This is a genomic window from Flavobacterium sp. P3_A6, from assembly GCF_056403035.1.
In genome coordinates this window covers 1-40,590 of record NZ_JBFUGG010000032.1, presented here as the reverse complement: position 1 = coordinate 40,590, position 40,590 = coordinate 1, and the positions used below count along the sequence as shown (strand labels likewise).

Annotated in this window: 32 protein-coding genes; 24 read left to right on the top strand and 8 right to left on the bottom strand. The window is 33.8% G+C overall.

Annotation, left to right across the window (positions count from 1 at the left end; genetic code table 11):
• Positions 1 to 89: 89 nt before the first annotated feature.
• Positions 90 to 524: a MarR family winged helix-turn-helix transcriptional regulator gene (locus AC1DVP_RS20225; RefSeq protein WP_477185280.1), complete on the bottom strand. Its 435-nt coding sequence runs from the start codon at positions 522 to 524 to the stop codon at positions 90 to 92.
• 248 nt (positions 525 to 772) lie between these two features.
• Between AC1DVP_RS20225 and fabG the strand changes: the two genes are divergently transcribed.
• From fabG to AC1DVP_RS20205, 4 genes are all read left to right on the top strand, one after another.
• Entirely contained in the window at positions 773 to 1,519 is a 747-nt protein-coding gene (fabG, locus tag AC1DVP_RS20220; protein WP_477185279.1) for a 3-oxoacyl-[acyl-carrier-protein] reductase, read from the top strand.
• A 104-nt stretch (positions 1,520 to 1,623) separates the two neighbouring features.
• Entirely contained in the window at positions 1,624 to 3,651 is a 2,028-nt protein-coding gene (locus AC1DVP_RS20215) for a hypothetical protein (protein ID WP_477185278.1), read from the top strand.
• Between the two features lie 27 nt (positions 3,652 to 3,678).
• Complete coding sequence (locus tag AC1DVP_RS20210) at positions 3,679 to 4,575, top strand: LysR family transcriptional regulator (protein ID WP_477185277.1); 897 nt, start codon at positions 3,679 to 3,681, stop codon at positions 4,573 to 4,575.
• Positions 4,576 to 4,646: 71 nt separating this feature from the next.
• The gene (locus AC1DVP_RS20205) at positions 4,647 to 5,609 is read left to right on the top strand and encodes a YeiH family protein (RefSeq protein ID WP_477185276.1); all 963 of its coding nucleotides are present in this window, start codon (positions 4,647 to 4,649) and stop codon (positions 5,607 to 5,609) included.
• Here AC1DVP_RS20205 and AC1DVP_RS20200 read toward each other — a convergent pair.
• Positions 5,606 to 6,337, bottom strand: a complete 732-nt coding sequence (locus tag AC1DVP_RS20200) for a YoaK family protein (protein WP_477185275.1) — start codon at positions 6,335 to 6,337, stop codon at positions 5,606 to 5,608. The genes AC1DVP_RS20205 and AC1DVP_RS20200 overlap by 4 nt on opposite strands.
• A gap of 96 nt (positions 6,338 to 6,433) precedes the next feature.
• On the opposite strand from AC1DVP_RS20200, the gene AC1DVP_RS20195 reads away from it, so the two are divergent.
• A complete protein-coding gene (locus tag AC1DVP_RS20195) occupies positions 6,434 to 7,435 on the top strand; it encodes a zinc dependent phospholipase C family protein (RefSeq protein WP_477185274.1) in 1,002 nt (333 codons plus the stop codon).
• A 75-nt stretch (positions 7,436 to 7,510) separates the two neighbouring features.
• On the opposite strand, the gene AC1DVP_RS20190 is transcribed toward AC1DVP_RS20195, so the two are convergent.
• Positions 7,511 to 9,610 carry an LTA synthase family protein gene (locus tag AC1DVP_RS20190; RefSeq protein WP_477185273.1) on the bottom strand — a complete coding sequence of 700 codons (2,100 nt, stop codon included), beginning with the start codon at positions 9,608 to 9,610 and terminating at the stop codon, positions 7,511 to 7,513.
• A gap of 308 nt (positions 9,611 to 9,918) precedes the next feature.
• Here AC1DVP_RS20190 and AC1DVP_RS20185 point away from each other — a divergent pair, with 308 nt between their 5' ends.
• The 9 genes from AC1DVP_RS20185 (at position 9,919) to AC1DVP_RS20145 (ending at position 21,205) form a co-directional block, all read left to right on the top strand.
• Positions 9,919 to 10,353, top strand: coding sequence for a thioredoxin family protein (locus tag AC1DVP_RS20185; RefSeq protein ID WP_477185272.1), 435 nt, complete (start codon positions 9,919 to 9,921; stop codon positions 10,351 to 10,353).
• A complete protein-coding gene (locus AC1DVP_RS20180; protein WP_477185271.1) occupies positions 10,353 to 11,339 on the top strand; it encodes an FAD:protein FMN transferase in 987 nt (328 codons plus the stop codon). The genes AC1DVP_RS20185 and AC1DVP_RS20180 overlap by 1 nt, the downstream gene beginning before the upstream one ends.
• Positions 11,340 to 11,346: 7 nt before the next feature.
• Positions 11,347 to 11,553, top strand: coding sequence for a DUF4266 domain-containing protein (locus AC1DVP_RS20175; protein WP_477185270.1), 207 nt, complete (start codon positions 11,347 to 11,349; stop codon positions 11,551 to 11,553).
• 39 nt (positions 11,554 to 11,592) lie between these two features.
• A complete protein-coding gene (locus AC1DVP_RS20170; protein WP_477185269.1) occupies positions 11,593 to 12,954 on the top strand; it encodes a DUF3570 domain-containing protein in 1,362 nt (453 codons plus the stop codon).
• A 2-nt stretch (positions 12,955 to 12,956) separates the two neighbouring features.
• On the top strand, positions 12,957 to 13,625 hold the full coding sequence (locus AC1DVP_RS20165) for a response regulator transcription factor (RefSeq protein ID WP_477185268.1): 669 nt from the start codon (positions 12,957 to 12,959) through the stop codon (positions 13,623 to 13,625).
• Between the two features lie 4 nt (positions 13,626 to 13,629).
• The gene (locus AC1DVP_RS20160) at positions 13,630 to 15,009 is read left to right on the top strand and encodes a sensor histidine kinase (RefSeq protein WP_477185267.1); all 1,380 of its coding nucleotides are present in this window, start codon (positions 13,630 to 13,632) and stop codon (positions 15,007 to 15,009) included.
• A 150-nt stretch (positions 15,010 to 15,159) separates the two neighbouring features.
• Positions 15,160 to 19,494 carry a CusA/CzcA family heavy metal efflux RND transporter gene (locus AC1DVP_RS20155; RefSeq protein WP_477185266.1) on the top strand — a complete coding sequence of 1,445 codons (4,335 nt, stop codon included), beginning with the start codon at positions 15,160 to 15,162 and terminating at the stop codon, positions 19,492 to 19,494.
• Between the two features lie 10 nt (positions 19,495 to 19,504).
• Positions 19,505 to 20,620, top strand: coding sequence for an efflux RND transporter periplasmic adaptor subunit (locus AC1DVP_RS20150; protein ID WP_477185265.1), 1,116 nt, complete (start codon positions 19,505 to 19,507; stop codon positions 20,618 to 20,620).
• 90 nt (positions 20,621 to 20,710) lie between these two features.
• Positions 20,711 to 21,205 carry a DUF2231 domain-containing protein gene (locus AC1DVP_RS20145; protein WP_477185264.1) on the top strand — a complete coding sequence of 165 codons (495 nt, stop codon included), beginning with the start codon at positions 20,711 to 20,713 and terminating at the stop codon, positions 21,203 to 21,205.
• A gap of 79 nt (positions 21,206 to 21,284) precedes the next feature.
• Here AC1DVP_RS20145 and AC1DVP_RS20140 read toward each other — a convergent pair whose 3' ends face one another.
• Positions 21,285 to 22,829, bottom strand: coding sequence for a hypothetical protein (locus AC1DVP_RS20140; RefSeq protein WP_477185263.1), 1,545 nt, complete (start codon positions 22,827 to 22,829; stop codon positions 21,285 to 21,287).
• Positions 22,830 to 22,983: 154 nt separating this feature from the next.
• Between AC1DVP_RS20140 and AC1DVP_RS20135 the strand changes: the two genes are divergently transcribed.
• The 9 genes from AC1DVP_RS20135 to AC1DVP_RS20095 all read left to right on the top strand — a co-directional run bounded on the left by AC1DVP_RS20135 (position 22,984) and on the right by AC1DVP_RS20095 (position 34,784).
• Entirely contained in the window at positions 22,984 to 24,147 is a 1,164-nt protein-coding gene (locus tag AC1DVP_RS20135) for a 2-isopropylmalate synthase (protein ID WP_477185262.1), read from the top strand.
• A gap of 34 nt (positions 24,148 to 24,181) precedes the next feature.
• Positions 24,182 to 25,297 carry a 3-isopropylmalate dehydrogenase gene (gene leuB, locus AC1DVP_RS20130; protein ID WP_477185261.1) on the top strand — a complete coding sequence of 372 codons (1,116 nt, stop codon included), beginning with the start codon at positions 24,182 to 24,184 and terminating at the stop codon, positions 25,295 to 25,297.
• A gap of 276 nt (positions 25,298 to 25,573) precedes the next feature.
• Positions 25,574 to 27,247: a dihydroxy-acid dehydratase gene (ilvD, locus tag AC1DVP_RS20125; protein WP_477185260.1), complete on the top strand. Its 1,674-nt coding sequence runs from the start codon at positions 25,574 to 25,576 to the stop codon at positions 27,245 to 27,247.
• 81 nt (positions 27,248 to 27,328) lie between these two features.
• Complete coding sequence (gene ilvB / locus AC1DVP_RS20120) at positions 27,329 to 29,026, top strand: biosynthetic-type acetolactate synthase large subunit (RefSeq protein WP_477185259.1); 1,698 nt, start codon at positions 27,329 to 27,331, stop codon at positions 29,024 to 29,026.
• Between the two features lie 5 nt (positions 29,027 to 29,031).
• Positions 29,032 to 29,553, top strand: a complete 522-nt coding sequence (gene ilvN / locus AC1DVP_RS20115) for an acetolactate synthase small subunit (protein WP_100430647.1) — start codon at positions 29,032 to 29,034, stop codon at positions 29,551 to 29,553.
• A gap of 91 nt (positions 29,554 to 29,644) precedes the next feature.
• Positions 29,645 to 31,117, top strand: a complete 1,473-nt coding sequence (gene ilvC / locus AC1DVP_RS20110; protein WP_477185258.1) for a ketol-acid reductoisomerase — start codon at positions 29,645 to 29,647, stop codon at positions 31,115 to 31,117.
• Between the two features lie 410 nt (positions 31,118 to 31,527).
• Positions 31,528 to 33,438, top strand: a complete 1,911-nt coding sequence (gene acs / locus AC1DVP_RS20105; protein ID WP_477185257.1) for an acetate--CoA ligase — start codon at positions 31,528 to 31,530, stop codon at positions 33,436 to 33,438.
• 339 nt (positions 33,439 to 33,777) lie between these two features.
• The gene (locus AC1DVP_RS20100) at positions 33,778 to 34,155 is read left to right on the top strand and encodes an ankyrin repeat domain-containing protein (RefSeq protein WP_477185256.1); all 378 of its coding nucleotides are present in this window, start codon (positions 33,778 to 33,780) and stop codon (positions 34,153 to 34,155) included.
• A gap of 92 nt (positions 34,156 to 34,247) precedes the next feature.
• A complete protein-coding gene (locus AC1DVP_RS20095) occupies positions 34,248 to 34,784 on the top strand; it encodes a hypothetical protein (RefSeq protein ID WP_477185255.1) in 537 nt (178 codons plus the stop codon).
• A 100-nt stretch (positions 34,785 to 34,884) separates the two neighbouring features.
• Here the strand turns inward: AC1DVP_RS20095 and AC1DVP_RS20090 are convergent, their stop codons facing one another.
• The 4 genes from AC1DVP_RS20090 to AC1DVP_RS20075 all read right to left on the bottom strand — a co-directional run bounded on the left by AC1DVP_RS20090 (position 34,885) and on the right by AC1DVP_RS20075 (position 39,180).
• On the bottom strand, positions 34,885 to 35,481 hold the full coding sequence (locus AC1DVP_RS20090; RefSeq protein WP_477185254.1) for a DUF2238 domain-containing protein: 597 nt from the start codon (positions 35,479 to 35,481) through the stop codon (positions 34,885 to 34,887).
• Positions 35,482 to 35,509: 28 nt separating this feature from the next.
• Positions 35,510 to 36,547: a cytochrome d ubiquinol oxidase subunit II gene (gene cydB / locus AC1DVP_RS20085; RefSeq protein ID WP_477185253.1), complete on the bottom strand. Its 1,038-nt coding sequence runs from the start codon at positions 36,545 to 36,547 to the stop codon at positions 35,510 to 35,512.
• A gap of 10 nt (positions 36,548 to 36,557) precedes the next feature.
• Positions 36,558 to 37,910, bottom strand: coding sequence for a cytochrome ubiquinol oxidase subunit I (locus AC1DVP_RS20080; RefSeq protein ID WP_477185252.1), 1,353 nt, complete (start codon positions 37,908 to 37,910; stop codon positions 36,558 to 36,560).
• Positions 37,911 to 38,091: 181 nt separating this feature from the next.
• The gene (locus AC1DVP_RS20075; protein ID WP_477185251.1) at positions 38,092 to 39,180 is read right to left on the bottom strand and encodes a M42 family metallopeptidase; all 1,089 of its coding nucleotides are present in this window, start codon (positions 39,178 to 39,180) and stop codon (positions 38,092 to 38,094) included.
• Positions 39,181 to 39,263: 83 nt separating this feature from the next.
• On the opposite strand from AC1DVP_RS20075, the gene AC1DVP_RS20070 reads away from it, so the two are divergent.
• On the top strand, positions 39,264 to 39,923 hold the full coding sequence (locus AC1DVP_RS20070) for a DUF4294 domain-containing protein (RefSeq protein ID WP_477185250.1): 660 nt from the start codon (positions 39,264 to 39,266) through the stop codon (positions 39,921 to 39,923).
• The last annotated feature ends 667 nt before the right edge of the window (positions 39,924 to 40,590 follow it).

Sequence of the window (40,590 nt, the reverse complement as noted above, 5' to 3'; positions counted from 1 at the left end):
ATATGTCTTTTTGTCCAAAAATTAATAATGGCAAAAAGGAAAATATTAAAATTTGGGTCGATTTAAGTATTTGATGGATTTTTATCATTTTATTTTTTACAGTTTAGGATTATTTTACTTAGTGTTTTGTCGAGTAAATCAATTTCATCTTGTGATAAGCCCTCAAGAGCAGTTTTTCTGTTCTGTTGTATAATTGGGGATAATAATTCAATTGTGTTTTTGCCTTTTTTTGTGATTTCAAGACTAAATTTTCTTCGGTCTAATTCGTGAATTTTTCTAGTTATATAATCTTTTTTTACCATCAATTCAATTATTCTAGTAACTGAGGTGTTGTCTTTAAAAATTAATTTTGCTATTTCTTTTTGTGAATAGCTTGGGTTTTCATTAAGGATTATTAGCAATAAGCATTGATCAACTGTTATGTCACTTATAATTTTTCCAATGTTTCTCTGCGCTATTTTTCTATACTCTTTTATGGTTTGCTCAATTGTGTAAAGTACGGTTCCTGTTGGATTTTTTTTCATGTAAAAATTATTTGACACAAATATAGTTGTTGTATCAATTACATTTACATTTATTTTTAATTTTTTTTAAAATTTTTATAAAAAGGGTTAGTGTGTTTTCTGTGCGTTTCTATAACCGCTAACTCGTTAATTGAAATTGTAATTTTTTTCATTCCGCATTTTTATTATATATTTGGCGAATGTTATCAACCTTAATTTGCGTCAGATTGCAAAGGATAACAGCCTAATAAAATAAATATTAAGTGAATATGAAATTACTAGAAGGAAAAGTAGCCATTATTACTGGCGCAAGTCGTGGAATTGGAAAAGGGATAGCTGAAGTTTTTGCGAAAAATGGAGCAAACGTTGCCTTTACTTATAGCTCATCTGTAGAGTCTGCACTGGCTTTGGAAAATGAATTGAATGCTTTGGGAATTAAAGCCAAAGGATACAAATCTAATGCGGCCGATTTTAATGAAGCGCAAACTTTTGTAGATGCTGTTTTGGCCGAATTTGGCACAGTTGATATTTTGATAAACAACGCTGGAATTACTAAGGATAATTTATTAATGCGTATGTCAGAAGCTGATTTTGACCAGGTTATTGATGTTAACTTGAAGTCGGTTTTTAATATGACCAAAGCGATTCAGAAAACATTTTTAAAACAGCGTGCAGGTTCGATTATCAATATTAGTTCTGTAGTTGGTGTTTCTGGTAATGCTGGTCAAACGAATTATGCTGCATCTAAAGCAGGTGCTATTGGTTTTACTAAATCGGTGGCTTTGGAGTTGGGTTCACGTAATATTCGCTGCAATGCTATTGCTCCTGGTTTTATCGAAACTGAAATGACAGCAAAGCTAAGTGAAGATATTGTAAAAGGATGGAGAGAAGGAATTCCATTGAAACGTGGCGGTTCTACTGAAGACGTTGCAAATGCCTGCTTGTTTTTGGCCTCTGATATGAGTGCTTATATTACAGGACAAGTATTGAATGTTTGCGGAGGAATGCTTACTTAAAATTATATTATAAGATTTAATGATTTAAGAATTTAGAGATTTTTATATTCGTAAATATTTAGAATTTTTTAATTATTTAATTTTTCAATCTTTTAATCAAAAACATGACAATAAACACGATTCTATTACTACTACTTTCTTTATTAATAGCGGGTGGTTTGTCGTTTTTTCAATATTTATACAAAGTCAAAAACAAATCGAAAGTTGGTTTGTTTTTGGCTTTTTTGCGTTTTCTTACAATTTTTTCAATATTATTGCTTCTGATAAATCCAATTATCACTACCAATAAACTGGAAATTATCAAAACGCCATTGCCTATTGTAGTTGATAATTCCAGTTCAATTTCTTTTTTGAATGCCAAAGAACATGCTTTGGAATCAGTTCAAAAAATCATTTCAAATAAAGCTATTCAAGAAAAATTTGAAGTGCAGTCCTATATAGTTGATTCAGATTTTCGACAATCAGGCAGTCTTGCTTTTAATGGAACTCAGACCAATTTGGATTTGGTTGCCAAAAATTTAAAAAGCATCTATAAAAATACGTTTTATCCAACTGTAATTATCACCGATGGGAATCAAACTTCGGGAAATGATTATGTCTATAGCTTTAATGAAAATAATAAAGTGTATCCTTTGGTTTTGGGTGATACTGCCAAAGTTTTGGATTTGAAAATCAATCAGCTGAATGTGAACAGATATGCATTCTTAAAGAATAAATTTCCAGTTGAAGTGTTTTTACAGTATTCAGGAGATAAAAGTGTAACTGCCAATTTTAGCATTACCCAAGGGAATGAAGTATTGCATAAACAAAGCGTTTCCTTTTCTCCATCAAAGAAAACAGCAATTGTAAATGTGCTTTTGCCTGCTAATAAAGTGGGACTGCAGGTTTATAAAGCAAAAGTTGATTCTAAGGAAAACGAAAAAAACACCTTTAATAATATCAAAAATTTTGCCGTTGAAGTGATCGATCAAAAAACAACGGTTGCTATTATTTCGTCTATAGATCATCCGGATATTGCCGTTTTAAAAAGAGCTGTTGAATCTAATTTACAGCATAAAGTAATATTAGTTAATCCGAACGAAGTGAAGTCATTGCAGGATTATAATGTTCTTGTTTTATATCAGCCAAATACGGCTTTCAAATCAGTTTTTGAAGCGAATAAGAAAGCTAATCTGAACACGTTTATAATAACCGGAACTGTTACCGATTTTTCATTTTTGAATCAGGAGCAAAATAATTTTGTTTTTAAAATGAGCGGTCAGGAAGAAGATTATTTGGCTCATTTTGATCCTCAGTTTAATCTTTTTGCGGTGGATAATTTAGGTTTTGAAAATTTTCCTCCTTTGCAGAATAATTATGGCTCTATTGCCGTGAATGGGGAAGTTAATGTATTGCTTTCTGCCAAAATCAGAAATATTGATACAAATTTGCCTTTATTATCGTTTACGGAAAATCAAGGAAAAAGATCGGCTTATTTATTTGGTGAAAACAGCTGGAAATGGCGTCTGCAAAGCCATATCGATAATCAGTCTTTCGGGAAATATGATATTTTCATCAATAAAATTATTCAATACTTGGCTTCCAATAATGCCAAAAAATCGTTAGTTGTCAATCATGAAAGTTTTTACAATACAGGTGAGGCTATCGAAATTACCGCTCAATATTTCAATAAAAATTATGATTTTGATGAAAAAGCGCGTCTGACAATCGCCGTGACCAATATTAAAACAAAACAAACCAAAAACTTTGATCTTTTAAAAGGCAACAATACTTATAAAGTGAATCTTGACGGACTTTTGGCAGGAAGCTATAATTTTTTGATAAAAGAATTGAATTCCAATAACACATATTCCAGTCATTTTGAGATTCTGGATTTTGACATTGAAAAGCAGTTTGTAAACCCGGATGTTCAGAAATTAAAGCAATTGGCATCACAAACGAAAGGGGTAGCTTTTTATCCAAATCAAATTGATGCGTTAATAAAAACGCTGTTGGAGAATGAAGAATATAAAGCTGTTCAGAAAGACCTAGTAACCAAATCTCCTTTGATTGATTGGAAATGGCTGTTGGTTTTGATTGCTGTTTTACTTTCTGCAGAATGGTTTGTTCGGAAGTATAATGGGATGCTGTAATCACTAATTTAAATAAAAATACTAATTATGGATTTCAGACTAAAAGTATTTTTCACTGTTGCAACACGATTGAGCTTTACCAAAGCGGCTTCCGAATTATTCATTACGCAACCTGCGATTTCCAAACATATTCAGGAATTGGAAGAAGAATATAAAATCAAGCTTTTTGAAAGAAATGGCTCGAAAATAGCGCTTACGACTGCTGGTGAAGTGTTATTGAAACATACCAAAAACATTTTTGAGATTTACAGGGAAATTGACTTTGATATGAGTACGTTTATCAATGAACGTAAAGGTTTGCTGCGGTTGGGAGCGAGTACCACGATTTCTCAATACATTATTCCGCCATTGTTGGCACGTTTTCATCAGAAATTGGAATCCGTGAAAGTGAATCTGCTTAACGGAAATACGGAGCAAATTGAAAATGCCCTGCTGAACAAAGAAATTGAAATTGGAATTGTGGAAGGGCAATCCAAAAATCAATCCATAAAATATACGCAATTCATTAGAGATGAGCTGGTTTTGGTTTGCAATTCCGATAATCCATTGGTCAGAAAAAAAGAAATCACGCCAGATGATCTCAAATCACTCCAATTTCTTGTTAGGGAACAAGGTTCTGGAACACTTGAAGTTATTGAATATGCTTTAAAGCCTTTTAATATCAAAATTGACCAGCTACAGATTGAAATGCAGCTGGGAAGCACCGAAAGTATTAAGTCGTATTTGCTGAATTCCAATTGTGTTGCTTTTATGTCAATTCATGCTGTTAGTAAGGAGTTGAAAAATAAAGAATTACAAATTATTGATGTAGATAATTTGACAATTGAGCGTTATTTTTATATCATTACGCTACAGGGTAAATCAGATTCTCTTTCTGAATTATTCATAAAAAATATTTCAAGTTATTATAACTTAAAGTTATAGTGGATTATTTTTAACGATTAGCCTTTTTTGGCTTTTCAAGCGACCTTTGCTGTATTAAAAATGACAAAGGAATGAGAACCGATAGTGTTAATGCACCAATTTTTTTAAGAATCAATACGACAGCGCAGCAAATTATTTTTGTTTTGCTGCTGCTTCTTTGTTTATTTCCTATTATTTCACCTCCGATAGCCTTACTGCTGGGGTTGATTGTTGCTAATCTTTCAGGACATCCTTTTTTGCATTTGAACCATAAAGCGACTAATATATTGCTGCGGGTTTCGGTTGTAGGATTGGGTTTTGGCATGAATGTTCATAGTGCTGTGGCCGCAGGTAAAGAAGGTTTTCTTTTTACGGTTGCATCCATTATGGCAACAATTGTTTTGGGAACTTTATTGGGAAAATGGTTAAATATTCAAAAGAAAACCTCTCATCTCATTTCCTGTGGCACGGCTATTTGCGGAGGCAGTGCGATTGCCGCGATTGCTCCTGTAATACAATCGGATGAAAAGCAGACTTCGGTGGCTTTGGGAGTGATTTTTATACTCAATTCGATTGCTTTGTTTGTATTTCCTCTTGTTGGACATTGGCTGGATATGTCTCAAAATGATTTTGGTATGTGGTGTGCCATTGCGATTCATGATACTAGTTCGGTAGTGGGAGCGGCGAATAAATATGGGGCAGAAGCTTTGCAGGTTGCCACAACCGTTAAATTAGCCAGAGCTTTGTGGATCATTCCTGTGGCTTTGATTACTGCAGTCGCTTTTAAAAATAAAGCCAGCAAACTGAAGATCCCGTATTTTATAGGATTGTTTATTTTGGCAATGATCTGCAATACTTATTTTCCTCCTGTTGCGAATATTGCTCCGCATTTGGTTTCAATTGCCAAAACAGGTCTTGTTGTTACTTTGTTTTTGATAGGAGCTGGGCTGAATCGTTCTGTTTTGAAATCGGTGGGATTATTGCCTTTGGTTCAAGGTGTACTGCTTTGGATAAGTATTGCTGTTGGAACTTTATTAGCAATTTTGTATTTCTAAAATGCTTTTTTCTTTCGCTTAATCGCAATGAAATACAGTCGGATGTAATCATAATAAAGGGCAACCAAAAGAAAAGCCGCAGCGATTAGCAGTGTTTTTAGTGCCAAATATCCGTATATAAACCCGCCAGCAAAACAGCCTAGAAAGAAGAAAGAAATGATAGACAGTCTTAAATTAATACTAATTTTTAAGGCTTTTCGCTCTTCTGGTTTTTTGTAGAAAAACAATTGGGATAATTCAATTCCTAAATCCGTGAAGAGTCCCGTTAAATGTGTAGTTCTAACGGTTGACTGCGAAATTTTGGTCACCAATGCATTTTGGATTCCCATTGCAAAAAGAAGACCAAAGGCAATCCATTTTCCTTCTAATAAATTGAAATAGGTTTGCATGCCAAAAAGACCCAAAGCTACTAAAATAAGAAATTCGATGGCTATTGCTGGCAAATGAGAAAGTTCTTGTTTTTTTTCTGAAACCAGTTCGGCCAAAAAATTAGATGTAAATGCTCCCGCCAAAAAGAACAGCGTATAAATTAAAAACACAATGGCGGCTTGATAATCTTTTTTGGTTACTTCTTCTGCAAAATAGGCAAAATGCCCAGTAACATTAGTGGTTAATGTTTTTACAGCTAAAACCCCTGTTACATTTACAATTCCCGCTACAAATGATAATAATATAGCAAGCCGTAAATTATGTTTAGAAGTTCTGCTTTTGCCTTGATGTCTAAACATTTTAATTTAATTTCTTTGGATTAACATAAATTTAAACTCAAATCGTTTAAATTATCTTTAAAAAAAATACTTTTGTAATTCAATAAAATAAATATAATGAAAAAATTTAAATTAAAACGAACAGCGCTTACTTTTTCGATAATTGGTATTGCTTTTATTACATTGTCGTGGGGAATTTTTGGTCACGAACATATTAATAATGCTGCAGTTATGGCTTTGCCAAAGCCGATGCAGACTTTTTTTTACAATCATTTAGATTTTATTACACAGGAATCGACTGTTCCGGATTTGCGTAAATACACATTGCGCGATAAGGCCGAAAATCCGCGTCATTTTATGGATATGGAGAATTTTGGTGCTGTAGATTCTATTCCGCTTCCTTTTGATGAAGCAAAGAAAAAATACAATGAGAAATTTTTAGCAGATAACGGTATTCTGCCTTGGTATATTCAGGAAGTAATGACTAAATTAACAAAAGCTTTTAAAGACAAAAGGAAGACTGAAATTTTGTTTTTGGCAGCTGATTTGGCTCATTACATAGGTGATGCGCACATGCCTTTGCATACTGCTGTCAATCATGACGGACAATTGACTAATCAAAAAGGAATTCATTCTTTATGGGAATCCCGTCTTCCGGAATTGTTTGGGAAAAATTATAATTTTTATACGGGAGAAGCAAAGTATGTGGATAATATAGAAAAAGCGACTTGGGATATGCTGAAAGACACACACAGCCAAGTTGAGCCGCTTTTATTGGCTGATAGAAAACTGCGTGCTGCTTTTACTGCCGAGACGATGTTTGAGAAAGATGAAAAAGGAAATGTTGCTAAAAATAAGTTTGGTGATTTGATTTATTCTAAAGAATATGTCAATCAATTTCATGCTGCATTGAACGGAATGGTAGAAAAGCAAATGAGAAAAGCAATTGTTGCAACAACCAATTTTTGGTACACAGCTTGGATAAATGCAGGAAAACCTAATCTTGATGAATTGGATTCAAAAGAATTGACTGAGCGTAACAAAAAGAATTTGAAAAATGATTTGAAACTTTGGAAAACTGGAAAACTTTTTGGTTTGGAAAGTGAGAACGATTTTTAGATCGAATTAAAATGAAACACAAAAAAGCCTGTAAATATTGAATTTACAGGCTTTTTTGTGTTTCTAAATCTAGAACTACTTTAACTTTTGATAGCTCTTTTTCTTTAATATATCCGAAGCTGTCTGATAATAAGAGATCGTTTCGTTTACAAGATCAGTTCTTTCATTTTTTAAGGGAACTTGGTCGTAGTAGATTTGAAACTCTGGAGCCACTTTTTGATCTGGTTTTAATGATAATTGGAACTGTTTTACAGCTTGTTTTGGCGAAATAATGGTTAAAACATTGTCTTTTATTAGCCCTAAATCCTGATAAGTTGCGATTAATGCTCTTGGTTTATAATCGGGTTTTAAAACATCCTGACCGTAAAATTTACTTTGGTAGTTAAAATTCAGCAATCCAAAAAGTGTTGGCATAAGATCAATTTGCGACATTACATTTGTATACTTTTGAGGCTGGATAAATCCTGGGCTGTAAATCATTGCAGGAATTCTGTATTTATCCACAGGGAGTTCTGTTTTTCCGGCACTTGAAGCGCAGTGATCGGCAACGATTACAAATACGGTATTTTTGTACCAAGACTGTTTACTGGCCATATCAAAGAATTTTCGCAAAGCATAATCGGTATATTTAACTCCGCCGTCTCTGGATTTTGCATCTCCTGGAATGTTAATTTTATCGTTTGGATACGTAAATGGGCGGTGGTTACTCACGGTCATCCAGTGATTAAAGAATGGTTTGCCAGTTTTCGCTTCGGTATTCATCACTTTTATAGCTTTATTAGCCATATCTTCGTCACAAACGCCCCAAATATTGGCAAAAGTTATTTCTTCGGGAGTGAATGCTTTTTTATCGACAATGTCATAACCGTTTCCGGTAAAAAAGTCTTCCATATTGTCAAAAAAAGCATCTCCACCATAAAGATATTTCACGTTGTATCCTTTTTGTTTAAAAATTGATCCAGTAGAAAATTTGTCTTTATTGTCTTTTCGTTTTACCACACTTTCGCCGGCAGTAGGCGGAAAACATAACGTTACGGCTTCAAGCCCGCGAACGGTTCTGTTTCCAACAGCATATAAATTGGTAAACAATAAGCTTTTTTGTGCCAAATCGTCTAAAAATGGGGTGATGTTTTTATCATTACCATAGGTTTTCATAAAATCGGCACTGTAGCTTTCGATAGTGATTAAAACCACATTTTTAGGAGTTTCGGCGACGTCACTTTTTATTGGTCTTAAAGTCGATACACCAGAAATAGATGGAATTTGTTTTCCCAGTAAAGCAAAAGCTTCATTTTCGGGTAAAGTTTTATAAAACTTGAAATAATCCAATTCACTGTTCATAAAAGCCAAATAGAAACGATACATTCCGTTCGCTTGTAATTCATTGGCAAAAACATTTTGTGAATTTTCTTTTTTGGCTAAATAAGGAACTGCCAATAAAGAAACCCCAAACAAGGCAAGATAGATTGCGGTTATTTTTATTTTATCGGGAAAAGTTGGAATAGCATCAATGTAATTTCTAGACTTTTTGACAATAAAATAAGTCACAATTCCAGCAATTAAAAATAATGCTGAAAACAATGGAATCACCGGATAAGATTCCATAATATTTCCAATTACTTCATTGGTGTAAACCAAATAATTAACTGCGATGAAATTATATTTAACACCAAATTCATTCCAAAAGAAATATTCGCTGATTCCGTTTTGAAGAATAAGGACAACATATAAAAACATCACAAAAGTGAACAGCCAGAATCTGATTTTGTCTMTATGTTTTGGTAAAAACAGAAGAAGTCCGAACAAAAATGTTTTGAGCCCCACGAAAATCATTCCGATTTTAGGCAAAGCACCGCCATATTCATTCAGAATCGTTTTGCCGGAAGCGATATAAAGCAATAATGCCACAAATAATCCAAAAATGATATAACCGTAGGGTTTATAATATTTGGAATTGGATATAAAAATAAGATACAGCCATAAAAAAGCAGATGCTATAACAAATACAAATGTATCTGAAATCAATCCAATTGAAAAGATTTTCAAGCTGTCTATAAAAACAAAAGAAGTTTGAGTTATAGGGTGAAATACTAAAACGATTCGCAAAACGAAACTTACTAGGATATAGAAAAGAGCAAGGTTATAAAAAGGAGAAAACTTTTTTAGAAGATTCATATAGTGTTATTTTTTTGCAAAAATACACAAATAGAGTTTAGAATGGCATTTATAGAACAATGTTTGATTCTTAAATTTGGCTTAAAACCCATCACTGCTTGTAATTTAGCGGTTCTTTTTGAGTTAAATTTGCCGGATACTAATTGATTTATTTAACCCGTTGGGTGTAATTATTTTCAACACAGAATCTATGTGTTAAATAAAAAATTTATGAATTACACCCAACAGGTTTATTTAAAAATGAAATTGTATTTCGGTGAGAGTGTTTCTTATTAATCAGAATACTTAATTTAATAGCAAAGGAACTTATGAGATTATTCTTTTCAACATTTTTTTTGATTACTGGTCTATTCGGATATTCACAGAATTGGAATGCCAATTTTGAAGAAGTGAAAGCAAAAGCAATTACTGAAGATAAAAACATATTGCTTGTATTCTCTGGTTCGGACTGGTGCGGTCCTTGTATGAAATTAGACAAAGCGGTTTGGAAATCCCCAGAATTTCAGGCAGAAGCAGATAAAAATTGGATCGTTTATAAAGCCGATTTTCCAAAGAAAAAAGCCAATCAGCTTTCGCCAGAGTTAACAGAAAGCAATAATAAATTGGCCGAAAAATACAATAAAAACGGCAGTTTTCCATTGGTGGTGCTTTTGGACAAAAAAGGAAAAGTTATTGGAATGACCGGTTTCAAAAATATTTCAGCACCAGATTATATTAAACTCATTCATTCTTTCGAAAAATAATGAAAAAAATACTATTGATTGGTTTTCTTTTCACGGCATTTTCATCCTTTGCACAGATAATCCATAAACGTAAATTATCGATGCTGGGCAGTCCTTTTGAGATGACTGTTGTAGCCAAAGATACAACGGAAGCAAACGTTTATATTGATATGGCGATTGGTGAAGTAAAAAGAATTGAAAATGAAATCTCAGATTGGATTCCGACCACGCCTATCTCTGAAGTGAGCAGAAACGCGGGTATAAAACCTGTAAAAGTGCCTGTGGAAGTATTTGAATTGGTTGAAAGAGCAATTAAAGTTTCACAAATTACATCTGGAGCATTTGATATTTCGTATGCTTCGATGGATAAAATCTGGAAGTTTGACGGTTCTATGAAAGAGATGCCAACACCGGAAGCCATAAAAAAATCGGTGGAGAAAATTGGCTATAAAAACATTATTCTAGATAAAAGGGAACATACCATTTTTCTCAAATTGGAGGGAATGAAATTGGGCCTTGGCGGTATTGGACAAGGCTATATTGCCGATAAAATTCACGCTTTGTTATTGTCAAAAGGCTGTAGTTCAGGATTGGTAAATGTCTCGGGCGATATTTTTGCCTGGGGCAGACAACCCAATGGGAAACCTTGGACGGTTGGAATTGTAAATCCGATGAACAAGAATAAAATTTTTGCCGCTTTTCCTTTGGAAAACAGTGCAGTAGAAACATCAGGGAGTTATGAGAAGTATGTGGTTTTTGATGGCAAAAGATATTCACATATTATAGATCCAAGAACAGGTTATCCGGCTATGGGAGCGGTAAGTGTTTCGGTATTTGCCAAACAAACCGAGATTGCTGATGCACTCGCAACGGGAATTTTTGTTCTGGGTGTTGATGTTGGCATGGATTTAGTCAATCAGCTCAAAGGAATTGAATGCATTATTGTTGATGATAAAGGCAAAGTCTTCACATCAAAAGGGATAGATATAAAGAAATACAGTAAATAATAACAGTATGAAAAGAGTAGCATTAGCAGTAATTCTTATTGTTTTGCAATCCTGTAACTCAGTAAAAGAATATCAAAAGGTGAACATTAATGACTCAGAAATGAAACTGGGCGCCAAAACTACTGAGCGGTATGAAACTACTTTTCAGGTGTATAGAGAAGGTGCAGCTGGAGCTAATGGAGGTAAATCTGGCGGAGGCTGTGGCTGTAATTGATTTTTTTAGTAGCTTTTTTACCAAATAAAATTTCCCCAAATGAAAATTATAAAAACAATATTTCTTTTTTTTCTAATCAGTACACTTTCTTATGCCCAAGAAAAAGATTCAGCTGCCGTGTTTAAAAAGAGGGTTTTAGAAAGTGCCGAAGTTGATTTTTTGGCGAGTTATTATGATCAGGACGGAACACATTCTGCTGTTTCAGGAGGAATGGGCAGTGAAAAACTGAATGATTTTGCGACGAACATAACTGTTGCTATGCCACTGAATGATGACGATGTTTTGACAGTCGATTTAGGTATTTCCGCTTACTCGTCAGCTTCATCCAGTAATATTAATCCATTCGAATCTACATATTCGGGAGCTAATACCCCAACTCCTTGGCAAGCTTCATCTGGTGCATCAAAAAATGACCAGTTAGTGTCTGCATTGGCTACTTATACTCATAACAGCGATGATAGAAATTTTATTTGGAATGGTGACCTTTCTTTTTCAAATGAATTTGATTACACATCGGTTGGTTTTGGTGGTGGAGTTACTAAGCTTTTTAATGAAAAAAATACAGAAGTCAGTTTGAAAACTAATGTTTATCTTGACCAATGGAGACCTATTTACCCAAAAGAACTTGAGGGATATGCTCTCTATGGAGTAACGGTTTATGATCAAAAAGGAGCGGTTTCAAATGGCTATTTACCATCTAAATTCACACCTGTAACATCTGTGAACAGGAATTCATATTCGGTTTCGTTCGCTTTTTCTCAAGTAGTGACTAAAAACTTCCAGTTTTCTGTATTTTTAGATATTTTACAACAGCAAGGATTATTGTCAACTCCATACCACAGAACATATTTTGCTGATAAACCTCATTATTATGTGGGTCAGCCCCAATATATCAATGACTATACAAGTCCAAGTAATGCCGGGGTTTACGAACTTGCCGATGATATCGAAAGACTTCCGGATACCCGTTTTAAGATTCCAATAGGAGCCCGCTTCAATTATTATATCAATGAACACTTTATTGTAAGAACTTATTACAGGTATTATGCTGATGATTGGGATTTAAAAGCCCATACTTTTAATATAGAAATTCCTGTAAGGTTTTCTGATAAATTTACGGCTTACCCCATGTATCGTTATTATACGCAAACCCAAGCCAAGTATTTTGCACCTTATCAAACTCATTTGTCAACAGAGCAATTTTATACTTCGGATTATGATTTATCGACATTTTCGGCCAATCAGTATGGTTTTGGGGTTTCTTACACTGATTTTTTTGCAAAGGCACAAATATTTTCTTTTGGGTTAAAAAATATTGATTTCAGGTTCAATCATTACGTTAGGAGCGATGGGTTGAATGCAAATATTGGTACTATTGGTTTTAAATTTGTATTGCAGTAAAAATGAGGATTCTAATTGTTGAAGATGAAATAGGAATTGCTAATTTTCTAAAGCAAGGTTTGGAAGAGGAAGGCTATGAGGTAGTGGTTGCCAATGATGGCAAAACCGGTCTCGAAATAGCTCAGAGCCAAAAAATAGATATTATTTTGCTGGATTGGATTTTGCCCCAAATGTTAGGAATTGATGTGTGCAAAGAAATCCGAAAGGAAGATTCCAAGACGCCTATTTTGTTTTTAACGGCCAAAGATACCATTCAGGAAACAATTGAAGGCTTAAAAGCTGGAGCCAATGATTATATCAAAAAACCGTTTAGCTTTGATGAATTGGTGGAACGTATAAAAATTCATTTTAGAAATGAAAATCAAAGCCCTATTTTAACACTTGGAAAAATTAAAATAATCCCTTCAAAACATCAGGTTACATCAAATGGCCGAGATGTTTCGCTTACGCAAAGGGAATATGAACTGCTTGTTTATTTGATAAAAAACAAAGGGAAAGTGTGTACCAGAAATGAAATTATTAACGATGTTTGGGATATTCATTTTGAATACGATACAGGTGTAATTGACGTTTTTATGAATGCGATCCGAAAAAAACTCAATTTGAAGAAAGAAGAAGATTTGATAAAAACCATTCGGGGTGTAGGCTATATTGCAAACGATACAAATTAAATTAATGTTTTCATTCTCTTATAAAAACAGAATTGCGCTTAATTACATTCTCAGCACAGCACTATTGATTTCGGTTGTATTTTGCACTATTTATGGAATCACTTTATATAGTATTAACAAACATATAAATGATGATATTTTACAGGAATCTAGCGAATATTTGGAACAGATAGAAGTTGACAATAATAATGCTTATCTGATTCAAGTTGATCAATGGAGAGAAAGCGACAATAATAGAGTCAATGTAAATCCAGTTTTTGTGCAGTTTTTTGACAATGACAATAAATTAATTGATAAATCGCCCAATCTGAAAGGATTTCAGCTTAAACTGCACAAACACGAAAAAGACAATCAATTTGTGGATTCCTATTTGAATAAAAAACCAATCAGGCAAATTCAAATTCCGCTTTTTGATAAAAAGAAAAAAGTAGGATATCTTTTTGTAGCGATGTCCTTGGATGAGGCTACATTGATATTGACCAACCTTAGAAATACGCTTTTTATAACATTCCCATTAATTTTATTGCTGTTATTTTTTATTGCCAGGTTTATTGCCGGGCGAAGTATTAAACCCGTAGCTCTAATTACCGAAACCTCGAGTAGAATTACTACTGACAATTTAAAAGACAGAATAATTTTGCCTCAAAATAAAGATGAATTATTTGTACTTTCCAAAACAATCAATGATTTGCTGGATCGAATAGAAAATGCAGTCGAGCGGGAAAAACAATTCACCTCCGATGCTTCTCATGAATTGAGAACTCCCTTGACGGTTTTGAAAGGAACTTTGGAAGTTTTGGTGCGAAAACCAAGAAGCCAGTCCGAATATGAAGAGAAAATTAATTTCAGCATTTCGGAAGTAAACCGTTTGAATAATTTAGTGGATCAATTGCTTTTGCTGGCAAGATTCGAAAATCATAAGCAAAGTTTACGGATTGAGAAAATCTACCTGGACGCCATAATTCTTGATGTTCTTACTTTATATTCAAATAAAATAAATGATAAAAATATAGGAATAGAACATAATTTTTCAAAAGATTATTTTATTAATTCTGATAATTATTTAGTGAGCATAATTATTAGTAATGTAATTTCTAATGCGATAAAGTATTCCAAACATAATGGTAAAATTTCAATAAATATTTCCAAAAAAAAATCGAAAACTATTTGTTCTATATCGGATAACGGAATTGGAATTGCTACTGAAGACTTAGACAAGATTTTTAACCCATTTTATCGATCTGATGCAGCAAATAATCCCAATATAAAAGGATCTGGTTTAGGATTGTCAATAGTGAAAAAGATTTCACAGCTGCTGAATATCAGTATTGACATTCTTAGTAAAAAAAATGAAGGCACAACTGTAGTTCTGACTTTTGATTAAGATATTATCCCTTATTTGAATGCGGAAAAAATATTTCTTTTTTTACTTATTTAAGTACCTTAATTAAGCCATTACTAAGATTATTTTAATTTGTTGTTAAGTTATTCCTTATCATTTTGACTTATTTTTGTTAAAAAAAATAAGGTTAAAATGCTAGAAAAAATTATAGCTTTCAGTTTAAAAAATAAAGCAGTTGTTTTGCTTTTTACGGCTTCTGTATTAGGATTTGGATTATTTTCGATATTCCAAATTTCCATTGGAGCTGTTCCTGATGTTACCAATAATCAGGTTCAGGTAATTACAACTTCACGAAACCTTTCTACACAAGATATTGAGCAGTTTATTACCTATCCTGTTGAAATTGAAATGGCTAATTTGCCAGGTGTCGAAGAGATTCGTTCGATATCAAAATTTGGGTTGTCGGTCGTAACTATTGTTTTTAATGATGATATCGGAACCTATCTTCCCCGACAATTGATTGCCGAAAAAATTAAATCCGCTTCCGAAAAGATTCCACAAGGTTTTGGAGTTCCAGAGATGGGACCCATTACAACAGGCTTGGGGGAGATTTATCAATATACTTTGGAGGTAAAACCAGAATATAAAAATCAATATTCGGTTACAGATTTAAGAATACTGCAGGATTGGGTTGTAAAAAGACAGCTTTCAGGAATAAAAGGCGTTGTTGAGATTAATACATGGGGCGGTTTCTTAAAACAATATGAAGTAGCTATTGTTCCTTCCCGTTTGAAAGCAATGAATATCACTATGACTGACGTTTTTACCGCATTGGAAAAAAACAACAGTATTGCGGGCGGTGCCTACATCGAAAAAGTGAATCAAAGTTATTTTATACGTGCTGAAGGAAAGGTGAATTCAATTGCGGATATAGAAAATATTGTAGTAAACAATGCTAATGGCATTCCTATTTATATCAAAAATGTGGCTCAGGTTCGTTTCAGTCATGCCAGCCGTTTTGGGGCTATTACCGGTAATGGTGAGGGAGAAAAAGTTCTTGGCCAGGTAATGATGTTAAAAGACGCTAATTCAAAACAGGTGATAAGCGCTGTAAAAGAGAGAGTGGTCCAAATTCAAAAAACATTGCCAAAAGGAGTTTATATAAATGGTTTTCTGGAACGCAGCGAATTGGTAGGCAAAACTACTTTTACAGTTGCCGAAAATTTGATTTTGGGCTGTCTTATCGTAATTTTTGTTGTGGTTCTTTTGTTAGGGAATTGGCGGTCAGGTTTGGTAGTTGCTTCAGTAATTCCGTTGTGTCTGCTATTTGCGATCTCATTTATGAATGTTTTCGGGATTGACGCAAACTTGATGAGCTTGGGAGCTATTGACTTCGGAATTATTATTGACGGAGCTGTTATTATAGTCGAGTTTATTGCTTTTCAAATAGCGGGTAAATCGGCAAATTTGGTTGGTTTGACAAAAGAAGACCGACAATTGGAAATTGATCAAATCACATTTAAGAGCGCTTCTAAGATGATGAATTCTGCTATTTTTGGTCAGCTTATTATTTTAATTGTATTTATCCCGATTTTATCTTTAACCGGAATTGAAGGAAAAATGTTTAAACCAATGGCAATGACTTTCAGCTTTGCATTATTGGGAGCTATGATTTTCTGTTTTACCTATGTTCCAGTGATTTCTTCTTTGTTTTTGAAACCTACGAAAGACAATCCAAATTCAATATCCTCAAAATTGATTCAAAAATTAAATTTTTGGTATGTACCTGTAATCACTTGGGCATTACATAACACCAAAAAAGTGCTTTATGGTTCTGTAGTGCTTTTATTTTTTGCGATAGCATTATTTTCTACAATGGGAGCTGAGTTTATTCCGACGCTTGATGAGGGGGATTTTGTGATACAGCCCGTTTTGAAAACAGGAACATCTTTGTCTAAAACCATTGCCACAACAACCAAAATAGAAAAAATTATCTTGAAAAACTTCCCTGAAGTAGATCAGGTAGTAAGCAGGATAGGAGCAGCCGAAGTTCCAACAGACCCAATGTCGATGGAGGAAAGCGATATTATTGTAAAATTGAAACCTAAATCGGAATGGGTTTCGGCATCGAGTAAAGATGAACTGGCTGATAAAATAAAAGCAGCAATTACAGCTCAAATTCCAAACATAGAAGTTGAATTTACGCAGCCTATCGAAATGCGATTCAACGAATTGGTTTCTGGAACACGTTCGGATGTGGCTATTAAAGTTTTTGGCGAAGATTTGAATGTTTTGGCTCAAAAAGCACACGAAATTGAGAGATCAATTAAAAATATAGACGGTGCTTCGGATGTTATTATCGAAAAAACAGCAGGCTTACCGCAAATGTTTGTGCAATATGACCGATCCAAAATTGCCCGTTATGGGCTCAATATAGCCGATTTGAATGATATGATTGCATTGAGTTTTGCAGGGAAAACTGTTGGTAATGTTTTTGAAGGGGAAAAACGATTTGATATGGTGGTTCGTTTGGCTGAGTCCAATCGTCATGATATTGAGGACTTGAGAAATTTATATGTTTCGGTTCCAAATGGACAGCAAATTCCATTGAGTGAATTGGCTAAAATCGAATATACTGAGGGGCCCGCCAAAATTTCAAGAGATAATACTAATAGAAGAGTTGTAGTGGGAGTAAATGTTAGAAATCGTGATTTGCAAAGTGTAGTAACTGATATTCAGAAAATTATTAACACAAAAATTAAGCTTCCGCCGGGATATTATGTGGAGTATGGAGGACAATTTGAAAACCTGAATAGCGCTAAGGCCCGTTTGGCAATTGCTGTTCCTATCGCTTTGGTATTGATATTTATACTCTTGCATTTTGCTTTTGGCTCAGTTAAAGAAGCTATGATGGTTTATTCTGCGATTCCGCTTTCGGCCGTCGGAGGAATATTGTTTTTATGGATTCGCGATTTGCCTTTTAGTATTTCTGCAGGGGTAGGATTTATTGCGCTTTTCGGAATTGCTGTACTGAACGGGATTGTGCTTATTGAACATTTTAAAGAACTCAAACATAAAGGAATGACAGATTTGGATGAATTGATTTTAAAAGGAACTACCGATAGATTACGTCCGGTTTTGTTAACGGCAGCGGCAGCGGCTTTAGGTTTTTTACCTATGGCTATTTCATCATCTGCTGGAGCCGAGGTTCAAAAACCATTAGCTACGGTTGTTATTGGCGGACTATTTACTGCAACAATATTAACGATGATTGTTTTGCCAATTTTGTATAAGGTTTTGGATGAAAAAGAAGGTAAAAAACCAAAGTTCAAATTACACCATAAATCAACTCTTATACTCTTATTGCTGTTAAGTACTTCAATGTCTTTTTCTCAAAACAATAATCCCGAATTGGATAGTTTGGTGGCTAAAGCTTTGAAAAACAATAAGGAAGTTAAAGCAGCTCAACTTCATGTCCAGCGCATGGAGGAGAATACAAGAACTGCATATTCCTTTGATAAAACCAATGTGTACTATAGTTATGACCAAAATAATTTAGCTGTTAATAATGTTCCGTTAAAAGTATTTGGCGTACAGCAAAAATTTGAATTTCCGACCGTTTACGGCGCTCAAAAAAAGGTTTATAATTCGGAATATGAAAAGGAAAAAGCCAGTTATGATATTCAAAAAATGAAACTTTCTTTGGAGGTTTCAAAGGTGTATCAGCATATTGTTTTTCTGCAAAATCAAGCAAAAATGTATGTGTATTTGGATAGTTTGTACCAGAATTTTTCGAATGCAAGCGGAAGAAAGTTTGAATTGGGAGAAACTAATTATCTTGAAAAAATTACGGCCGAATCAAAATTCAGGCATATTCGATCAAAGCTTTCCCAAATCGAGAGTGATAAAAGAGCTCAATATGAAATTTTGTATTCATTGATACAGAATGATGAAAAAATTGATATTATGAGTAAAAAAATAGAACCGCTTGAAAAACAAACAAACGATGCTGTCAAAAGTTATTACAGTACTTATTTGAATAGCGTTACCAGTGTTTATAAAAATCAAGTGAAACTAAGAAAACAAAATTGGTTACCAGACATCAATGTTGATTATTTTCAAGGAAAAAATAGTGGATTAACTCAGTCTTTGTATGGATTTCAGGTAGGTTTGGCAGTTCCGATTTTATTTTCCGGCACGGTGTCTAAAACGAAAACTGCCCAGCTCGAACTGCAAAGCTGGGAACAAAAGAAACAAAACGAAGAACGAAAAATGGACACTTATATGTCCCAGAAAAATAACGAATTGGCAAAATACCAAGAAGCAATTAATTACTATAATCAATACGGGAAAAAGCTATCCGAAGAGATTCTTAAAGTAGCCAATAGAAGCTATAAACAAGGAGAAATTGACTTTTTTCAATACATTCAGAGTTTAGAAAACGCAACTAGCATTCAGATTGAACATCTTGATACCGTTTTGCAGTTCAATATAACCCAATTGGATTTACAATATCTTAATTTTTAAATTTAAATACATGAAAAAAATCATATACGCCCTAATATTTGCATCATTGCTTTTCTCTTGTAAAGAAGCAAAAAAAGAAGAAGAAAGACCTAAAGAAGATGGATTAATAACAGTAACCAAGCAACAATTTCAATCGTCTGGGATGGAAATCGCTTCGCCCACTGAGCAGGACTTCAATGTAGTTGTTAAATGTTCCGGAAAGATTGATGTTCCTCCACAAAACCGAGCTCAAATCACTTCGTTTATTGGAGGCTATGTTAAGTCAACTCATCTTTTAGTAGGTGATAAAGTAACCAAAGGACAAGCTTTATTGACTTTGCAGAACACTGAATTTTTGGATATTCAAAAAGAATATCTGGAAGTCGCCGAACAAATCAATTACTTGAAATCAGAATACGAGCGTCAAAAAACATTGTATGACGAGAAAATTTCCTCACAAAAAAACTATTTGAAAGCAGAGAGTGATTACCGCAAAACAAAAGCAATGTATCAAAGCCTACGTGAAAAATTACTGATGCTTAACATTAATCCTGTTCAAGTTGAAAAAGGAAAATTAACTTCGGTGATTACCATTTATTCACCAATTTCAGGCGATATTGTCATTATGAATGCAAATGTTGGAATGCCAATTGCACCTTCTGATGTAATACTGGAAATTGTGGATACCCAGCATTTACATTTGGAATTAGCAGTTTTTGAAAAAGATATTTTAAAGATAAAAGAAGGTCAGAAAATTGTGTTTACTGTGCCTGAAGCAACAAAAGAAGTGTTTAATGCAGAAGTTCATTTGGTTGGAAAATCCATAGAAGGCAATGATAGAACCATAAATGTGCACGGACATTTGGAAGATAAAATTAGACAAAAGTTATTGACAGGCATGTTTGTAGAGGCAGGAATATTAGTCGACACAAAGAAAGGTTTGGGAATTCCTGCGGAAGCATTAATCACAGAAAGTAATAAAAATTTCGTACTTTTATTAGATAGCTCTAAAAAGGACTATTCCTTTAAAAAGATCAAGGTTTTAATTGGTGAAAAATCCGAAAAATATGTTGAAATAATTCCAGACAGTGAAATTAATGTTTCTTCAAAAATTTTAACCAAAGGGGTATTTGATATTGCAAATTGACAGTAAGCACAACTACAATATGGCAGAAAAATATTCTGTGTTATTCCATACATTCATTTAATTTTTTAAACCATTTAATAAAAATATATTATGAACGATGCACATTTACACATGGTAGTAAACCATTTTCCAATTATCGGAACCATTTTTGGATTTGGGATATTAATTGTTGGCTTGGTTTTGAAAAATAAAACATTAATAAATACATCTTATGTGTTATTTATAGTTGCAGGTATTTTTGGAGCAATCAGTATGGGAACTGGCGAAGGAGCAGAGGAATTGGTTGAAGATATGCCAAATATTGGAAAAGAGATTATTCACGAACACGAAGAGTTGGCCGAAAAATTAGCTGTTTTGCTTTATGTTTTAAGCGGTATGTCCCTTGCAGGTTTGTATCTGAATTTTAAAAATCATGCAAAAGCAAAACTGGTTTCCTTTTTGATACTTGGTGTTGCAGCCGTTGGATTGTTTTTAGTTCAAAAAGTTGGCACTTCAGGTGGTGAAATTCGTCATACCGAAATTCGGGCAAATGAGGATGTAACTGTTAATGGTTCTGTAAAACAATCAGAAGAGCACGAAGATTAGGTTTCCGATTTAAAAATTATAAAAGAAAAGCAGCGATTCAACACGAATCGCTTTTCTTTTGGCGGGAAGTATTGAAAAATTATCGATTAATCAATTTTGCTTTTTCCTTAATAATATCGCTTATTTTTCTATTTTCGATTTTGCTTTCCAGCCAAGAAATAATATCAAGGTATAGAAAGGCTCTTTTCTCATAAGTGTTTTTTTCTAATTCAATAAAGCGCTCTCTCATTTTGATAAACTCTTTTTTGATGTCACTCGGATATAAATTGCTTAGATTCTTTAGAAAACGTATAATCTCTTTTTGGACTTCATGCAGATCATTCATTTTTAACAGAAACTTATAAGTGTTTTTAAGCTGATTTTCCAAATAGTAATCTTTACCCAGCTCATAATGTGCAATCAAACACAAAATCCTAGCAAAACACATCAAATCTTCGCGCATGGTGAGATTTTTATTGTTTATGATTTTTTCTAAATAAACGATGCACTCCTGATACTTTTCATTTCCAAAATAAATACTGGCAATTTTGTAATAAAAAATCATTTCGTGATGCTCGTCCAAATGCTCACTGTGAATTTTTATCTTATTTAAAATTTCAGGGATTAGGTATTCACTTTCTGCAAAAGTTCCTTCCAGAATATGATAGTTTAATTTGTTATTGTAAACATACAGAAATGATAAGGAAGCAATGTTATCATTAACCGGGAATCGTGGATCACTGATGGTTTCTTCTAAAAGGGTTAAATATTTTTTAAAATTAGATTTATATTTTAGCATGAATAGCGATTCCAGCAAATAATGATTCCCTTTCAGGAAAAAAACAGGATTCAGGTAAATCATATTTTTATTATCATAAAATAAAGCTACCCATTTAGAAGCAAATTTATAACAGGAAAGAAAATCCTGCACTAAAAAACTTCGCCATAAGTTGGCATTATAGAACCAATATTTTTCTCTGAAACCAAATTTTGACTGATCCAGACGCGCAATGTGCTTGACAAAATAATCATCAATATATTTGTATTCCTCATCACTTTTTACATAGCCTGTTTTAAGCATAATGCTATATAGCTGAAGCGATAAATTGGATAATTTACTCGAAATGGTATTACGGTAGTTCAGCTCTTTGGCTTGAATAACTAATTCATCTGCACGGCCTTGGATGCTTCGGGTAATGTATTGTGATTCAATTAGTTTTTCAAATTCAACAATTTCAAAAGCCATGTATTTTTCATCATTCTCTATGGCTTGCTGTTTTGTTTTGTCTAATATTTTTAGGCTTTGTTTGTACAGTCCTTTATTATAGAGTATTGCGGCAAAGTCAATTTGTTCCCTCAGTTGGTAACGAATGTTTTGACTGGGAATATTCAAACGAATACTTACCAATATTTGTTTGTAGAGGTATGATTTTAAATTTGACAACTGCACTTTTTTAATCAAGCCGTTCTTAAGTATCAGTTTTTCATCATATACTTCAGATTTATCCAGAATATTAAATAACTCGATAAATTTTGTATTTGAACTAGTCTCTAAACGGCTGGCAAAAATTTTAAATTGTCTTTTTTCAGATTTGGAAAGGGATTTTATTAATACAAATAAAAAATCTTTTTGATGGTTAGCCATTGTATTATAAAAGTATTTAACTTGTTGATTGTCAGGTTTTTAATTTGTTATTTTTTGCTTTATAAATAGTATATTTATCTAAAAGCAGGTTTAGTTTTGATTAAATGAAAACTATTTTTGTTTTAAGATGTGAAATTACATTAAATAAATTAAAATGAATAGAGAGAAAGTCCAAATTTTTGATACCACTTTAAGAGACGGTGAACAGGTCCCAGGATGTAAATTAGACACCAATCAAAAACTCGTTATAGCCAATCGCCTTGACGAAATGGGAGTAGACATCATCGAAGCTGGTTTTCCTGTTTCTAGTCCAGGTGATTTTTTATCTGTTTCAGAAATATGTAAAATTGTAAAAAACGCAACTGTTTGCGGTCTTACCAGAGCAGTAGAAAATGATATTGATGTAGCTGCACAAGCATTGAAACATGCTGTTCGACCTAGAATCCATACTGGAATAGGAACTTCTGATTCTCATATTATCCATAAACTGCAGACTACTCCGGAAGATGTAATTGCAAGAGCGAAATATGCGGTCGCTCACGCTAAAAAATATGTTGAGGATGTAGAATTTTATGCAGAAGATGCTGGCAGAACTGACAATGCTTTTTTAGCTAAAGTTTGTGAAGAAGTAATCAAATCGGGAGCTACAGTTCTTAATATTCCGGATACTACAGGATATTGTTTGCCAGAGGAATATGGTGCAAAAATAAAATACCTTAAAGAAAATGTGAAAGGAATTGACAATGTTACAATTTCTTGTCACTGTCATAACGATTTGGGTATGGCGACTGCAAATTCAATTGCTGGAGCCGTAAATGGTGCCCGTCAAATAGAATGCACAATTAATGGAATAGGGGAGAGAGCAGGAAATACGGCTCTTGAAGAAGTTGTTATGATTTTCAAGCAGCATCCTTATTTGAATTTATATACAGATATCGACAGCAAGCAATTGAATGAAATGAGTCGCTTAGTTTCTGAAAGTATGGGAATGATTGTACAGCCTAACAAAGCTATCGTTGGTGCTAATGCTTTTGCTCACAGTTCTGGAATTCATCAGGATGGCGTGATTAAAAACAGAGCGACTTATGAAATCATGGATCCTTTGGATGTGGGTGTCAATGAGTCGTCTATTATTCTTACAGCAAGAAGCGGTAGAGCAGCTTTGGCTTACAGAGCTAAAAAAGTGGGCTACGAACTTACCAAAACGCAATTGGATATCGTATATGTTGAGTTTTTAAAATTTGCTGATATCAAAAAAGAAGTTCTGGATAATGATATTCATCAAATTATTGAAGCCAGCAATATATATGTCAACTAATTTTTAGCTGAAATAATACTTAAAAATAAATAATATGAACTTAAAAATAGCAGTGCTTTCAGGTGATGGTGTAGGTCCAGAGGTTATCTTACAGGCTAAGAAAGCTTTGTATGCTATTAGTGTTGCCTATGATCATGAATTTATTTTCGAAGATGCTTTAATTGGAGCTGTTGCGATAGAGAAAACGCGAAATCCTTTACCAGAACAAACTTTAAATCTTTGTTTGAATACTGATGCTGTTTTGTTTGGCGCTATTGGAAATCCTAAGTACGATAACAACCCAGAATCTAAAGTACGTCCGGAGCAAGGGTTATTAAAGTTAAGACAAGAATTAGGGCTGTATGCTAATATAAGGCCTATTAAGCCGTTTAAAAACCTTTTGGATGCTTCTCCTATTAAAAAAGAAGTTATAGAAAATGTTGATTTTGTAATTTATAGAGAATTAACAGGAGGATCGTATTATGGCGATAAAGTCATAAACGAAGAAGGAACTTTTGCATCAGATATATGCGAATATTCCGAAAATGAAATTAACCGCATTACACATCAGGCTTTTAAGGCTGCTCAAGGCAGAAGAAAAAAAGTGACATTAGTGGATAAAGCTAATGTGTTGGAAACATCTAGATTGTGGAGAAAATTAGTTAAAGGAATTGCTAAGCAGTATCCAGATGTAAAATTAGAATGTCAGTACATTGATAATGTTGCCATGCAAATAATTACTGATCCTAAACAATATGATGTAATCCTAACTGAGAATTTATTTGGTGATATATTATCAGATGAGGCTTGTGCGATTATGGGATCAATAGGTTTAATGGCATCTGCTTCAGTTGGAGAAAATAAAGCTCTTTTTGAGCCTATTCATGGTTCTTACCCACAGGCAAAAGGGAAGAATATTGCTAATCCAATTGCCTCAATTTTATCGGCAGCTATGTTGTTAGAGCATTTTGGTTTGGCAAAAGAAGCAAAGAAAGTTTATGAAGCTGTAGAAAAAGCTATTGAATATAAAGTAGTTACTGTTGATTTAAATCTGGGTTCAAGATTTGGAACCAATGATGTTGGAGATTTTATTTCAAATGTCATATTAAGTAAAGATGATTTATATTTTAAAAACGATAATGTTCAAATAGGACAGTCGACTATCGTTTAATTAATAAAAATCATAAAATGTTACGTTATATCACTAATTGCTGTTAGTTTGTTGGTAAAAAATTTTTTATTTTAGATTTGTTTTGTACTTTTGCAAAGTCAAAAAAATAAAAAAATGAAACACATTATCAACGTCCTTTTAGCATTAAGTGTCATTGTGATTATCACATATGAAAAGGGATTGGTATAAATATAAGTGAAAGCATATATAAAACCTCCCATAATTTTGGGAGGTTTTTTTTTTAAATAAAAAATTAAATACACAAATTAATACAGAATGGAATTAAATAAATACAGCAAGACAATTACACAAGATGTAACGCAACCAGCAGCTCAGGCAATGTTATACGGAATTGGCCTAACTGAAGAGGACTTGAAAAAAGCACAAGTTGGAATTGTTAGTATGGGCTATGAAGGAAATACTTGTAATATGCATTTGAATGACTTGGCCAAAGATGTCAAGAAAGGAGTCTGGAATGCTGATCTTGTTGGATTGATATTTAATACTGTAGGGGTTAGTGATGGAATTTCAAATGGAACAGAAGGAATGCGTTATTCATTAGTTTCCCGTGATGTAATAGCTGATTCTATTGAAACTGTTATGGGGGCGCAATGGTATGATAGTTTGATTGCCATCCCTGGATGCGACAAAAATATGCCAGGTGCTTTAATCGCAATGGGAAGAGTAAATCGTCCTGCTCTTATGGTTTATGGAGGAACTATTCACTCAGGAAAATGGAAAGGCGAAAGTCTTAATATAGTTTCTGCTTTTGAAGCATTGGGGAAAAAGTTCCAAAATACAATTTCTGATGAAGATTTTAACGGGGTGATTAAAAATTCCTGTCCCGGTCCTGGAGCATGTGGCGGAATGTATACTGCTAATACTATGTCTTCAGCTATTGAAGCTTTAGGAATGAGTTTGCCATACAGTTCATCAAACCCAGCTTTGAGTGAAGAAAAAAGAAGAGAATGTGATAATGCAGGAAAAGCAATCCGAATATTGCTGGAAAAAGATATCAAGCCAAGAGATATTATGACCCGCAAAGCTTTTGAAAATGCTATTACAATTGTAGCTGTTTTAGGAGGGTCAACAAATGCGGTTATGCATTTAATTGCTATGGCACATTCAGTGGATATTGAAATAACTTTGGATGATTTTCAGGCAATAAATGATAAAACACCTGTTCTTGCTGACTTGAAACCAAGCGGTAAATATATGATGGAGGATTTGCACGCTGTAGGAGGTGTTCCAGCAGTAATGAAATATTTACTGAAAGTAGGTCTTATTCATGGAGATTGTTTAACTGTTACTGGAAAAACAATAGCAGAAAACTTAGAAAGTGTTCCAGATCTGCAGGATGGGCAAGAAGTAGTATTTGAAATTCAAAAAGCATTAAAATCTACAGGAAACATCCAAGTTTTATACGGTAATCTTGCAGAAGAAGGTGCAGTAGCTAAAATTAGCGGAAAAGAAGGAGAATATTTTGAAGGCACAGCTGTTGTATTTGAGAGCGAATTTGAAGTTATTCCAGGTATAGAAAAAGGATTAGTAAAACCGGGTAACGTAGTCGTCATCAGGTATTGTGGGCCAAAAGGTGGTCCAGGGATGCCTGAAATGCTAAAACCTACGTCAGCTATTATTGGTGCAGGCTTAGGCAGTAGCGTTGCTTTGATTACTGATGGCAGATTCTCTGGAGGTTCACATGGTTTTGTGGTAGGTCACGTTACACCAGAAGCTTATGATGGTGGTGGAATTGCTTTAGTTGAAAATGGTGATGTAATTACCATTGATGCGGTTAAGAACACCATCGATTTGAAGATTAGTGAAGAAGAATTTGCAAAAAGACGTGCCAATTGGGTACAGCCACCTTTAAAAGCAACAAAAGGTGTTCTTTTGAAATATGCAAGATCTGTGTCAAGCGCATCTACAGGATGTGTTACCGATAAGTAATAAAAATCCACTTTGGTGGGGAGAAAATAGATATAAAGCTATGGCAAAATAGAAATTTGCAAAAAGCTAAAAAAATATAAAATGGAAAATAATAAAATATCAGGGGCAGAGGCCGTTATCAGATGTTTATTGGCAGAAGGAGTAGACTTGGTTTATGGTTATCCGGGAGGAGCTATTATGCCTGTTTACGATGAATTATATAAATTTCAAGATCAATTGCACCATGTTTTGGTGCGTCACGAACAAGGTGCCGCTCATGCTGCACAGGGTTTTGCAAGAGCTACCGGTAAAGTAGGTGTTGCAATTGCAACTTCAGGACCAGGGGCTACTAATTTAGTAACTGGTATTGCAGATGCTCAAATCGATTCTACACCTTTAGTTTGTATTACGGGTCAAGTTGGAAAACATTTATTAGGTTCGGATGCTTTTCAGGAAACAGATATTATCGGAATTTCAACTCCGGTAACCAAATGGAATTATCAAATTACAGAAGCTCACGAGATTCCAGAAATTATCGCAAGAGCTTTTTATATCGCCAGATCAGGCCGTCCAGGTCCAGTTTTGATTGATATTACTAAAAATGCTCAGTTTGATGAATTGGATTTCAGTTATGAAAAATGTACTGGAATCAGAAGTTATCATCCAATACCTGTTTTAGATCTTAAAAAAGTACAAGATGCTGCCGATATAATTAATAATGCAAAAAAACCATATATTATTTTTGGTCAGGGTATTATTTTGAGTCAAGCAGAAGAGCAACTGAAAAGATTGGTTGAAAAATCAGGAATTCCTGCTGCTTGGACTATTTTAGGACTTTCAGCTTTAGCAACAGATCATCCTTTAAATGTAGGAATGGTGGGTATGCACGGTAACTATGGCCCGAATCTTTTGACTAATGAATGTGATGTTTTAATTGCTTTAGGGATGCGTTTTGATGATCGTGTTACTGGAAATTTGGCTACTTATGCTAAACAAGCTAAAGTAATTCATTTCGAAATTGATCCGGCTGAAGTTGATAAAAACGTAAAGACTGAAATTGCAGTTTTAGCTGATGTGAAAGAAGCATTGACCGCTTTGATTCCATTAATTGACAAGAAATCACATGAATCTTGGCATAATGAATTCAAAGAAATGTATAAAATTGAATTAGATGCAGTTATCAATGAAGAATTAGCTCCAACTAATGGTAAAGGAATTTCTATGGGTGAAACTATGGAAATGATTAATAAACATTCAAAAGGAGACGCAATTATAGTATCGGATGTAGGACAGCATCAAATGTTTGCCTGTCGTTATGCTAAATTCAATTCGACTAAAAGTAATGTTACTTCTGGAGGTTTGGGAACCATGGGCTTTGCTTTGCCTGCCGCTATTGGTGCCAAAATGGGAAGACCAGATCGTGAAGTTGTTGCTATTATTGGTGATGGCGGTTTTCAAATGAACATTCAGGAGTTAGGAACTATTTTTCAATCACAAGTTCCTGTGAAAATTGTGGTGATGAACAATGAATTTTTGGGAATGGTTCGCCAATGGCAGGAATTATTTTTTGATAATCGTTATGCTTCGACCAAAATGATTAATCCAAACTTTATTGCTATTGCAGAAGGATATCATATCAAATCTAAAAAAGTAATTAATAGGGAAGATCTGGATGGCGCTGTCGCCGAAATGATGGCTTCAAAAGATTCTTATTTCTTAGAAGTTATGGTAGAGAAAGAAAATAACGTATTCCCAATGATTCCAACAGGAGCTTCGGTTTCTGATATGAGATTAAGCTAAAAATTATGGAAAATAAAATGTTCACCATTTCTGTTTATTCAGAAAATAACGTAGGCTTATTAAATAGGATCTCAGGTATCTTCTTAAAACGCCATATAAACATATTGAGCCTAAATGTTTCAGAATCTGAAATTGAAAATGTTTCAAGATTTGTAATTGTTGTAAATACCACTGAAAAATGGGTACAAAACATTGTAGGACAAATAGAAAAACAAATTGAAGTCATCAAAGCTTTTTATCATGTCGATGAAGAGACTATCTTTTTGGAAAGCGCAATTTTCAAAATAGCTTCCAGTCTGCTTTTTGACGAAAGACAAATTCAGAATATCATAAAAGACAGTAAATCTGAAATTGTTACGGTATCAAGAGAGTTTTTTGTGATTTCAAAATCTGGCAAACGTTCAGAAATTGAAGAATTATATGCAAAATTGAAACCTTTTGGAATCATGCAGTTTGTTCGTTCCGGAAGAATATCAATTTCAAAAGAAAAAATGGAAATTTCAGCAATACTGGAAGCATTTAAATAAAAAAACAAAACCAGTCTGCAATAGGATAAAGAAAAATGCAGATTACAATTTTCAATTATTAAATTTTACATTCATTAAATATTAAAAAAAAATGGCAAATTATTTCAATTCATTACCACTTAGATTACAATTAGAACAATTAGGAGTTTGTGAATTCATGGATCAATCTGAATTCTCAAATGGAATAGATGCATTAGCAGGAAAAAAAGTAGTCATTGTTGGTTGTGGAGCTCAAGGTTTGAATCAAGGTTTAAACATGAGAGATTCAGGTTTAGATATTTCTTATGCGTTACGTGCTGATGCTATTACAGAGAAAAGAGCTTCTTTTAAAAATGCTACTGATAATGGTTTCAAAGTGGGAACTTATGAAGAATTAATCCCGACAGCTGATTTAGTTTGTAACCTTACGCCAGATAAACAGCACACCGCAGTAGTTACAGCTATCATGCCATTAATGAAACAAGGAGCTACTTTGGCTTACTCTCATGGATTTAATATTGTTGAAGAAGGAATGCAGATCCGTAAAGACTTAACTGTTATTATGTGTGCTCCTAAATGTCCAGGATCTGAAGTTCGTGAAGAATATAAAAGAGGTTTTGGTGTACCAACTCTTATTGCAGTACACCCAGAAAATGACCCTAATGGTTTAGGTTTGGATCAGGCAAAAGCTTATGCAGTTGCTACTGGAGGAAATAGAGCAGGAGTTTTAAGATCTTCTTTCGTTGCCGAAGTTAAATCTGATTTAATGGGGGAGCAGACTATTCTTTGCGGTTTATTGCAAACTGGATCAATCTTATGTTTTGATAAAATGGTTGCTGAAGGTGTAGATGCAGGATATGCTTCTAAATTGATTCAATACGGATGGGAAACTATTACTGAAGCGTTGAAACATGGTGGTATTACTAACATGATGGATAGATTATCAAATCCAGCTAAAATAGCTGCGTTTAATGTTTCTGAGGAATTAAAAGACATTATGCGTCCATTATTCAGAAAACATATGGATGATATTATTTCTGGTCACTTCTCTAAAACAATGATGGAAGACTGGGCTAATGATGATGTTAACTTGCTAACTTGGAGAGCAGCTACAGGAGATACTAATTTCGAAAAAACTCCAGCCGGTAATGTTGAAATTTCTGAGCAGGAATATTTTGATAATGGCGTATTAATGGTTGCAATGGTAAAAGCTGGTGTTGAATTAGCTTTTGAAGCAATGACAGATTCAGGAATCATTGAAGAATCAGCATATTACGAATCATTACATGAAACACCGCTAATTGCTAACACAATTGCGAGAAAGAAATTATTCGAAATGAACCGTGTAATTTCTGATACTGCTGAATATGGATGTTATTTATTTGATCATGCTTGTAAGCCATTAATTGCTGAGTACGTGAAAAATGCACCAAGTAATTTGGTAGGTCGTCCATTCAATGACGGAAGCAATGGAGTAGATAATAAAGAGTTAATTGAAGTTAATTCAATTATCAGAAATCACCCTGTTGAAGAAGTGGGAGCTTGGTTGAGAGAGTCTATGACTGCAATGAAAAAAATCGTATAATTAAAATAAAAAATCAGGAATTACCACACATGAGGGTGTGCAGGGAGTTGCATAATATCACAAAGGTTTAAATATTTTGAATTAGTAAGCACTTATTGGACAATTGAAAAAGATATTTATGCATAATTACATTCACTTAACTTCAAATAACCTGCAAGTTAAGTGAAGTAATCCCTAGCTGTTTTTAATTTTTTTGTTTCTAAAGAAGAAAAATAGTTGTTAAATATTGTTAATGAAAGGGCATTTTAGTTACTACTATGCCCTTTTCTTGTTTTAAATTGGGTAAAAAATCTAAAATGTTATCAAAAAATCATTAAAAATAATAGAAGTGCGATTTTTTATTATTATTTTACAAATTAAAAGTTTTGAAAACCGAAGAGATTTAATACTTTTATAAAAAATTAAAAAAGATGAGTTATTTTAAAATTGATAGTCTAGAACAATACTTTAAACATTATAATAAATCGATACGTGAACCTCGGAAATTTTGGGGAAAAATTGCTGAAGAGAATTTCACATGGTATCAATACTGGGACAAAGTTGTCGATTTTAATATGGCTGATGCCGAAGTAAAATGGTTTGTAGATGCAAAAGTTAATATTACTAAGAACTGTATTGACAGACACTTGGCTAAGAAAGGTGAAAAAACTGCAATAATTTTTGAGCCAAATGATCCTTCTGAAGAAGCTTTGCACATAAGCTATAATGAGCTTTATGAACGTGTTTCTAAAATGGCCAATGTTTTAAGAGAACAAGGAATTACTAAAGGCGATCGTGTTTGCATTTATTTGCCAATGATACCAGAATTAGCAATTGCTGTTTTGGCTTGTGCTAGAATTGGGGCGATACATTCGGTTATATTTGCAGGTTTTTCTGCATCGGCAGTTGCTTCAAGAATAAATGACAGTCAATGTAAAATGGTAATTACTTCTGATGGTGGTTACCGAGGTAATAAAACCATTGATTTAAAAGGGATAATTGATGAGGCTTTGCAAAACTGTCCAAGTGTTACTTCTGTTTTAGTTGCTAAAAGAACAAATGCTGATATTCAAATGAAAGCGGGTCGTGACCAATGGTTAGCACCGCTTCTTGAAAACGCAATTAATAATAGTGTTGCCGAAATTATGGATGCTGAAGATCCGTTATTTATATTATATACTTCGGGATCTACTGGTAAACCTAAGGGAATGGTTCATACAACGGCTGGATACATGGTTTATACAGCCTATACATTTAAGAATGTTTTCAATTACGAAGAGAACGATATATTTTGGTGTACTGCAGATATCGGATGGATTACCGGGCATTCTTATATATTATACGGCCCATTATTAAATGGAGCAACTACTGTAATCTACGAAGGAATTCCTTCTTATCCGGATTTTAGCCGTTTTTGGGAAACTATTGAGAAGCATAAAGTAACTCAATTTTATACAGCGCCAACAGCTATCCGTTCATTGGCAAAAGAGAATTTATCTTATGTTCAAAAATTTCCTTTAAAGTCATTGAAAGTAATCGGTTCAGTTGGAGAACCAATTAATGAGGAAGCTTGGCACTGGTATAATGACCACGTAGGAGGAAAGCGTTGCCCCGTAGTTGATACTTGGTGGCAAACAGAGACTGGTGGAATTATGATTGCGCCATTAGCATTTACAACTCCAACAAAACCAACTTATGCTACATTACCATTACCTGGAATTCAGCCTGTTTTAATGGACGATAAACGCAATGAAATTGAAGGAAATCAAGTTGATGGCAGTTTATGTATCAAATTTCCATGGCCAGGTATTGCCAGAACTATTTGGGGAGATCACCAAAGATATAAAGATACTTATTTTTCAGCTTTTCCAGGGAAGTATTTCACAGGAGACGGTGCATTACGTGACGAGGTAGGTTATTACAGAATAACTGGACGTGTTGATGATGTAGTGATTGTATCTGGTCATAATTTAGGTACTGCTCCAATTGAAGATGCGATTAATGAACATCCTGCAGTTGCAGAGTCGGCAATTGTTGGTTTCCCGCATGATATTAAAGGAAATGCATTATATGGTTATGTTATCTTAAAAGAATCTGGTGAATATAGAGATAGAGACAACTTGATTAAAGAGATCAATCAGCATGTGGCTGATCACATTGGACCAATTGCTAAACTTGACAAAATTCAGTTTGTGACCGGATTGCCAAAAACGAGATCAGGGAAAATTATGCGTCGCATATTGCGTAAGATAGCTGAAGGTGATTATTCAAATTTTGGAGACATTACGACGCTGTTAAATCCTGAAATTGTGGATGAAATTGTAAATGGTAAAATAGTTTAACACCATAAAAGATAAGGTTCTACAGAAACTGCTTCAAATTTTGAAGCAGTTTTTTTTTGCTTCCAAGTAAAGAAAATGTTAATTATTGACTAATGTGTGTAACATTATACCTGAATTAAAGTCTATTGATTATCAGATTTATATAAATTTTCTTGTATGATACTTCTATTAAATAATTTGCTATTCGTTTTTTTAATAAAACAATCAAAAAAGTTAATTCTATGTTAAAATTAAGTACTATGTGATACATGATACCTTTTTTAAGACATATATTTGCATAGGATATTATTATATGATCTAAGTTTAATTAATTCAATCATCAATCAAAAATCAATTATTATGAAAAAAACAATCGTTTATTTAGGAGTGGCTTTAGTAGCTTTTGCAAATGTTTCTTTAGCTTCAAATGTGGATTCATTTTCAAATGCTTCTCACGGAGTTGAATTTAATGTAACAGTAACACCATTGGGATTTGCTATCAGCAAAGGTGATCTGGAAACCGTTAAAAAGTTTGTTGAGTATGGGGCAGACATAAATGAATTATCAAACGGTATGACTCCGTTGATGATTGCTGCGCGTTACAATAAGGTAGAAATCATTAAATATTTATTGTCTAAAGGAGCCAATGTTAATAAAAAAGATGAAAATGGATTTACTGCATTAAAGCATGCAGAATTGTCTAATGCAAATGAAGCTATACAGCTCTTGAAAAAATAATATCAGAATTTAAAATGAGACTCCATAATAAGCTGGAGTCTCATTTAAAAAAAATCAATCAAATCAATCAAATCAATCAAAAAATTATAATCATGAAAAATTCAGTTTTGATCTTAGGAATTGCATTAGTTTCATTTTCAAATATTTGTAATGCAAAAAATACGGTTAGTTTGCCATGTAGTTTGTTTCAAAATGCTATTTTGCCAAATGAAACCGAAATACAAAATGATGGGACAGCAAAATTTGTGAAACCTTCCTCAACAGAAGAAGAAGGGGTGTTCAATCCTGAAACCGTTGTTGCTAACAATCCAAAAACGGTGAAAGAAATTATTGCCGAAGGTGATAAAATTATTGATGCTATAGTTCCTGATGATTCAGAATTTATGGCTTATGAAGAATCAATGAAAGAGATAATTGCTCAATCCGAACTAATTATTGAAAGCCATGTTACAAATGAAACGCATCCACTTTATTCTGAAAGAACAATAGAAGATGAAATAGCAGAACTGGAATTGATTGTAGAAAGTAATAAGGCTGACGAGGTAAGTCCGTTGGATTTTAAAAAAATTAGCACTAATTCTATTATGGCAAATGCATTCAATTCTAAAAGATTTGTTGGAATGAATTAATGACTGCGAATATTTTAGGCAGAAAGTTTAAGGGGAACTGAAAAAGCACCATTATGAAGCGTAGTATAATGATGCTCTTTTTATGTGCTAAAAATTCCTATTATATTTCTATAAGTTGTTTGTCTTGTGTTTTTGAAAACAAAAATAAAGCTACAATGGCTCCAATAGTAGCAAATAGCATATCTGACTGAGTGTCCCAAACATATCCTTGAGTTCCTAAAAATGCATTACCGCCATCTCCTGTGGCGATAGAAACAAACCATTCAATCCATTCATAAGCTGCACTAATTGCTAAACAAATGGATACAATTATGAAATTGAAAAAACTTTTGTCAGCAATTACTTTTTTTCGAATAAATAGTTCGCGAATAATCATAGCAGGAACGAACCCTTGTGCAAAATGTCCAACTTTATCATAATTATTTCGGCTTTGATAAAATACTTCTTTTATATAATCAAAAAAAGGAACTTCGGCATAAGTGTAATGCCCGCCAATAAAAAGAATAATGCAGTGAATTAAAATCAGAGTATAGGTAAAATTGGTAAATCTGAATTTTTTAAAAGTCAAAGCCAAGACTAAAACGCCTATTATAGCAGGAATAATTTCAAGAAAACAAGTAAAAACTTCTTTGGGATTTATGATTGACCAAATTAAGGATAGTATAAATATTGCTAATAATTTATGAATGTATTTCATTTCTTGATTTTTGGGGGATTGCATCTTTTTAATAACTGGTGTCATCCAGTTTCACTTTTCCATTGAAAGTTCTGTACAAAAAGAAAAAATAAGCAGCTAATAAAGGTGCGCCAATAGCAACAATAGTTAACATTATCCCTAATGATTTCTGTGAAGATGCCGCATTATAAATGGTGACACTAAATTTTGGGTCAATTGTAGATATTAAAAGTGTCGGATACAATTGTAAAGCTACTAAAATCAATAAAAAAGCCATTGTTAAAGAAGAAAATATCAATGCCCGCATATATTGTTTTTTTGATACTAATCTGGGAACATTGGCTACAGCCAAAAAAGAAATGACAGGAACGACAAAATAAAGAGGATTTTCTCTAAAATTAGCCGTCACTTCTGGAATGAAAATCAATGTATAAAGTGTGGTAATTCCGAAGCTGATAATAAAAAAAATCATTCCATTTTTAAGTAAAAAAGTTAGTCTAGCGTGTAATCGGCCTTCTGTTTTTAATAAAAGATAAATGGCTCCTTGTGTCATAAAAATGGATAATGTTGTAAATCCAACCATTATGGCGTACGGATTTAAGAATGAAAAAAACATGCCGCCCTGATAACTAAAGTTAGGCCCTAAAGCAAAACCTTGTAAAATATTAGCTAAAACTACACCTAGTAAAAAAGCAATTGATATACTGGAAATACTATAAATAAAGTCCCAACTTTTTCTCCACCACACCATTTCTTCAACACTTCTAAATTTAATGGCAGCCGCCCTAAGCACATTCAGCATTAAAAACAGCATAAACGGAACATACATTGCTGATAACATGGTTGCATACATTACTGGAAATCCCGCAAATAATGCGCCACCGCCAATGATTAGCCAAACTTGATTGGCGTCCCAAACCGGAGCTATTGCGTTTATCGCAATTCTTCGGCTTAAATCTTTTCTTAAAAATAAATGCCAAGCACCTGCTCCAAAATCAAAACCTTCTAAAATCGCATAACCAGAAAATAATAGCCCGATTACTAAATACCACAAAGTAGGATAATCAATTCCTAAAAAAGTTTCCATATTATAAAAATTAAAAGGATTTGAAAGTTACTGGGGTTTCAGATTTGTCATAAGGTCCATGTTTTATTTTTTTATTGACAGTGTATAGAAATAAAGCTAATAACAAAGAATAAACCACAGTAAACATAACCAATGAAAAAACAATCTGATTAGACGCAACTTCTTGTGAAAAAGCATCACTAGTCTTTAAATGACCATAAACTACCCAAGGCTGCCTTCCCATTTCGGCAGTAAACCATCCTACTTGATTGGCTATTTGTGGTAAAATGACAGCGAAGGAGAAAATCCACAAGAGCCATTTGGTTTCAAATAACCTTCCTCGCCACCATAAAAAACTCGCGTATAATGTTAGTCCTATTAATGCCATTCCAATAGCAACCATGATGTGATAAAATTGAAAAACAGCATTTATTTGGCTAGGTCTGTCTTCAACAGGGAAATTATTTAATCCTTTTATGGGAGCATTAAAATCTTGATGAACCAAGAAAGAAAGTCCGCCTGGAATTCCAATTCCTGTAACTTTTTGATGTTCCTTATCTACCCATCCTAGGAGATATAAATCGCCCGGTTTGTCTTTTTCGAAATGGCCTTCCATTGTAGCCAGTTTTGCAGGTTGATTAACTGCAACTCCATCTGCAGTGCTGTGTCCTGAAATTAATTGAGTAAGAGAAAAAAGAGTAGCAACAACCAAAGAAATTTCAAATGCTTTTTTAGATATTTCAACATAACGCCCTTTTCTAATGTAGTAAGCATGCACACTTAAAACTAAAAAAGCTCCAGCCAAAATAGCGCCTTGCCATGTGTGAATGATTCTATCAACACTTGAGGGGTTGAAAACCATTGCCCAAAAATCGGTTACTTCGGCACGAGCATTTAGTCCTGTACCAACAATATGATAACCTGCTGGGGTTTGTTGCCAAGAATTAGCAACTACAATCCAAACAGCTGAAAACATTGAACCTAAAAATACGCCTAAAGCAGATACAAAATGCACCCAAGGCTTCACACGATTCCATCCAAAAAGTAATACTCCAAGAAAAGTGCTCTCTAAACCAAAAGCAAATAATCCTTCGGCAGCTAATGCACTTCCAAATATATCACCAACATAGCGTGAATACACTGCCCAATTGGTTCCAAATTCAAATTCCATTATAATTCCGGTGGCAACACCTATTCCAAATGTCAGTGCAAATATTTTAATCCAAAAACGGGTCAGAATTTCGTAATCTTTGTTTCCTGTTTTAAGGTAAAGCCCTTCCATGATTACCATTATCAAACCGATTCCGATACTTAATGGAGGATAGATATAATGAAAGGCGATTGTAAAGGCAAATTGGATACGGGCAAGTATTTCAACATCCATGATGAAAATATTTTATTTAAGAATATGTGTAAATTTACGACAGAAACATGATTAATGAGGTGTTATAAAATAATTTCATCGATGATTTCTGTAATATTTTGATACTTATCTGTTTTGAAAACTAAAGGATAGAATTTTAGTTCTATAAAAAAAGCACCATTATAAAATGATGCTTTCGTTTTTATTTGAAATAAGAAAAGGTTTCATTGTTTTCTATCTTCAGCAACGTTTCATAAATCAATTTAATCACGTTTTCGACATCATCGCGGTGCACCATTTCGACAGTAGTGTGCATGTATCGTAATGGAAGCGAAATTAATGCCGAAGCGACACCGCCATTACTGTACGCAAACGCATCGGTATCTGTACCCGTAACTCTTGAAGAAGCCAATCGCTGAAACGGAATGTTTTTCTCAACAGCAGTGTCTAGAATTAATTCTCTCAAATTATTTTGAACAGCAGGAGCATAAGTTACAACAGGACCTTTACCAATTTTAGTTTCCCCTTCAATTTTTTTGTCAATCATTGGTGTAGTTGAGTCATGGCAAACATCTGTAATAATGGCCACATTTGGTTTTATGGTTTGAGTAATCATTTCAGCACCTCTTAAACCAACTTCTTCCTGAACAGCATTAGTAATATATAAGCCAAAAGGCAGTTTGATGTTGTTTTCATGTAATAAACGGGCAACTTCAGCAATCATAAATCCTCCCATTCGATTATCAATGGCGCGACAAACAAATTTATTTTCGTTCATAATCATGAATTCATCAGGATAAGTGATAACGCAACCAACATGAACTCCCATTTTTTCAACCTCTTCTTTGGTTTCACAACCTAAATCAATAAAAATATTGCTAATTTTAGGATTTTCTTCCTTGTCTCTATTTCGGGTATGAATAGCAGGCCATCCAAAAACTCCTTTTACAATGCCGTTTTTAGTGTGTATATTTACTCGTTTTGATGGAGCAATTTGGTGGTCAGATCCACCGTTTCTGATGACATAAACCATTCCGTCATCAGTAATATAGTTTACATACCATGCAATTTCGTCAGCATGGCCTTCTATAACAACTTTGTAGGGTGCGTCTGGATTAATAACGCCTACAGCGGTTCCATAGGTATCTGTAATAAAAGTGTCTACATAAGGTTTTAAATAATTCATCCATATTTTTTGTCCTTCGCTTTCAAAGCCAGTAGGAGAGGCGTTATTCAAATATTCCTCTAAAAAAGTTATCGATGATGCATTCAATATTGATTCAGTACTCATATAAAATATTTTTTTGCTAAATTAAAAATTTGTCTTTATAGTTCTATATTTAATGTATAATTTTGTGTTAAAAATATTTCCCCATGAAGCTTTATAGAATTTTATTTTTCTGTTTTTTAACATCACTGTCTGTTCATGCCCAGGAACCTAAAAAGGATAATGTTCCGATGGGGTATGTACTAACTGAGGCTGATAGTATATTTGGTGACACTATAGTGCTTCCGGAATTAGTAATTGAGGCGCATAAAATGAGCGATGAGGATAAAAAACAGTTTTTATTACTGCAAAGGAGGGTTTACGCGACGTATCCTTATGCTAGAATCGCTGCCGAAAGATTAACTTCTTTAAATAGAGGTATGGAAAAGTTTACCAATAACAGAGATAAAAAAAGATATTTTAAAATAGTTGAGGATTATTTAAGCAATGAGTTTGAAGCTCGGTTAAAAAAGCTTTCTAAAAAGCAGGGACAAATTTTAGTAAAATTAATAGACAGGCAGACAGGAACCACTACGTACGAATTAATTCGGAACCTCAAAAGCGGATGGAAAGCATTTTGGTCCAATACAACTGCAAATATGTTCAATATTGATTTAAAAATGAAGTATCAGCCTTATGTGGTTAATGAGGATTATTTAATTGAGACAATATTAGTCCGGGGCTTTGAATCGGGAAGACTTCGAAAACAGGAGGCTGCAAACCCAATAGATTATGAAAAGCTTGACGAAGCTTGGATCAAAAAATAGATTAAGTTGTTTAATTTATAAAAGAGAGATGATTATTAAGATGATTGTTTCTCTTTTTTTATTCAATAATATGGAGCTRTTTCCTGCTATCCGTTTCAATCTTGTGTGCCGAACCCCGGCYCACAAGGATTTCCACTACTATCAGGGCTAGGGGGGTGTTTTTTTATAAGAAAGAAAGCAGTGAATCTGCATCATTATATAATAGGAGAGAAGACCCAAAGGAAAAATYCGCAACAATCCGTAGCATCCGTCAGATCCGTGGCTCATTATATCCCAACAGAAACCGTGCGGAATTGACAAATAACCCACTCGAATCCGGCTAAAACCGATATAACTCTGCAAAATCACTTGTTCCGATTCAATAATCTTCAAGAATCCGCATTGTAACGCGCGACAAACCAATACATTAAAAAATAAATAAAAAATAGTTAAAGAAAGGTATTGTTTTACTGAATAAAGGGACTACTTTTGCACCCGCAACAGCGCATAGGTTCTTTAAAATACTGGCAGGCTAGATGGATTAATGGATGGGAATAAATTTTCAAAAATAATTCAGGAAAAGCTTGTGAGATTTAAAAACGGATGTTATTTTTGCACCCCGCAAAACGCGCAACGTTCCTTGAAATACTGGATAAGAAATTGAAAAACAATCGAAAAAGATATTTTC

Coding starts and splice junctions, on each gene's coding strand:
- AC1DVP_RS20225 (WP_477185280.1), bottom strand. CDS start 524: ATGAAAAAAAATCCAACAGGAACCGTACTTTACACAATTGAGCAAACC.
- fabG (WP_477185279.1), top strand. CDS start 773: ATGAAATTACTAGAAGGAAAAGTAGCCATTATTACTGGCGCAAGTCGT.
- AC1DVP_RS20215 (WP_477185278.1), top strand. CDS start 1,624: ATGACAATAAACACGATTCTATTACTACTACTTTCTTTATTAATAGCG.
- AC1DVP_RS20210 (WP_477185277.1), top strand. CDS start 3,679: ATGGATTTCAGACTAAAAGTATTTTTCACTGTTGCAACACGATTGAGC.
- AC1DVP_RS20205 (WP_477185276.1), top strand. CDS start 4,647: ATGAGAACCGATAGTGTTAATGCACCAATTTTTTTAAGAATCAATACG.
- AC1DVP_RS20200 (WP_477185275.1), bottom strand. CDS start 6,337: ATGTTTAGACATCAAGGCAAAAGCAGAACTTCTAAACATAATTTACGG.
- AC1DVP_RS20195 (WP_477185274.1), top strand. CDS start 6,434: ATGAAAAAATTTAAATTAAAACGAACAGCGCTTACTTTTTCGATAATT.
- AC1DVP_RS20185 (WP_477185272.1), top strand. CDS start 9,919: ATGAGATTATTCTTTTCAACATTTTTTTTGATTACTGGTCTATTCGGA.
- AC1DVP_RS20180 (WP_477185271.1), top strand. CDS start 10,353: ATGAAAAAAATACTATTGATTGGTTTTCTTTTCACGGCATTTTCATCC.
- AC1DVP_RS20175 (WP_477185270.1), top strand. CDS start 11,347: ATGAAAAGAGTAGCATTAGCAGTAATTCTTATTGTTTTGCAATCCTGT.
- AC1DVP_RS20170 (WP_477185269.1), top strand. CDS start 11,593: ATGAAAATTATAAAAACAATATTTCTTTTTTTTCTAATCAGTACACTT.
- AC1DVP_RS20165 (WP_477185268.1), top strand. CDS start 12,957: ATGAGGATTCTAATTGTTGAAGATGAAATAGGAATTGCTAATTTTCTA.
- AC1DVP_RS20160 (WP_477185267.1), top strand. CDS start 13,630: ATGTTTTCATTCTCTTATAAAAACAGAATTGCGCTTAATTACATTCTC.
- AC1DVP_RS20155 (WP_477185266.1), top strand. CDS start 15,160: ATGCTAGAAAAAATTATAGCTTTCAGTTTAAAAAATAAAGCAGTTGTT.
- AC1DVP_RS20150 (WP_477185265.1), top strand. CDS start 19,505: ATGAAAAAAATCATATACGCCCTAATATTTGCATCATTGCTTTTCTCT.
- AC1DVP_RS20145 (WP_477185264.1), top strand. CDS start 20,711: ATGAACGATGCACATTTACACATGGTAGTAAACCATTTTCCAATTATC.
- AC1DVP_RS20140 (WP_477185263.1), bottom strand. CDS start 22,829: ATGGCTAACCATCAAAAAGATTTTTTATTTGTATTAATAAAATCCCTT.
- AC1DVP_RS20135 (WP_477185262.1), top strand. CDS start 22,984: ATGAATAGAGAGAAAGTCCAAATTTTTGATACCACTTTAAGAGACGGT.
- leuB (WP_477185261.1), top strand. CDS start 24,182: ATGAACTTAAAAATAGCAGTGCTTTCAGGTGATGGTGTAGGTCCAGAG.
- ilvD (WP_477185260.1), top strand. CDS start 25,574: ATGGAATTAAATAAATACAGCAAGACAATTACACAAGATGTAACGCAA.
- ilvB (WP_477185259.1), top strand. CDS start 27,329: ATGGAAAATAATAAAATATCAGGGGCAGAGGCCGTTATCAGATGTTTA.
- ilvN (WP_100430647.1), top strand. CDS start 29,032: ATGGAAAATAAAATGTTCACCATTTCTGTTTATTCAGAAAATAACGTA.
- ilvC (WP_477185258.1), top strand. CDS start 29,645: ATGGCAAATTATTTCAATTCATTACCACTTAGATTACAATTAGAACAA.
- acs (WP_477185257.1), top strand. CDS start 31,528: ATGAGTTATTTTAAAATTGATAGTCTAGAACAATACTTTAAACATTAT.
- AC1DVP_RS20100 (WP_477185256.1), top strand. CDS start 33,778: ATGAAAAAAACAATCGTTTATTTAGGAGTGGCTTTAGTAGCTTTTGCA.
- AC1DVP_RS20095 (WP_477185255.1), top strand. CDS start 34,248: ATGAAAAATTCAGTTTTGATCTTAGGAATTGCATTAGTTTCATTTTCA.
- AC1DVP_RS20090 (WP_477185254.1), bottom strand. CDS start 35,481: ATGAAATACATTCATAAATTATTAGCAATATTTATACTATCCTTAATT.
- cydB (WP_477185253.1), bottom strand. CDS start 36,547: ATGGAAACTTTTTTAGGAATTGATTATCCTACTTTGTGGTATTTAGTA.
- AC1DVP_RS20080 (WP_477185252.1), bottom strand. CDS start 37,910: ATGGATGTTGAAATACTTGCCCGTATCCAATTTGCCTTTACAATCGCC.
- AC1DVP_RS20075 (WP_477185251.1), bottom strand. CDS start 39,180: ATGAGTACTGAATCAATATTGAATGCATCATCGATAACTTTTTTAGAG.
- AC1DVP_RS20070 (WP_477185250.1), top strand. CDS start 39,264: ATGAAGCTTTATAGAATTTTATTTTTCTGTTTTTTAACATCACTGTCT.